The sequence below is a fragment of the Roseibium aggregatum IAM 12614 genome (assembly GCF_000168975.1).
GTDB classification, from domain to species: Bacteria; Pseudomonadota; Alphaproteobacteria; order Rhizobiales; family Stappiaceae; genus Roseibium; species Roseibium aggregatum.
Window position 1 is genome coordinate 55,718 of sequence record NZ_AAUW01000003.1, and the last position, 57,483, is coordinate 113,200.

The 57,483-nt window shown below is 60.4% G+C and carries 51 protein-coding genes and 1 riboswitch (1 of these 52 running past the window's edge); of the genes, 30 read left to right on the forward strand and 21 right to left on the reverse strand.

Features of this window, described 5'->3' with window-relative positions:
• Positions 1–179: 179 nt before the first annotated feature.
• Positions 180–1,976, forward strand: a complete 1,797-nt coding sequence (locus SIAM614_RS04775) for an EAL domain-containing protein (RefSeq protein ID WP_006932507.1) — start codon at positions 180–182, stop codon at positions 1,974–1,976.
• 128 nt (positions 1,977–2,104) lie between these two features.
• On the opposite strand, the gene murI is transcribed toward SIAM614_RS04775, so the two are convergent.
• Positions 2,105–2,899, reverse strand: a complete 795-nt coding sequence (murI, locus tag SIAM614_RS04780; protein WP_006932508.1) for a glutamate racemase — start codon at positions 2,897–2,899, stop codon at positions 2,105–2,107.
• Positions 2,900–2,908: 9 nt separating this feature from the next.
• On the reverse strand, positions 2,909–3,721 hold the full coding sequence (locus tag SIAM614_RS04785) for an RNA methyltransferase (protein ID WP_006932510.1): 813 nt from the start codon (positions 3,719–3,721) through the stop codon (positions 2,909–2,911).
• Positions 3,722–4,023: 302 nt separating this feature from the next.
• On the opposite strand from SIAM614_RS04785, the gene SIAM614_RS04790 reads away from it, so the two are divergent.
• Both SIAM614_RS04790 and SIAM614_RS04795 read left to right on the forward strand, forming a co-directional pair.
• On the forward strand, positions 4,024–6,240 hold the full coding sequence (locus tag SIAM614_RS04790; RefSeq protein ID WP_006932512.1) for an NADP-dependent isocitrate dehydrogenase: 2,217 nt from the start codon (positions 4,024–4,026) through the stop codon (positions 6,238–6,240).
• 75 nt (positions 6,241–6,315) lie between these two features.
• Entirely contained in the window at positions 6,316–7,002 is a 687-nt protein-coding gene (locus SIAM614_RS04795) for a hypothetical protein (RefSeq protein ID WP_006932513.1), read from the forward strand.
• A gap of 133 nt (positions 7,003–7,135) precedes the next feature.
• Here the strand turns inward: SIAM614_RS04795 and SIAM614_RS04800 are convergent, their stop codons facing one another.
• Entirely contained in the window at positions 7,136–7,957 is an 822-nt protein-coding gene (locus tag SIAM614_RS04800; RefSeq protein ID WP_006932515.1) for an alpha/beta fold hydrolase, read from the reverse strand.
• A gap of 290 nt (positions 7,958–8,247) precedes the next feature.
• On the opposite strand from SIAM614_RS04800, the gene SIAM614_RS04805 reads away from it, so the two are divergent.
• Both SIAM614_RS04805 and SIAM614_RS04810 read left to right on the forward strand, forming a co-directional pair.
• Complete coding sequence (locus SIAM614_RS04805) at positions 8,248–8,706, forward strand: MarR family winged helix-turn-helix transcriptional regulator (protein WP_040439298.1); 459 nt, start codon at positions 8,248–8,250, stop codon at positions 8,704–8,706.
• Complete coding sequence (locus SIAM614_RS04810; protein WP_006932517.1) at positions 8,703–9,419, forward strand: HAD family hydrolase; 717 nt, start codon at positions 8,703–8,705, stop codon at positions 9,417–9,419. The genes SIAM614_RS04805 and SIAM614_RS04810 overlap by 4 nt, the downstream gene beginning before the upstream one ends.
• Before the next feature lie 6 nt (positions 9,420–9,425).
• On the opposite strand, the gene SIAM614_RS04815 is transcribed toward SIAM614_RS04810, so the two are convergent.
• Entirely contained in the window at positions 9,426–10,373 is a 948-nt protein-coding gene (locus SIAM614_RS04815) for an AraC family transcriptional regulator (RefSeq protein WP_006932518.1), read from the reverse strand.
• A gap of 184 nt (positions 10,374–10,557) precedes the next feature.
• Here SIAM614_RS04815 and SIAM614_RS04820 point away from each other — a divergent pair, with 184 nt between their 5' ends.
• A complete protein-coding gene (locus SIAM614_RS04820; protein WP_006932519.1) occupies positions 10,558–10,929 on the forward strand; it encodes a hypothetical protein in 372 nt (123 codons plus the stop codon).
• A 192-nt stretch (positions 10,930–11,121) separates the two neighbouring features.
• On the forward strand, positions 11,122–11,607 hold the full coding sequence (locus tag SIAM614_RS04825) for a YHS domain-containing (seleno)protein (protein WP_006932520.1): 486 nt from the start codon (positions 11,122–11,124) through the stop codon (positions 11,605–11,607).
• 91 nt (positions 11,608–11,698) lie between these two features.
• On the opposite strand, the gene SIAM614_RS04830 is transcribed toward SIAM614_RS04825, so the two are convergent.
• Positions 11,699–12,379: an energy-coupling factor ABC transporter permease gene (locus SIAM614_RS04830; RefSeq protein WP_006932521.1), complete on the reverse strand. Its 681-nt coding sequence runs from the start codon at positions 12,377–12,379 to the stop codon at positions 11,699–11,701.
• Positions 12,380–12,431: 52 nt separating this feature from the next.
• Positions 12,432–12,641, reverse strand: a riboswitch (cobalamin riboswitch).
• Between the two features lie 325 nt (positions 12,642–12,966).
• On the opposite strand from SIAM614_RS04830, the gene SIAM614_RS04835 reads away from it, so the two are divergent.
• From SIAM614_RS04835 to SIAM614_RS04855, 5 genes are all read left to right on the forward strand, one after another.
• Positions 12,967–13,200: a hypothetical protein gene (locus SIAM614_RS04835; RefSeq protein ID WP_040439299.1), complete on the forward strand. Its 234-nt coding sequence runs from the start codon at positions 12,967–12,969 to the stop codon at positions 13,198–13,200.
• Positions 13,201–13,250: 50 nt separating this feature from the next.
• Positions 13,251–13,775 carry a gamma subclass chorismate mutase AroQ gene (aroQ, locus tag SIAM614_RS04840; protein WP_050789321.1) on the forward strand — a complete coding sequence of 175 codons (525 nt, stop codon included), beginning with the start codon at positions 13,251–13,253 and terminating at the stop codon, positions 13,773–13,775.
• Positions 13,776–14,411: 636 nt separating this feature from the next.
• The gene (locus SIAM614_RS04845) at positions 14,412–17,342 is read left to right on the forward strand and encodes an ATP-binding protein (protein WP_006932525.1); all 2,931 of its coding nucleotides are present in this window, start codon (positions 14,412–14,414) and stop codon (positions 17,340–17,342) included.
• A 106-nt stretch (positions 17,343–17,448) separates the two neighbouring features.
• A complete protein-coding gene (locus tag SIAM614_RS04850) occupies positions 17,449–18,684 on the forward strand; it encodes a hypothetical protein (RefSeq protein ID WP_006932526.1) in 1,236 nt (411 codons plus the stop codon).
• A gap of 173 nt (positions 18,685–18,857) precedes the next feature.
• Positions 18,858–19,658 carry a class I SAM-dependent methyltransferase gene (locus SIAM614_RS04855; protein WP_006932527.1) on the forward strand — a complete coding sequence of 267 codons (801 nt, stop codon included), beginning with the start codon at positions 18,858–18,860 and terminating at the stop codon, positions 19,656–19,658.
• A 9-nt stretch (positions 19,659–19,667) separates the two neighbouring features.
• Here the strand turns inward: SIAM614_RS04855 and SIAM614_RS04860 are convergent, their stop codons facing one another.
• Entirely contained in the window at positions 19,668–21,089 is a 1,422-nt protein-coding gene (locus tag SIAM614_RS04860; protein ID WP_006932530.1) for an MFS transporter, read from the reverse strand.
• A gap of 130 nt (positions 21,090–21,219) precedes the next feature.
• Between SIAM614_RS04860 and SIAM614_RS04865 the strand changes: the two genes are divergently transcribed.
• The 6 genes from SIAM614_RS04865 (at position 21,220) to SIAM614_RS04890 (ending at position 25,865) form a co-directional block, all read left to right on the forward strand.
• On the forward strand, positions 21,220–21,660 hold the full coding sequence (locus tag SIAM614_RS04865) for an Rrf2 family transcriptional regulator (RefSeq protein ID WP_050789322.1): 441 nt from the start codon (positions 21,220–21,222) through the stop codon (positions 21,658–21,660).
• 210 nt (positions 21,661–21,870) lie between these two features.
• A complete protein-coding gene (locus SIAM614_RS04870) occupies positions 21,871–23,088 on the forward strand; it encodes an NADP-dependent isocitrate dehydrogenase (RefSeq protein WP_006932532.1) in 1,218 nt (405 codons plus the stop codon).
• Positions 23,089–23,230: 142 nt separating this feature from the next.
• Complete coding sequence (locus tag SIAM614_RS04875; protein WP_006932534.1) at positions 23,231–23,851, forward strand: ABC transporter ATP-binding protein; 621 nt, start codon at positions 23,231–23,233, stop codon at positions 23,849–23,851.
• On the forward strand, positions 23,848–24,654 hold the full coding sequence (locus SIAM614_RS04880) for an ABC transporter permease (protein WP_006932535.1): 807 nt from the start codon (positions 23,848–23,850) through the stop codon (positions 24,652–24,654). Before SIAM614_RS04875 ends, SIAM614_RS04880 begins: the two co-directional genes overlap by 4 nt.
• Positions 24,651–25,286, forward strand: a complete 636-nt coding sequence (locus SIAM614_RS04885; RefSeq protein WP_006932536.1) for a glutathione S-transferase family protein — start codon at positions 24,651–24,653, stop codon at positions 25,284–25,286. Before SIAM614_RS04880 ends, SIAM614_RS04885 begins: the two co-directional genes overlap by 4 nt.
• 141 nt (positions 25,287–25,427) lie before the next feature.
• On the forward strand, positions 25,428–25,865 hold the full coding sequence (locus SIAM614_RS04890; RefSeq protein WP_006932538.1) for a hypothetical protein: 438 nt from the start codon (positions 25,428–25,430) through the stop codon (positions 25,863–25,865).
• Positions 25,866–26,018: 153 nt separating this feature from the next.
• On the opposite strand, the gene SIAM614_RS04895 is transcribed toward SIAM614_RS04890, so the two are convergent.
• On the reverse strand, positions 26,019–27,368 hold the full coding sequence (locus tag SIAM614_RS04895) for a cyclic nucleotide-gated ion channel (protein ID WP_208983898.1): 1,350 nt from the start codon (positions 27,366–27,368) through the stop codon (positions 26,019–26,021).
• 191 nt (positions 27,369–27,559) lie between these two features.
• On the opposite strand from SIAM614_RS04895, the gene SIAM614_RS33295 reads away from it, so the two are divergent.
• Positions 27,560–27,685 (forward strand): hypothetical protein, encoded by a 126-nt coding sequence (locus SIAM614_RS33295; protein WP_006932540.1) that lies wholly within the window; start codon positions 27,560–27,562, stop codon positions 27,683–27,685.
• 554 nt (positions 27,686–28,239) lie between these two features.
• Here SIAM614_RS33295 and alaS read toward each other — a convergent pair.
• Together alaS and recA are read right to left on the reverse strand one after the other, a co-directional pair.
• Positions 28,240–30,897: an alanine--tRNA ligase gene (alaS, locus tag SIAM614_RS04900; RefSeq protein WP_006932541.1), complete on the reverse strand. Its 2,658-nt coding sequence runs from the start codon at positions 30,895–30,897 to the stop codon at positions 28,240–28,242.
• A gap of 354 nt (positions 30,898–31,251) precedes the next feature.
• Positions 31,252–32,325: a recombinase RecA gene (recA, locus tag SIAM614_RS04905; protein ID WP_040439300.1), complete on the reverse strand. Its 1,074-nt coding sequence runs from the start codon at positions 32,323–32,325 to the stop codon at positions 31,252–31,254.
• A 442-nt stretch (positions 32,326–32,767) separates the two neighbouring features.
• On the opposite strand from recA, the gene SIAM614_RS04910 reads away from it, so the two are divergent.
• The 4 genes from SIAM614_RS04910 (at position 32,768) to SIAM614_RS04925 (ending at position 36,586) form a co-directional block, all read left to right on the forward strand.
• Complete coding sequence (locus SIAM614_RS04910; protein ID WP_006932544.1) at positions 32,768–33,262, forward strand: PEGA domain-containing protein; 495 nt, start codon at positions 32,768–32,770, stop codon at positions 33,260–33,262.
• Positions 33,263–33,626: 364 nt separating this feature from the next.
• Positions 33,627–34,430 carry a class I SAM-dependent methyltransferase gene (locus SIAM614_RS04915; RefSeq protein WP_081455187.1) on the forward strand — a complete coding sequence of 268 codons (804 nt, stop codon included), beginning with the start codon at positions 33,627–33,629 and terminating at the stop codon, positions 34,428–34,430.
• Between the two features lie 191 nt (positions 34,431–34,621).
• Complete coding sequence (locus SIAM614_RS04920) at positions 34,622–35,545, forward strand: PfkB family carbohydrate kinase (protein WP_208983899.1); 924 nt, start codon at positions 34,622–34,624, stop codon at positions 35,543–35,545.
• Between the two features lie 108 nt (positions 35,546–35,653).
• Positions 35,654–36,586, forward strand: coding sequence for a pseudouridine-5'-phosphate glycosidase (locus SIAM614_RS04925; RefSeq protein WP_006932548.1), 933 nt, complete (start codon positions 35,654–35,656; stop codon positions 36,584–36,586).
• A 64-nt stretch (positions 36,587–36,650) separates the two neighbouring features.
• Here the strand turns inward: SIAM614_RS04925 and SIAM614_RS04930 are convergent, their stop codons facing one another.
• Complete coding sequence (locus tag SIAM614_RS04930; protein ID WP_006932549.1) at positions 36,651–39,104, reverse strand: DUF3772 domain-containing protein; 2,454 nt, start codon at positions 39,102–39,104, stop codon at positions 36,651–36,653.
• A 307-nt stretch (positions 39,105–39,411) separates the two neighbouring features.
• Here SIAM614_RS04930 and SIAM614_RS04935 point away from each other — a divergent pair, with 307 nt between their 5' ends.
• From SIAM614_RS04935 to SIAM614_RS04950, 4 genes are all read left to right on the forward strand, one after another.
• The gene (locus SIAM614_RS04935) at positions 39,412–40,617 is read left to right on the forward strand and encodes a hypothetical protein (RefSeq protein ID WP_006932551.1); all 1,206 of its coding nucleotides are present in this window, start codon (positions 39,412–39,414) and stop codon (positions 40,615–40,617) included.
• A gap of 61 nt (positions 40,618–40,678) precedes the next feature.
• Positions 40,679–41,605 (forward strand): DUF6384 family protein, encoded by a 927-nt coding sequence (locus SIAM614_RS04940; protein WP_006932553.1) that lies wholly within the window; start codon positions 40,679–40,681, stop codon positions 41,603–41,605.
• Positions 41,606–41,642: 37 nt separating this feature from the next.
• Positions 41,643–43,109, forward strand: a complete 1,467-nt coding sequence (locus SIAM614_RS04945) for a coiled-coil domain-containing protein (RefSeq protein ID WP_006932554.1) — start codon at positions 41,643–41,645, stop codon at positions 43,107–43,109.
• Between the two features lie 169 nt (positions 43,110–43,278).
• Complete coding sequence (locus tag SIAM614_RS04950) at positions 43,279–43,773, forward strand: hypothetical protein (RefSeq protein ID WP_040439372.1); 495 nt, start codon at positions 43,279–43,281, stop codon at positions 43,771–43,773.
• Between the two features lie 148 nt (positions 43,774–43,921).
• Here SIAM614_RS04950 and SIAM614_RS04955 read toward each other — a convergent pair whose 3' ends face one another.
• Positions 43,922–44,350, reverse strand: a complete 429-nt coding sequence (locus SIAM614_RS04955; RefSeq protein WP_006932562.1) for a VOC family protein — start codon at positions 44,348–44,350, stop codon at positions 43,922–43,924.
• 140 nt (positions 44,351–44,490) lie between these two features.
• Here SIAM614_RS04955 and SIAM614_RS04960 point away from each other — a divergent pair, with 140 nt between their 5' ends.
• A complete protein-coding gene (locus SIAM614_RS04960) occupies positions 44,491–45,099 on the forward strand; it encodes a TetR/AcrR family transcriptional regulator (protein ID WP_006932563.1) in 609 nt (202 codons plus the stop codon).
• Between the two features lie 88 nt (positions 45,100–45,187).
• Positions 45,188–45,583 (forward strand): VOC family protein, encoded by a 396-nt coding sequence (locus tag SIAM614_RS04965; RefSeq protein ID WP_006932564.1) that lies wholly within the window; start codon positions 45,188–45,190, stop codon positions 45,581–45,583.
• On the opposite strand, the gene SIAM614_RS04970 is transcribed toward SIAM614_RS04965, so the two are convergent.
• The 8 genes from SIAM614_RS04970 to qhpG form a co-directional block, all read right to left on the reverse strand.
• Positions 45,535–46,197 carry a helix-turn-helix domain-containing protein gene (locus SIAM614_RS04970; protein ID WP_157139683.1) on the reverse strand — a complete coding sequence of 221 codons (663 nt, stop codon included), beginning with the start codon at positions 46,195–46,197 and terminating at the stop codon, positions 45,535–45,537. The two genes, SIAM614_RS04965 and SIAM614_RS04970, sit on opposite strands and share 49 nt — an antisense overlap.
• 125 nt (positions 46,198–46,322) lie before the next feature.
• Positions 46,323–46,961 (reverse strand): S8/S53 family peptidase, encoded by a 639-nt coding sequence (locus SIAM614_RS04975; RefSeq protein ID WP_006932567.1) that lies wholly within the window; start codon positions 46,959–46,961, stop codon positions 46,323–46,325.
• Positions 46,958–48,700 (reverse strand): ABC transporter ATP-binding protein, encoded by a 1,743-nt coding sequence (locus SIAM614_RS04980; protein WP_006932570.1) that lies wholly within the window; start codon positions 48,698–48,700, stop codon positions 46,958–46,960. The genes SIAM614_RS04975 and SIAM614_RS04980 overlap by 4 nt, the downstream gene beginning before the upstream one ends.
• A 177-nt stretch (positions 48,701–48,877) precedes the next feature.
• Positions 48,878–49,969, reverse strand: a complete 1,092-nt coding sequence (gene peaD / locus SIAM614_RS04985) for a quinohemoprotein amine dehydrogenase subunit beta (RefSeq protein ID WP_006932571.1) — start codon at positions 49,967–49,969, stop codon at positions 48,878–48,880.
• Positions 49,970–50,005: 36 nt separating this feature from the next.
• Positions 50,006–50,338, reverse strand: coding sequence for a quinohemoprotein amine dehydrogenase subunit gamma (qhpC, locus tag SIAM614_RS04990; protein WP_006932572.1), 333 nt, complete (start codon positions 50,336–50,338; stop codon positions 50,006–50,008).
• The gene (peaB, locus tag SIAM614_RS04995; protein ID WP_006932573.1) at positions 50,335–51,771 is read right to left on the reverse strand and encodes a quinohemoprotein amine dehydrogenase maturation protein; all 1,437 of its coding nucleotides are present in this window, start codon (positions 51,769–51,771) and stop codon (positions 50,335–50,337) included. The genes qhpC and peaB overlap by 4 nt, the downstream gene beginning before the upstream one ends.
• 17 nt (positions 51,772–51,788) lie before the next feature.
• Positions 51,789–53,354, reverse strand: a complete 1,566-nt coding sequence (gene peaA, locus SIAM614_RS05000) for a quinohemoprotein amine dehydrogenase subunit alpha (RefSeq protein ID WP_006932574.1) — start codon at positions 53,352–53,354, stop codon at positions 51,789–51,791.
• Positions 53,351–54,697 carry a flavin-dependent monooxygenase QhpG gene (gene qhpG / locus SIAM614_RS05005; RefSeq protein WP_198137261.1) on the reverse strand — a complete coding sequence of 449 codons (1,347 nt, stop codon included), beginning with the start codon at positions 54,695–54,697 and terminating at the stop codon, positions 53,351–53,353. Before qhpG ends, peaA begins: the two co-directional genes overlap by 4 nt.
• A 242-nt stretch (positions 54,698–54,939) precedes the next feature.
• Between qhpG and qhpR the strand changes: the two genes are divergently transcribed.
• Positions 54,940–55,965: an AraC-like transcriptional regulator QhpR gene (gene qhpR / locus SIAM614_RS05010; protein WP_006932579.1), complete on the forward strand. Its 1,026-nt coding sequence runs from the start codon at positions 54,940–54,942 to the stop codon at positions 55,963–55,965.
• A gap of 78 nt (positions 55,966–56,043) precedes the next feature.
• Here qhpR and SIAM614_RS05015 read toward each other — a convergent pair whose 3' ends face one another.
• Together SIAM614_RS05015 and SIAM614_RS05020 are read right to left on the reverse strand one after the other, a co-directional pair.
• Positions 56,044–57,084 (reverse strand): glutathione S-transferase C-terminal domain-containing protein, encoded by a 1,041-nt coding sequence (locus SIAM614_RS05015; protein ID WP_040439301.1) that lies wholly within the window; start codon positions 57,082–57,084, stop codon positions 56,044–56,046.
• A 99-nt stretch (positions 57,085–57,183) separates the two neighbouring features.
• On the reverse strand, positions 57,184–57,483 hold the 3' portion of the coding sequence (locus tag SIAM614_RS05020) for a hemerythrin domain-containing protein (RefSeq protein ID WP_040439373.1). Its footprint extends 267 nt past the window's final position; 300 of the gene's 567 nt are visible here — the last part of the coding sequence; the start codon falls outside the window, past its right edge — the gene reads right to left on this strand; the stop codon is at positions 57,184–57,186.

Consider the following 57,483-nt stretch of genomic DNA (forward strand, 5'->3'; position numbering starts at 1 on the left):
TATGACGCAGCGTCCACAAAATGGGGAAAACAATGCATACATTTAGAGATTTTTAATTGCAGCTTTTCACTATACAATCACCGTTGCAACCATAGCGAATAATATCAGTGCGACGGACTGCTCGAGACCCCATCAAATAATGAAAGCTTATCAGCCGGACCTTGGCAGTAGGATCAGTAATGTCAGCGAATCGTCAACCAGCTCTTCAGACCGTTCCGGAAGCGCCCGGTTTGCTCTGTCGTACGCCGAAGGACACACTGACGAAACTCGACTACGCCCTGCAGCCGGTCGTCGACATCGGCACCGGCGTTGTTTACGGCTACGAGGCCCAGATCCGGAACTGCGATCTTGTGGGAGCGCAGTCGGCTGACGAACTTATCGATTTTGCGCACTCCGAAGGATATTTGCCCCAGCTTGAAGCTCACCTTCTGGTCAAGGCGATGAAGCGCTTCGGCAATTTGAAGATCGCCCAGGGCACCAAACTCTATTTCAAGCTGGACGGCCGCGACCTCGGCCATGACAACGACCCGCGCATGCGGCTGGGTAAGCTGGTTGCCGAAGCCGGTTTGCAGGTCAACCAGATCTGTCTGGAGTTCTCCGAACGCCACCAGCAAACCTTTACCGATGTGACGCACCATGCCGTCAACGACCTGCGCCAGTTGGGCTTCCTGATTGCTCTCGACGATTTCGGACGGGGCTCGTCCGAACTGCGGCTCCTGCACGACATGTCGCCCGACTATGTCAAGATCGACCGGTTCTTCCTGAACGGGATCGACAGCGATGCAAGGCGCAAGCTGTTCGTCACCACCGTGGCCAACCTCGCGCACGTACTGGGCGCAAGGGTGATTGCTGAAGGGGTGGAAACGGAAAGCGAGTTCAAGGCCTGCCGCGAAGCCGGCTGCGACCTGATCCAGGGTTACTTCGTTGCCAAACCCTTCCAGGAAAGGTCTTCGGCGAAGCTCTTTTACGATCACGTGCGCGCGCCGGGTGTCGGCCGCAAGCGCCGCGAAGAACTCGACCGGATCCGCAACGAGCTGATCAAGCTTCCGACGATCCAGTCTGGCGCCTCCATGAACGATCTTCTCGACATGGTGGTTCACAACCAGCAAGCCAGTGTGGTTCCCGTTGTCGATACCAATAACGAACCGCGCGGCCTGATCCACGAACGCGACCTGAAAGCCTATCTCTATGCTGGCGCGCCCGGTGACGACGATGAAAAGGCAGCCCTCGATTTCCCGCTGCGTTCCTTTGTTCGCGCCTGCCCGATTGCCGACATCGATTCCAATGCGGACATGCTGCTGGTGACCTTTGCCTCCTCGATCAATTCGGATGGCATCATCATCACCGAGAATTTTCGCTACGCGGGTTTTCTCTCCGCCACCTCGCTTTTGAAGATCATCCACGAAAAGCGTCTTCAGGAAGCGCAGGACCAGAACCCCCTGACTCGTCTTCCGGGCAACGGTGCCGTGTCCCGGTTCATTGCCGAAAGCGGCCGCAAGGGCGCCCACGACCGGCACCTGTGTTATCTCGACTTCGACAACTTCAAGCCGTTCAACGACACATACGGCTATCGCCAGGGCGACAGGGCAATCATTCTGTTCAGCGAGTTGCTGCAGCGTCACGTGTCGGAGTCCGACACCTTTTACGGCCATATCGGCGGCGACGATTTCTTCGCCGGGTTCCAGAATGTCGACCAGACCGATGTCGCTGCCCGCATGCTGGCGCTCAAGCGCGCGTTCCGCCTGGACGTGGAAAGCTTCTATGACGCCGAACACCGGGAACAAGGCTTTATCGAAGCCCAGGACAGGTTTGGAACGACACGGCAGTTCCCGCTGCTGCAGTGTTCCATATCCATCCTCAGCCTGCCAAAGGGCGTGACGCTCAATCCCGACACGCTGAACCATGAGATCATGGACTTGAAACGCGCCGCCAAACGCTCCGACGACGGCCTGGCCGTCAAATGCCTTGCGGCTTGAGGCCGCGCGGAGCGCTGTCTTCAAGGACGGACGTCAAACGGCTGCTCGAAGGGTCTTTCGCTCGATAGCCGCAAAAGCCTGGATGGTTGGATGCTCGGGAAACCGCTCTACGGCAACCTTATCCCCGTTCAGTCCAGCACCAGGCCAAACCCGGCCAAAAGCCTTGCCAGCCCCGGATCCTTCGAGCCGGAGGTAAAGATCGCCCGGTCAGGCAGATTTCGAGCGGGGTGCCTGGCGGCCTCTTCCCCCAGTACCCGGACCAATTGGCGGGCGATTGCCTCGGCTGGGTCCAGCCAGTCGACCGGCCAGGGTGCGATCTTGCGGAAGCGGTTGGCAAGAAACGGATAGTGGGTGCAGGCAAGCACGACAATGTCAGTGCGTTTTCCATCCTGCTCCAGAAAACAGTCGGCAATTTCCGGAAGAAGCGCATCGTCGGAGACGGTTTCACCGCGCAGGTGCTTTTCCGCAAGTTCCGCCAGCATGTCCGAGCCGACCAGCCGGACATGACACTGGCTGGCAAAACTGTCGATCAGGCTTCTGGTGTAGGTTCTGCGCACAGTGCCGGGTGTCGCCAGCACCGAAATCAGCCCGGAGGACGTGCGCTCTGCCGCCGGTTTGATTGCCGGAACCGTGCCCACGAAAGGCACGTCCGGATGCGCCTCGCGCAAGGCGTCCCCGGCAAGCGTGAAGGCTGTGTTGCAGGCAATCACCACTGCTTTAGGGCCATGTTCGGCAATCAGATCGCCAAACAGGGACACGATCCGGGCCTTCAACTCTGCTTCTGGCCAGCGGCCGATGGGAAAAGCCGCGTCGTCGGCAACATAGAGCAGCGGCTCATAGGGTAGCAGATAGCGCGCCTCGCGCAGTACCGTGAGCCCGCCAAGACCTGAATCGAAAAAGAGTACCGGTCCCGAACCCTGCAAGATACGCCTCTATTCTTCGCTGCCCGAACCTGATCTGTCCTTGCGTGGCCGCGTCTCACGTTTTTCCAGCGAGGCTACGACACCACGCAGCGCACGCACTTCCTGGTCGGTCAGCTCCGCCTTCTGGAAGATGTTGCGCAGCGTGCGCACCATATGCGGCCGCCGCTCCGGAGGACGGAAGAAGGTCGCCTTGTCGAGCGCGCCTTCCAGGTGCTCGAAGAAGCGCAGCAGTTCGTCCTTTTTCGCAGGCGGATGCACGTCTTCCGACAGCAGGAAGGGCAGCGCTCCGGCTGTCGCGATCTTGCGCCACTCATAGGCGCACACCAGCACCGCCTGGGCAATATTCAGCGAGGCGAAATCCGGATCGACCGGCAGCGTGACGATCTCGTCGGACAGCGCCACTTCCTCGTTGTTGAGGCCCCAGCGTTCCCGGCCGAACAGATAACCGGTCGCGGCGCCCTGTTCTCCAAGTTCGACGGATTTCCTGGCAGCTTCGTCCGGCCCTCGCACGGGCTTGGGCACTTCGCGCGAGCGGGCGGTGGTGGCGAAGACAAATTGCAGGTCGGCAATGGCCGCCTCGACACTGTCGAACACCTGCACCTTGTCGATGACGTGATCGGCCCGGCTTGCCGACGCTCTTGCCTTTTCACTTGGCCAGCCGTCGCGCGGATTGACGATGCGCAGATCCACCAGACCGAAATTGGCCATGGCGCGGGCTGCCGTTCCGATGTTCTCGCCAAGCTGCGGCTCGCACAGGATCACCGCCGGCGGTTTGGCCGTCACCGCGCGCGCTTCGTCTCGGATGTGTGCATTCTTGCTCATGAGCCGGGGATTTAGCGTTTCTTCGGCGGATTGGGAAGCTGCTTTGCGAGCATTTCCATATCAATCAGCCCGTTTTTCGTTTCAGCCACAGGTCAGTCACGCCTGCTGTGACAGGGCCGGATTTCCCCTCCCCGATTGCCTTTTCCAACCGCTTTGCTAGAACACCAGCGGACTTCACGCCTTCGCCTTCCGGAGGGCTTTCAATTGATTGCGTACAATTGTATACGCATGTCGAAATTCATCGGGAGCGGTTCCGCGCCACTCCTTTGACCAAAGTTCGAACGCTAGGAAATGTGATTGTCATGGCCGACATTATCTACACCAAGGTCGACGAAGCACCGGAACTGGCCAGCGCCTCGTTCCTGCCGATCATCCGCTCCTTCACCAAGGCAGCCGGATTGACCGTGGGTACCAAGGATATCTCCCTCGCAGGCCGTATCCTGGCGAATTTCCCGGAATATCTGACGGACGCGCAAAAGCAGTCCGACGACCTTGCGGTCCTCGGCGAACTGGTCAAGCAGCCGGACGCCAATGTCATCAAGCTGCCGAACATCTCCGCATCCCAGCCGCAGCTCAACGCTGCCATCAAGGAACTACAGGCGCAGGGCTACAAGCTGCCGGACTATCCGGCCGATCCGAAGACGGACGAGGAAAAGACCGTCAAGGCCAAGTATGACGCCATCAAGGGCTCTGCCGTGAACCCGGTGCTGCGCGAAGGAAACTCCGACCGCCGCGCACCGAAAGCGGTCAAGGAATACGCCAAGAAGAACCCGCATCGCATGGGTGAATGGCTGCCCTCCTCCAAGACCCACGTCGCCACCATGGGTGAGAACGACTTCTTCTCCAACGAAAAGTCGGTGACCGTTTCTGCCGGCTCCGCAGGCAAGGCGAAGATCGAATTCGTTGGCAAGGACGGGGCTGCCACGGTTCTCAAGGGCGACTTTGCGCTGGATGAAGGCGACGTCATCGACGGTACCTACATGAGCGCCAAGGCGCTGTTCGCGTTCCTGGAAAAGGAAATTCAGGATGCCAAGGACATGGGCATCCTGTTCTCGCTGCACATGAAGGCGACCATGATGAAGGTCTCCGACCCGATCATCTTCGGTCTTTGTGTCCGCGCCTTCCTGAAGGACGTCTTCGAAAAGCACGCAGCAACCTTTGCCGAGCTTGGTGTCAACCCGGATCTCGGCATCGGCGATCTGGAAGCCAAGGTCGCAACGCTGCCGGCCGACAAGGCCGCCGAGATCAACTCCGACATCAAGGCCGCGCTCGACAACGGCCCGGCCATGTACATGGTGAACTCTGACAAGGGCATCACCAACCTGCATGTCTCTTCCGATGTCATCATCGACGCTTCCATGCCGGCGCTGATCCGCGCAGGCGGCAAGGGCTGGGGCCCGGACGGCAAGGAAGCCGACGCAAAATGCGTGATCCCGGACAGCTCCTATGCCGGTGTCTACTCCGCCGTGATCGACTTCTGCCGTGAAAACGGCGCGCTTGATCCGGCAAAGATGGGCACCGTGCCGAACGTCGGCCTGATGGCCCAGAAGGCCGAGGAATACGGCTCGCATCCGCAGACGTTCAAGGCTCCGGCCGACGGCAACATCCGCATTGTCGATGCTGCCGGCAACACCCTGATCGAACATGCCGTCGAAGAAGGTGACATCTGGCGCGCGTGCCGCACCAAGGACGCCCCGATCCGCGACTGGGTCAAGCTCGGCGTCACCCGTGCGCGCCTCTCCGGCATGCCGGGCATCTTCTGGCTGGACAAGGCCCGCGCCCATGACGCGGAACTGATCAAGAAGGTGGAAGCCTATCTGCCGGAACACGACACCTCCGGTCTCGATCTCAAGATCATGGCTCCGGCCGATGCGGCGAAACACACCACCGAGCGCCTTGCTCGCGGTGAAGACACGATCTCCATCACCGGCAACGTGCTGCGTGACTATCTGACCGATCTTTACCCGATCCTGGAAGTCGGCACATCGGCCAAGATGCTGTCCATCGTTCCGCTGATGAACGGCGGCGGTCTCTTCGAAACCGGTGCTGGCGGTTCGGCTCCCAAGCATGTCCAGCAGCTCATGGAAGAAAACTACCTGCGCTGGGACAGCCTCGGCGAGTTCTGTGCCCTCGGCGCATCGCTGGAGCATCTGGCCAACGTCAAGGACAATGCAAAGGCTCAGGTTCTGGCCGACGCGCTCGACAAGGCCGTCGAGAAGCTGCTCGACAACGACAAGTCCCCGTCCCGCAAGGTCGGTGGCCTCGACAACCGTGGCAGCCACTTCTACATCGCCCTCTACTGGGCCCAGGCTCTGGCCGAACAGGACAAGGACGCCGAGCTGAAGGCGCATTTTGCACCGATCGCCGAAGCGCTGTCTGCCAATGAGGACGCCATCGTTGCCGAACTCAACGGCGTTCAGGGCTCCCCCGCCAACACCGGCGGCTACTACCATGCTCCGCAGGAGAAGGTGAACGCCGTCATGCGTCCGAGCGCGACGCTCAACGGCATTATCGGTTGATTTGCCAATACACCCATGGGTAGAAGTAGGGCGGCTCCGGCCGCCCTATTTTTTGCGACAAGGAGCTCATTCTGAATGTTTTTTCGAAAAAAGAAGCAGCTTCCTGTCGTCCGCAACGGGGCCAAGGAAGAGTTCACGCTCTTTTCGGCCACAGACGACACCCACTCCCCGAAGTGGTGGCCGGACACGAGTTTTCTGGTGCATGCGCTCAGCGATGGCGATTTTTCAACCCTGCGCGGTGCCATACAACTCATGGACGATGAGCACGAACCAGTCTTCCTGACCGGACCCGGCAGCGTCACGAACGAACTATATGCCCGTCTGGAACACCTCGGCTACATGAGCGTCACGGAAAAGCCCCTGCCCGACGAGCTGCAAGGGCATTTGGTCGAGCGTGGCCTGACCGACTACGGCAGGGAACATATCGCCGACTTCGTGATTGCCCAGCGCATCCAGATGGAGGAGCTTGAGGGCAACAGGGAGCCGCTGGAAGACTTCTGCACCAAGTTCGACAATCTGCGGGAGCATCACACCGGCTTCCCGCTGGAAGCCCTGCACACGTTCCGGATGTTCTTCTCCGATCCCCGGTATGATTTCGATCTGGACCAGTCTTCAAACTATCTTTTCCGCCTCTACAAGATGTTCGGCATCGTCGAGATTTCCGATGAAGGTGTGGCGCGCGCAAGCCGCTTCGGCTCAATGAATGTGCCGTTTCTGTTCGATCTGCTTCTGAAAGAGCGTGGGGCAACCGTCAGACACTAGGTGTTGAAAGCCTTGTGCATCCCGCCCCTACCGACTGACCTTACATCGCTGGTCCCCAATCCGTCCGGGAAGACGAAATTGCGACTGGTGACAAAAAAGGGCGGCCTGAGCCGCCCTTTTTTAAGGAAGCCGCTTATCCGCGGATAAACGCCAGAACATCTTTGTTGAACGCCTCAGCCTGCAATTGAGCAAGGCCGTGGCCGCCGCCCGCGAAGATCTTCAAGGTGGCGCCCTCAATGATGTCCGCGGCCCGGTGCGCTGACGCCTTGATGGGCACGATCTGGTCGTCGTCGCCGTGAACGATCAGCGTCGGTACCTTGATAGCCTTCAGATCCGCCGTGTAGTCGACTTCCGAGAACTCGTGGATACAGTCGTACTGCCCCTTGATGCCACCGGCCATGCCCTGCAGCCAGAAGCTTTCCTGCAGGCCCTCGTTGGTTTCAACCCCGTCGCGGTTGAAGCCATAGAAAGGCACCGTCAGATCCCTGAAGAACTGCGACCGGTTGTAGGCGGTTCCCTGGCGGATACCGTCGAACACCTCCATCGGCGTTCCATCCGGATTGTCCGCAGTTTTCAGCATCAAGGGCGGAACCGCGCCGACGAGAACGACCTTGGCCACCCGGTCATTGCCATGTCGGCCGACATAGTGGGCAACTTCGCCGCCGCCCGTGGAATGACCGATCAGGATCACGTTCTTCAAATCCAGATGCTCGATCAGTTCGGCAAGATCGTCCGCGTAGCGGTCCATGTTGTTGCCGTCCCAGGGCTGGCTGGAGCGGCCGTGGCCGCGGCGGTCATGGGCAATCACCCGAAAACCATTCTGGCCGAAAAACAGCATTTGCGCGTCCCAGGCATCAGCCGACAGCGGCCAACCATGGGAGAAGACGATCGGCTGGCCCTGCCCCCAGTCCTTGTAGAAAAGCTCCGCGCCGTCGGATGTCGTGAAAGTCGTCATTTTCAAATTCTCCTGTTCAAGCAGTTGTTTTGCGGCACCGAACTTCGGCGCCATCACCAGACCGAGCCCGAGGACACCGCCGCCAATCAGCGTCTGGCGACGGTTGACCTTTGGCCCAACGATCTTGTTTCCCATCGGATGATCTCCATTTAACTCGTGCGCGATTTAATCGTGTACGATGTATATGTATCAGCAAGTTCGCTCTGTCAACGCTTGCCAAGAAAAAAAATGCTGCTTAGGAACGGTTCATGTCAGAACGCACTGAAAACAAAGACGCCTCCGGGACCTCGATGGAAACCGGCCCGCAAGGCCAAGGCGGAGATCTCGACGATTTTCTCTGTTTTGCCGTCTATGAGGCCAATTTGGCCTTCAATCACCTGTACCGGTCTCTGCTGGAAGAGCTTGGCCTGACCTATCCGCAGTATCTGGTGATGACCCTGCTGTGGCGCCGGAACGAGCGGACGGTCAAAGATATCGGCGACGCCCTCAGCCTGGAATACAACACACTGACGCCGATGATAAAACGCCTGGAAGCAATGGAGCTTGTCTCCCGCATCCGCGATACGCAAGACCAGCGCGTCGTCAATGTCTGCCTGACGGCCAGGGGCAGCGCACTCAGGGAAAAAGCCGCGGCTATACCGCAATGCGTGGCAGAGGCATCGGGCCTGACGGACAAGGCTTTCGAGGATCTGAAGTCGGCTCTCGACACCTTGCGTTCCAACCTGAAATCCACGGGAGACCGGAGTTGAAAAACGGAACAGGCAACATCACGGCCATCCTGTTCGACAAGGACGGTACGCTGCTCGATTTCGATGCGACGTGGGCGTCGGCCTATCGCGAGACCTCGCTCCATGCAGCCAGGGGCGACCGGGCTCTGGCCGACAGGCTGCTGGAACAGACCGGCATGGACCTGACGACCGGCAAGTCCGCGGCCGGTTCCCTGCTTGCTGCCGGCAACTCCGCCGAAATCGCTGCCGCGTGGATCGCCTGCGGCGCCGACTTTCAGGAAGGCGTGCTGACGGAAGACCTCGACCGGGTGTTCATTGGCTGCATGCATGATGCAGCAACGCTTCCAGGCGTTCCCGAAGCTGTCGAGACCCTGAGCGCAACCGGGTTCACCTTAGGCGTTGCCAGTAGCGACAGCGAAGCGGCCATCAGGGCCTTTCTCGCCGGCACCTGCCTTGCCCCCCGTTTCGCTTTCGTCACCGGTTATGACACCGGTTTCGGCCCCAAACCGGAACCCGGCATGGTGCATGGCTTTGCAGAGGCAACCGGTCTTGCGCCGGGCCGGATCGCCGTTGTCGGCGACAACACGCATGATCTGGAAATGGCCCGTTCGGCAGGCGCCGGGCTTTGCATCGGTGTCCTGACCGGCACAAGCGCACGTCATGACCTGGAATCCCTGGCCGATGCCGTTCTGGACAGCGTGGCCGACCTGCCTGCGTATCTCTCCTGTCGCTGACGCAGGTCAGGCAGATACTCCCGCCCCCTGCCGACGCACTTGTCCGGGTGTCTGGTTGAACTGGCGCTTGAAGGCCCGGTTGAAGGCAGCCTCCGAGCTGTAGCCGATGTTCTCGGCGATATCGATCAGGGGCAGATCCGTCTCGCGAATGTCACGCCGCGCCCGCTCCATGCGCCAGTGGGTGACATAGGCCAGCGGCGTCATGCCGACGAGGTTTGTAAACCTGTCGGCGAAAACCGTTCGGGACATGCCGGCCTCCCGGGCAAGGCTTTCCACCGTCCAGGGCTTTTCCGGCGCCAGATGGATCTTGGACATGCTGCGGCCGAGTTTCGGGTTGAGCACTGCCGCCAGGCATCCGGCCCTGTCGCCCTCCCTGTCGACAAATGTGCGCACCACCTGGATGAAGATGATCTCCGTCAGCCGGTGGATGATCGCCTCGGACCCTGGCTGCCCCGCACGCACCTCGCTGGCAACAAAACGCATCACCGCCTCCAGCCAGAAGGCATTCATCGTCTGGGTGTTGGGCAGATGGATGACGGCCGGCAAGGCATCCAGAAGTGGATGAACCGAACCTTCCTCGAACTCGAAATGACCGCAGAAAAGCTTGCAGGCCATATCCTCGTCAGGCCCGCCATAATAGAGCGCTCCTTCCCCCGCATAACCGGATTGCCGCACGACCTCGTCCACATCGGCGGCGGGACGGTCCGGTTCATCGCTCAGGATATGCGCGGCCCCGTGCGGAATGACGGCCAGATCGCCGGTCGCCAGGCGGATCGGCTTATCAAGGCCGTCCACTGCCAGCCAGCAGCCGCCGCGCATTGCCATGTGGAACCGCGCCACATTGCCGAAGGCAGGCACCCGCACGGCCCAGGGAGGTGAGAAACAGGTATGGAAATAGACGGATCCCCGAAGTTTCAAGGCATCCAGGATCTGGGTCAGGGCATCGTGTTTCATGCAAGGCAGGCTCCGGCTTGAGGCGCTCCTTCTGCATTTTTGCACCAACAGCTCAAAGCGCAAGGCTCCCGGACGATCAGTCAATTTTCAGGGACTTCCGTGCATGGATAGAACTGAAAGCTCGCAACATCTTTGGGCTCGTGGGCAATCCGCCCTCGGATAACCAACCTGGAGCACCTGAAAGATGTCTGTCCGCTTCGTTACGAAAACCATGCATGCCTACCTCGACTATCCCGTCGCCATCGGCCTGATTTCCCTGCCGGTCTTGCTGAACCTCGGCCAATCGAACCCGTTTGCCTTCTGGCTGTCCTTCCTGACCGGCTTCGCAGCCCTGGTGCTGACGATCCTGACGGATCATCAGACCGGCATCATCCGCGTCCTGCCCTATTCGGTGCATCTGGCCGTGGATTTCGCCGTCGGCGTCGTGTTCCTGGCAGCACCGTTTGCCCTTGGCTTCACCGGCCTTGACTTCGCCTACTACGTGGTCAACGCCCTTGCCGTTCTGACCGTGGTCAGTCTTGCCAAACCGCAGGAAGCCGTTCCGCAGACCGCCTGAAGGGCCTGCGGCGACCGAACCTTCGGACCAAAAGACACCGGCCACCGCGCCGGTGTTTTTTTGTGCCGCAATCCGGACGATCTGCAAATCCTCAGGAACTTGCGAACATGGAGAGGCCGGCATTTCGGACGCAAGGTAGAGGCACCGGAGCACATCCGGCCTTCAACCTTCACATCCTTTCAGGAGTAGAACATGTCCTTGATGAAATCCGCCCTCGCCGCAACTGTGCTGAGCCTTGCTGTCCTGTCCGTCCCGGCGATGGCCGCTGACGAATACAACACCTCCAGCGGCCTGACTGCGGCCGGCAGCCCGCTCGGTCTCCATGGCGTCGATCCCGTGGCCTTTGTCAGCCTGGGCAACCGCATTGACGGTACGGCACAATACACGGCCGTGCACGATGGTGTTGCCTATTACTTCGCATCCCAGGAAGCCATGGATGCGTTTACCGCGCATCCGGACCAGTATCTGCCGCAGAACGGCGGCTTCTGCACCTTTGGTGTTTCTGTTGGCAAGAAGTTCGACGGTGACCCGCAGTTCGCCGCCGTTGTCGACGGCAAGCTTTACCTGTTCCTGAACGAGGCCATCTTCCGCGAGTTCCAGAAGGACCAGTCCGGCACCATTTCCAAGGCGGAAGCCAACTGGAAGAAGATCCGCACGACCGCCGCGACGGAACTCTGACAGGCTCTCCGGCCAGACAGCCAGAAACAAACAAAAAGGGCGGCCCAGGGCCGCCCTTCATGGTTTCAATTCAGCCAAAAGCCTTGAAGGCTCAGGCAGCCGCGTCGTGCAGGCGGCTTTCGAAAGCAAGGTTCCGGGTCAGCGGTGCCAGGGTCTTGGCAGCGGCCAGAACAGCCAGGTCGGCCAGCGGCTCACCCAGGATCACCAGCATGTAGGCAACGCCGAAGGAGCCGACGGACGCCATGTTCTCGGCACCGAAGCCCTGACCGTAGAAGGCCCAGAAAGCAACCCAGCCAACGATACCGGCCTGGAACGTGGTGGAAAGCGCCAGCGCCTGAACGTAGGAAACGTCAACATAGGCGGTCTTTTCCGGGATGATCCGGTTGGCCAGCAGGCTGACGGCCCACAGCGGTACAAGCAGCGTGGTCACATTGATGCCGTACTGCGGCAGATCGAAAGGTGCAAACAGGGCGCCCTGAAGCAGAAGACCCGCGGCCAGGCCAATGGCAGCCGGACCGGCGCCGAACATCAGGAACAGGGTTGAGCCCAGAATGAAGTGAACTTCGGAAACCCCGACCGGATAATGCGGCAGAACTTCAAAGAAGCAGAAAACGGCAACCGTCGTGATGACAGACCGCACGGCCAGGCTGAGAACGCCGCTCTTGCGGATCGTGTCGAGCGCCATTTTGCCGAGAAGGCCGAAGGAAGCAGCTGCTGTACCGTAGCTGAGCACGATTTTGGCACCGTCGACGATGCCCGGTTCGATATGCATGTGTTTCTCCTTTGCGCACCCTCCGTGCGCGAGCAGATGTTGTAGACCGGCCCAATGGGACCGCTGGATGGCAGGTTTCCTGGCTCGCGAGTCTCCGCGCAGCCCGCCTTCCCGGATCGCTCCAGTGGCTCAAGGGCTTTGCTCTTCGCTTACAGTTGCGGGGGCAGCCACGGTCTTGGTCCCTGTTGGGTACGCCTCACCGTGTTCCCATTTCATCCGCCGTTACGCTTGTTCGGGCGAAACCATCACACGATCTAGGTTTGCAAGGATTGGCAATGCACTGCAAGCGAATTTTCGCCATATTCGCTCTGAATGCGACATTGCATCGAAATTTTGCCGCCTGAGGATCGCGGAATAAATCTGCCGGATAACCGGAGAAATGGACACAGGGACATCAAACACATCTTTTGAAAATGAGCTTCTGCCTGCTGTTCTTTCCGGCCTCCCACGACCGCAAACCAAAGAACAAAAATAAATCCGTTCTTTATTAAACTTTTCTGTATTTAGGGTAATGGCGATTTTTACTTGCAGAAACCCTAACGAAAGATAACCTCGCTCGTATACAAAGCACATCGTGAGAGTTTGCAATGCCCTTTACCAAATTGGGAACGCTGATCGCTGGTGTCGTCTTTTTTCTTGGTTGCATTCAGCTGGCACTTTTGGCCGGCGTTACCCTGGGTGCCATCACCGAACCGCGTCCGGGTTTTTTCCTTGGCAATCTGACACGCGAACAGGCCCTCGACAGCGGACTTCTGAAGATCATGGCCGCCGTCGCCTTCGGCGTGATCACCGAAATCAGCCGGTCGGTTGAACGGAAGTAGATCACAACCTCAGGCTTGCCGCAGGTGAATACCTGTGAAAGTCTGCGGACATGTTGAGATCGATTCCCTTGGCCGCCCTGGCGGTATCCCTCCTCGCTGCCACAGCCACTCCCGGCTGGGCTGCGCCTGTCAAGCTGTTCAGCGCCATTAACGAGCGCCTGTCCTACATGCAGTCGGTTGCGGCCTGGAAAGCGGATAACGACAAGCCGGTCGAGGATCTGCCGAGAGAAAGGGTGGTTCTGGAAGCCGCCCGCGCGAAGGCTGTCGAGAACGGCCTGTCCGCCGACAATGTCACCCTGTTTTTCCAGGCGCAGATCGATGCCGCCAAGGACATTCAAACCTGCTGGATCGACCGGTGGAACGGTGGTGAAGCCCGTCCGCTGAACGTGCCCGACCTGATCAAGGACGTCCGCCCGGAACTGCTGCGCCTCGGCAACGACATTCTGACCTTGCTTGCCGAAACCCCGGTCGAAGCCTCCGACAAGGAGGCTTTCACAGAGGCAGTGACCGTGGAATGCCTGTCTGACGATGCAAGGAATGCTCTCTTCGAAGGCCTTGTGGACGTTCACGAGTAGGCCTTTGCGTCAGAATATACGTGCTGGCGGTGACATCGTTAGCCGCCAGCCGCCCTCGATACGACACGGCTCACAAATGCCGCTCGCCTCGCTCGGCAATTTCCGAGATCTTGCGGCCAACACGCGCGACCTCGCAGCAGCTTGCGGTCAGGTCTCTCCTTCTGTTCGGGCTGAACGTTCGGCCGAACAATGCAACCTGCAAGGATTTCGCAATCGTCTCCCACGAACGAAAATCCTGTTTTCCATTGGAAATGTCAGGCGAGAGACCAGAGTCTCGCCGACACGGTGCCTGAGCGCACGACAGCAGGGGCACGGCGGCTGCTTTACGAGCCCACTTTTTACGAGCACACAGCCTCACCACGCATCAAATCCGCTTTGACGCCCGGTATTTTTGACATTGTTGGTTTGTTGGTAACTTTTGTGGTTTGTTGTTAAGGGGGAGCAACTATAAATTGTTTAGGCTCTACCTGTACCGGATTCTGCTTTCGGATATTGCCTGGATTTTTCGGGGTAGCAATGAAAGTCTCTTCTACCGGAAAGACTGAGACAGCATCGGACTGTAAAACTGAAAAATCTTCAGGCAACGAAGGTTTACGAGCAGATCTTGATATTTCACATGGCTCATTCCGCGCCTCATTGAGCCTTGCCGTTTTCGGGTTCGACGATCCGGCAGCCATGCACAACCAGATGAGCGAAGAACATCTGGCGGTGCTCGATCGCCGCTTCTCAACGGTGTGCGCCGTGGCGGCCTCCGAATTCGGCGGCAAGCTGGTCAATTTGCCGAACGGGCGGAAAGTCCTCACCTTCGGTGTTCCCCACCCGCATGAACTTGACGCGGAGCGGGCGGTGCTCGCAGCCCAGAAGGTTCTGCGCAGTTTCGAATGGAGCAGCTTCAAGTGCCCGGCGCGCTTGAGATGCGGCATTGCCAGTGGCGAGGGCTTCATAGTCCTCGATGATGGCCCCAACATGTCTCCTCTGGCTGTTTCCGGCCCCGTTTACGACAAGGCCTTGCACCTGGAGCAGCATGCTCCTGGCAATGTCCTGCTGGTCGCGGCGGACGCGAGAGCGCTCTTTCGCAGCAACTTCATGGCGCGAAAGGTCCAGCTCGGCAGTGAAGATGAAACCGCCTGGGAGGTCTCGCCAGCAATCGTCCCCTCCACGCGGTTCGACCCGGGAGACCAGGATCCGAGACTTCGATACTTCATGGGCCGCATGAAGGAGCTGCGCCTTCTGGGAAAAAGCTGGGCGACGTCGAAGAAAGGCCCGGCGCAATCGGTCCTCATCGAAGGCGAGCCGGGCATCGGCAAGTCGAGCCTGATGAACGCCTTCCTGAAAAAAGTACAGGCGGACCAGCCGCTGGTTCTCAATTTTCTCGGCTCCGCCCATCACAGACGCACACCGTATTTTCCGATTGCCCAGGGTCTGTTTTCGTTTCTGGGGCTGAAAGGCATGCAAAGCCCCTCGTTGCTCAGCACCGTCATTCATAATTTTCTGAGTGACCTTGGCCTCGATACCATGCGCGACAATGCCAACCTGCGCGCCATTCTCAAAAGCGGCGGCATCGAAAGCCACGTGCCTCAGGCGGAGGCCGCGGCGGAAAACCCGGTGGAAACGCTCATCGCCTGTTTCAGGCAACTTTCGGACGTCAATCCGGTCATTCTCGTTTTCGAAGATGCGCACTGGATGGACCCAAGCACGCTGAAGCTGATGACCGCGCTTCCCGGTGCACTTGGCAATAGCCGCGTCCTCTCCCTGATCAGCACGCGCCCCGGTCCCGGACCGGAAAACCTGGAAAGCTCTGTCGACGCCATCTGCCGGCTGGATAATCTGCCAGAACCTGAAGCCCGGGCGCTGGCCGACTTGCTTCGGCCGCCCGACATGACGGATGCCCAGTTCGAGACCATTGTCCAACGGTGCGACGGCATTCCGCTCTTTCTGGAAGAGCTGATGAATATTGCGGCCGAACGTGGCAGCCGTTTTTTCGAAGACGGACCGGAAAATCTGATCCCGGCGTCCTTGAGGGAAACGCTGGCAGCCCGGCTGTCGCATCTGGGTGGCAACAGGGACATACTGCTTGTGGCCGCAGTCATCGGACGGGAATTCAATATCCCACTGCTTTCGGTCGTTACCGGAGTGCCCGAAGACGCGTTGGCCACCCAGTTGGAGACCTTTCAACGCTCCAACCTGATTTACCGGATCGGTTCGCCGCAGGACGGGGTGTTCGAGTTCAAGCACAGCCTGGTTCAGGATCTGGCCTATCAATCCATAGAGCCCGGTGCGCGCGGCCGCTATCACGCGCGCATCGCCGAAGCGCTGACCGAAACCCCGGAGCGCTATCCGCCCGTCGCAGCCGAAGTCATCGCCCGCCATTTTCAATACGCCGGCAACATCCCGGCCGCGCTCGACTATCTGGAAGTTGCCGGTGTCGAAGCCGTGCGCGTTGCCGCCCACCGCGAGGCGGGACGCTATTTCCAGAAGGCTCTGGAACTGGCACAGAACATCGGCAACGCCGCAGAAAGGGACGTCGCCGTCAGCCGCTTCCTGTTGCTGCTCGGGCCGCAGTTGATCACCAACCACGGCTTTGCCTCCAACGAAGTGCAGGAGGTCTACACCCGTGCGCGCCACCTGACCTCAAGCGACACCGGTTCGCCGGAAATGCTGCAAATGCTCTGGGGACTGTGGGGCGCACATATCGTCAGGGCCGACATTGCCTTCGCCAAAACACTCAGCGACGATTTCCTGCGGATGGCCCAGGCAAGGCAGAACGGGCTGGAGGTCTCCGCCGGTCTCTATATGGCCGGTGTCGGCGCCTTCTATGTCGGCGATCTGGCCAGGGCCGAGCAACTGCTGCTGCGCTCGGTCGAAGCCGCTCTGGCGGCTGATTTCGACGAGATGATCACCAAGTACAGTCTGGATCTCGGCATATTGGCCCGCTCCTATCTGAGCTGGTGTTATGCCCTGATGGACCGTCCGGACGACCTTCGCGACAATGCGCTGTCGCTGGAAACGGCCGCTCTTCTGTCGGATCACGCCTTCTGCCAGGCTTTCAGCAGTTGTTTTCTGTCGACCACCCACAATTTCCTCGGCAATTCCGCTGAAGCCGAGCACCATGCCCTGGCGGCGGCCTCTCTCAGCCGCGAGCAAGGGTTTGCCCAGCAACTGGCGCAAGCCGACATCAACCTCGGCCGCGCCCAGGTCACTTCGGGCGACCCTTCCGGCCTGGACAGGATGCTGGACGGCTTGAAAGCCTACCTCGGTACGGGCGCGGTGCTTGCCCGCCCCTATGCGGAAGCCTGGATTGCCGAAGCGCAGCTTCACCGGGGCGATCCCGGCACTGCCTTCAGTCGGCTGATAGAGGTGCGCAGATTCACCCGCCGCTCCGGCGAACGCTATTATGACGCCGAACTGCTGCGCCTGTCCGCGCTTGCGGCAAAAGCGACACGCCCGGATGCCAGGCATCTGGTCAGGACGCTTCTCGGCAAATCCGCCAACCACGCCCGCCGGTCGGGAACCGACCTCCATCTGCTAAACCTGAAGCCCCACCTGAGCGCTTTCCCTGCGGTTTAGGCGACAAGCAAGATCATCTGCCTCCGGGCCAAACACCAAATTTAAATCAATAGCTGTATATTTTGACAAGGCACCAAAAAGGTGCATGGCTATTGATGGGGCAGACATGACGATACAGACACTTGTGAAACATGGTCTTCTGATTGAAGGCCGGTTGATACGCGACACCGCGCAGTTGAAGCTTGACCTGCTGGACCTTGCCGGAGACGAGCATAAGGAAACCATCCAGGGTCGATTGGCGGACGAGATCATCGTCACCTCCGCAGCACAAACCCAGCCACTGGAATTTCCCTCGCTGAAGCATTTCTGGGAAAACCTGCTGTTTCGCATCGGTGCTGTCGCCTCGATGACAGCTCTCACCTCCGGCGTCTACGACTGCGATTATTACGACCCGGCGACCGGGCCGGAAGCACGTTTGGGCTCAACGGACAGTGCCCGCGTTTCCAGATACTGGGCATTCGAGACGCCGGGTGGCACCGACGCAGACTGGCAGCAGGTTGTCACTGAGGAGGCCCTGGCCGCCATCCTGCCGCAGAACGGGCACGCGTTGCCGTTCCGCGGCGAATGCGCGGGAGCCTTCCAACTGACCGTCTTCTGGGGTCTTCTGAACGGGCTCGGCTCCGAGCGGTTCTGCGAAATCGCAAGCCAGTTCGGCACGATGCTGGTCGGCCCCTGGACGGACAATCCGGCAACCGAATTCATGGCCGAAAAGGCGTCGCTTCAGGACCCGCCGATCCCGGGTGACTACATGTATTTCAAGAACAAGGACGACTACCTGGAGTGGGCGCCCGACGGGTTCTGGCAGGGCCTCAACGCCATGTATATGGGCCAGGACATGCTCGGCACCCGGCATTACTCCGGCATGGGGGCAAGCTGGCTGAGCGAGCAGAACCTGCGCGCTTCTCTGGTCAATGCCTATTATCACGACTGCTATCCGCATATCGTGGCCTGTCCGCAATCCGAAGTCCGCTTCACGATCCGCCGCCTGCTGCAAATCCCGTCGACAATCACCAAACAGGCCTTGCCCTTGCAATCTGCTCATCCTTCCAGGGGCACGGTCCCGACAATCACCGCACTCAAGGCAGGCGGCTACCAAGCCATCGCCCGGGACACCTACGAGAACCAGCGCACGACGGTGAACGAATGCACGACCCTCTTCGGCATTACCGCGCTCGACCTGCACCAGCAGCAAAGTTCAGGCCTGGAAAACCCGGCCTCGCGCTTTGACGCTCCCGGGGCAACAATCGTGCTCACCTATCATGACCCGGAAGCCGGCCGACGCGATCCGGACGCCGTCGTCAGGGTCATCGTGAAGCTGAAACCCGGCCTGACAGCAGGCTGACATATAGCACCCCGCCCTTTCCCGACGCACTGTTGCGGGAAAGGGCGGGCGCCACACCAAAGACGGCAGACAGGCCCATTCAGGGGGTAAGCTCGATTGCCGTTGTCCAAATCCGCATTCACAGGCACTATTTTCGCATCAGGAAAATCAATCCTGGGCGGGAGGCCGAGGACATGTCCGGTAATGCGCAACACGATTCCTGGAGTGCAGGTCGCAGCTACGATCATTACATGGGCAGATGGAGCCGATTGATCGCAAGGGAGTTCGTCTCCTGGCTCAACGCACCTGCTGATGCCGACTGGGCAGACATAGGGTGCGGCACCGGAGCCTTGACCGAAACCATACTTGATATGGCAGCCCCGAAAACGGTCGTCGGTCTCGATCTGTCAGAAGGCTTCGTGATGCATGCTCGGGAAGCGATCACCGACGCAAGAGCGCGCTTTGAGATTGGATCTGCACAGGACCTGCCGCTTCCCGACAACTCCGTAGACGTTTCAACGTCCGCTCTCGCCCTCAACTTTGTTCCGGACAAACTTAAGGCACTTGCCGAGTTCCGCCGCATTACCCGCCCAGACGGGATAATATCCTTCTACGTCTGGGACTATCCGGGCGGTGGCATGGGCTTCATCGACGCCTTCTGGAAAACTGCCGCTTCAATTGATCCAGCTGCCGAAGATCTTGACGAGGCGCTCCGGTTTCCCTTTTGCACCCTGGAAGGGCTCCAGAAACTCTGCACTGAAGCCCAGTTACCGGGTGCAAGTGTTCACGCCCTTGAAGTGGACACCGTGTTTCCGGGGTTTGAAGAATTCTGGCATCCCTTCACGCTCGGGGCCGGGCCGGCGCCCGGGTATTGCATGAACCTGACCGAGGAAAAACGGGATGAGCTGAAAGCAAAGCTCCGGGACCAACTCGACACCGGTGGAGAAATCCGCCTGCCGGCGCGAGCCTTTGCTGTCCGCTACCCGCACCTTTGAAAAATCAGCTCACCTGCTGCGGAACTTGTACGCAAGACCAGCAGCAAGCACAGTGAGCGCAAAACACGCACCAGCCGGATAGAGCAGCGTTGCAGCCGCGGCCTCCCGGTAGAAGGCCTCACTGCTTCCAGCCACCAGACCATGAAAGAAGATCTGGCCTTGCACAGCGATGCCAAGCGCCATGCCGATCTGCTGGAAGGCCTGGAGCACGCCGGACCCCGCACCAGCATCCGGCCCGGAGACCCGAGACAGCACGAGCTGGAACAAGGCCGGGATCGCCGTTCCTGTTCCAAGTCCGACAATCAGGAACGGCAGCGCCAGCAGGCTTGCGCTCATTCGATCGGCAACCAGCAGCCGAGCTGCAAGCAATGCGCAGAAAACCGCCAGCATGGCAAGGCAGACCCGCGCCGCCTGAAAGCGGGTTCCAAAACGGCCTGTCAGCGTGGAAGTAAGCATCACACCGACCGGGTGCGGCGCCAGGATGAGCCCGGCAATCATCGGCGACAACCCAAGGCCAGCCTGCAGGAAGAGCGCCATCATGAAGAACAGTCCGGCAAGGCCGGAAAAGAACAGCGCGACAAATGCGACCCCGGCAACAAACACACAGTCCCGCGTCAACAGCACCGGCAGAAGCTGCGCCTTGCCGAGAAGCGCCCTGCGCTGCTGCAGCCGGTAGAACAACACACCCAGAACGACGCTCAGTCCCATCAGCACAAAGCACCAGGCAGGCCAGCCGAACTGCCTGCCTTCAACGAGAGGAAACACCAGCGCCAGCACTGCGAGGGTGAAAAGAAACGTTCCGGACCAGTCCGGCATCACCCGGCTCTCGTTTTCGATATGCGGCAGAAAGCGAAGAGCACCCGCCAGGGAGATCAGCCCCACGGGCAGATTGATCAGGAAGATCGGCCGCCAGCCCAGCCCGAAGACATCAGCTGCCACGATCACCCCGCCCACCAGCGGCCCCGCGACGGCCCCAAGCGCACTGACGGAGCCGAACAGGCCAATGGCCTTGCCCTTTTCCTCTACAGGAAAGATCACATGAACGATGGCAAGCACCTGTGGCACCATCATCGCCGCGCAGAGCCCCTGCAGCGCCCGGCTGGCAATCAGGAAGGTGATGTCGGGCGCCAGTCCGCACGCCAGCGAACTGGCAGTAAATCCGGCCACACCCCAGCGGAACATCCTCCCCCTGCCCGCAACATCTCCAAATCGGCCGAAAGGCAGCAATCCGGCGGCAAAGGCCAGCACATACACCACCAGCACCCATTCGAGCTGGGTATCCGAGGCACCGAGCCCCTGACGGATGGAGGGCAGCGCCAGATTGACCACCGAGACATCGAGAACATTCATGAACATGGCAAGATAGAGCGCGGCGAGTGCCGCCCAGCGATTGCGCCTTTCCCCGACTGCGCCGACAAACAAAAGGGACATTCAGAACTCCTGGAAACGCGTAAACTGATTTTGTTACTTATAAAGTTACATATTCAGATTCGTCAATCTCATGTACCTTGAATTGTCACGTAACCGAATCCGGCATAAGGTTTTCGAAACGGAGACTTCAATGCGAACCGACAGCCGATTGCCACGTGTGCTTCACGTGCTCCTGCATCTGGACCAGACACAAGACCCGGTGACGTCCGACCAGATCGGGAAGATGCTCAACACCAACCCATCCCTCGTCCGGCGCACCATGGCAGGGTTGCGGGAAGCCGGTTTTGTCGGGGCCACCAAGGGGCATGGCGGCGGCTGGGTGCTGGCCAAGAACCTGGACAGCATCTCGCTGGCCGAGGTCTATGCCGCGCTCGGCTCACCACAGCTCTTTGCCGTCGGCAAGTCCGCCGATGCTCCCACCTGCCTCCTGGAACAGGCAGCCAACCGGGCAACCTCGGCAGCCCTTGAGGCAGCACGGGAGACGTTTCAGGAAAAGCTCGGACAAGTGACGGTGGCCGATCTTGTCCGCCCGCATGCACAGGAAATCCGGCAGCATCAGGAAAAGCTGTAAACCTGAAATTTGGGCGCAACCCTTGGGCAAGCTGCAAGTTATTCCTTGGAGGCGAACTTCAGGGCATTGTCTGGAGCAAACCGAAGAGCCCCCTTGCCTCGCAGCGCAGCATTGTATACAAGCGCACACAATAGAAATCCGATACAACTCAAATCGGTTAGATTTCCGTTTCGCCCTCCCTTCTTCTAGACCCGCGAGGCAATGCGCATCATGGCAAAGATCAAAGTCGACAATCCGGTCGTCGAGCTCGACGGCGATGAGATGACCCGGATCATCTGGGCCTTTATCAAGGACAAGCTGATCCACCCCTATCTCGACATCGACCTGCTCTACTTCGATCTGTCGATCCAGAAACGCGACGAGACCGACGACCAGATCACGGTCGATGCAGCCAACGCCATCAAGGAACACGGCGTCGGCGTCAAATGCGCCACCATCACGCCGGATGAAGCCCGGGTTGAGGAATTCGGCCTGAAGCGCATGTACCGCTCGCCCAACGGCACGATCCGCAACATCCTCGGCGGCGTGATCTTCCGCGAACCGATCATCATGCAGAACGTGCCGCGCCTGGTGCCGGGCTGGACCCAGCCGATCATCGTCGGCCGCCATGCCTTTGGCGACCAGTACCGCGCCACCGACTTCCGTTTCCCCGGCAAGGGCAAGCTGACCATCACCTTCACCGGTGAAGATGGCCAGGTGATCGAGCACGAGGTCTATGACGCGCCGTCCGCAGGCGTTGCCATGGCGATGTATAACCTCGACGACTCGATCCGCGATTTTGCCCGGGCATCGCTGAACTACGCGCTCAACAGAAAAGTGCCCTGTTACCTCTCCACCAAGAACACGATCCTGAAAGCCTATGACGGCCGCTTCAAGGACCTGTTCCAGGAGATCTACGAAGCCGAATTCAAGGACCAGTATGCGGAAGCCGGCATCTGGTACGAACACCGGCTGATCGACGACATGGTCGCCTCCGCTCTGAAATGGTCGGGCGGTTACGTCTGGGCCTGCAAGAACTACGACGGCGATGTCCAGTCCGACACCGTCGCCCAGGGCTTCGGCTCGCTCGGCCTGATGACCTCCGTGCTGATGACCCCGGACGGCAAGACGGTGGAAGCGGAAGCCGCCCACGGCACGGTCACGCGCCACTATCGCCAGCTCCAGAAGGGCGAGAGCACCTCGACCAACTCCATTGCTTCGATCTTCGCCTGGACCCGCGGTCTCGCACACAGGGCCAAGCTTGACGACAACCAGGAGCTTGCCCGTTTTGCCCAAACGCTGGAAAAGGTCTGCATCGACACGGTGGAATCCGGCCACATGACGAAAGACCTCGCCCTGCTCGTCGGTCCGGATCAGGCCTGGCTCACCACCACCGGCTTCCTGGACAAGATCGACGAGAACCTTGCCAAAGCCATGGCTGCGAGCTGAAGATCTGCCTTCAAAGGCTGAAGCACCAACACCGCGGCTGTGTCCGCGGTGTTTTGCTTTAAGGGCCAAAGGCAAGCTGGCGATTGTCCCTCTCCCCTGCCCGCGCTAGGCTTGCCTGGTTGGCCGCCAGAGGAGAGGACGGGTGCTGACGATCCGCGAATTGAAGACACCTCTGATCGGCCCCATAGACCTTGCCTTGCATGCGGGTGAAGCCGTTGCGGTTTCAGGCCCCTCCGGCGCTGGCAAATCCCTGTTTCTCAGAGCAATTGCCGATCTCGATGAAAGCACCGGCCATGTTGCGCTGGATGGTACCGAGCGGGAAGCCATGCCAGCTCCCGAGTGGCGCCGCAAGGTGGCTTACGTGCCTGCCGAAAGCGGCTGGTGGGCTGACCGCGTCCTGGATCATTTTACCGAAACCGCAGACCTTTCCAGTCTGCTGCAACAGGTTGGCCTTGCCGATGCGCGCTCGTGGGAAGTTGCCCGGCTTTCCACCGGCGAGCGCCAACGCCTTGCCCTCGTGCGCGCGCTCCAGGCTGAACCGCAGGTTCTGCTTCTGGATGAACCCACTTCCGCACTGGATCCGCCTTCCGTGACGCTGGTCGAGGCGCTGGTCGAGGCGCTGCTGAAACAGCAGCTTGCGGCCAAGCGCGCCCTTCTGATCGTCAGTCACGACCCGGATCAGCCGGGCCGCCTCGGTGCACGGCGCTTCGTCATGGACAAAGGCTGCTTGACAGCGACCTCTTGTCAGGAGCCTGCCGCGTGACCGGCTATCTCGCCCTCACCTACTGGGACCTTGTCGCCGCCTCGGTATTCCTGCTTCTGAATGCCGTGTTTTCCATCGTGCTGGATCTCGGCCTCACCCGTACGCTCATCGTCTCGGCCGTGCGCATGAGCGTGCAGTTGATCCTGGTGGGGCTTGTTCTGAAGGCGATTTTCCTTGCCGGGTCCCTGCTCTGGACGCTGCTGGCCGCGGCCGTGATGCTGGCCTTTGCCGGGCGTGAAATCTGGGCCCGTCAGGACCGGCGGCTGTCGGGCCTCTGGGGTCCTGGCCTTGGCGCCGCTGCCATGCTGGTCGCCGGCACACTGGTCACGGTCTATGCCCTTGCAGGCCTCATCAGGCCCGATCCGGTCTGGATGCCGCAATATGCGCTGCCGCTTTTCGGCATGGTGCTCGGCAACACGATGACCGGGGTCAGCCTTGGCCTCGACACGCTCCACACCGCACTTGCCCGTGGCCGCCGCGAAGTGGAAGCCCAGCTGCTGCTGGGGCGCACCCGCTGGGAAGCAACCCGCCCTTTCACCCGGCAGGCGCTGCGGGCCGGGTTCACACCCATCATCAACGCCATGGCCGCCACGGGTGTCGTGTCTCTGCCCGGCATGATGACTGGCCAGATCCTGTCCGGTGTCGATCCGCGCGAAGCGGTTAAATACCAGCTCATGATCATGTTTCTTCTGGGGGGCGCAACAGGGCTCGGTGTCCTTGGCGCAACCTTCGGCAGCCTCTGGCGTGTGTCCGACACCCGCCACAGACTGCGTCTTGACCGTTTGAACGGAGGTTCACGATGATCGAACTCTATGGCGCCGATTATTCGGTTTATGTGCGCTCCGCCCGGCTGGCGCTCCTCGAAAAGGGCGTTGCCCATGAGCTTCGCCCGATCGACGCATTTGCCTCCGGCGGGCCGCCGGCAAGCTATCTCGAGCTGCAGCCTTTCGGCAAGATCCCGGCGCTGACGCATGACGACTTCACCCTTTACGAGACAGCGGCCATCCTGCGCTATGTCGATGAAGCCTTCGACGGACCACCACTCCAGCCCTCCGCGCCTCGAGCACGGGCGCGGATGACCCAGTTTCTCTCCATTCTCGACAATTATGCCTACAAGACCCTGGTCTGGGACATCTACGTGGAACGGGTGTCAAAGACACGCGAAGGGGCGCCGGCCGATGAAGTCAAGATTGCCTCGGCACTCGGCCCGGCCCGAACGATCATTGGCGCACTGGAGGCGATCGCCGCCGATGGCCCTTTTCTGTTGGGAGACCAGCTCACACTGACCGACTGCCATGCCGCCCCGATGCTGGCCCTGTTCGAAAAGGCCGATGAAGGCGCGCTCCTGCTGCGCTCGGCACCGAGGCTATCCGCCTGGCTGCAGACGTTCAGGGACCGCAACAGCTTCAAGCAAAGCGCCCCGGCAGGCCACTAGCTTCCGCGCACCAGGTGCTGCGCCAGAGCGCAGGGCAAGACCAGGACATCCGTGATAATCTCGACACTTGCCGCCTTGCCCACAGCCCCCACTCCCATGGCGAGGCACATTGAATCATTTTCTGAAGAAGGGGATTTTTTGATGAAGTTTCAGAAGCTTGTAATTGTTTTCTTGAGCACCCTCCTGCTGCTGTGGGCCGGTCTGGCGGCATCGGCACAAACCGTCCATGAGCCCGCGCGCGGCACCGGAGAACGCAAGGAGATCCTCGACGCGGTGCGTCCGATGATAGAAGCAAGGGTCGGTCCGCCGGTCGAATTCGTGGTTAACTGGATGCGCTCGGGCCACGGATGGGCCTTCGTGCAGGTTTCGCCGCAACGTCCGGGAGGCGGCGTCATTGACCTTTCCCGCACGACCTTCGCCTCGCAGGCGGAATATATGGACGGTCTCGTCACCTTTGCGCTGCTGCGCTACCAGTTCAACCGGTGGAACCTGGTGGACTTCGTCGTCGGCCCGACGGATGTCTTCTGGCAGGGCGATCCGCTCTATGCGCAGGTGCCCCGCGGCCTGACACCCTACTGACCGGCCTGGGGCGTGGCCCAATGAAGGAAGACGCAATGGCGTTAGAAATGGCGAAACCGCGTTGGGAAGTGTGCGCGGAGCGGGCGTTCTGCCCGGTCAAGCAAGCTGACGACACGAGTTGAACCCATTTCATCTTCATTTATGGGGCAGCACCTAGCGGGCCGGTTCCTTCGGTGAAGGAGTGGCGTCTTCCGGGCGGTCCTCTTCGCTGCCGGTTTCTTCCGCGCCGTCGTCTTCCGGAGAGCAGCTCTCCTCTTCAAAGAGTTCCGGCTCCTGGTCGCTTTGCTCCGACGAGGCAAAGACGCCCGCCTGCTGCAATTCCTCTTCCGCCAGCTCACCCAGCACACGCTTGCCGGCGGCCACACGGTCGCGCGCTTCGTCCATGATCTTCTTGGCCAGCCCCTCGTCCCTGTCCATCAGGTGTTTCAGGGCTTCGGCTTCCAGAACCAGGAGCTGACAGTCCTTGTAGGCAACCACCTTCGCGGTTCTCGGCGTCTGGTTGATCAAGGCCAGTTCGCCGAAGAAGCTGCCCTCACCCAGATAAACCGTGTCGTGCTGCAGGCGAATTTCCACCTCACCATCGGCGATGAAATACATCTTGTCGGCAACGTCGCCCTTGTCGGCTATCGTGCCGCCCTTGCGCACCCGGAGCGACTGCAGCAGCTTCGATACTTCGGCAATCTCAGTTGCCTTCAGGTCTTCAAACAGCGGCACCCGGGCCACCATGGACCAGGTAACGACAAAATCCCGGCTATGGATCTCGCGGGCGAAGGCTGAGGCAATGATGCCGACCGGCAAGGCAATGAGCCCATAGCCCATCAGCATGACGATGCCCCCAACCATCTTGCCAAGATTGGTGACCGGAACGACATCGCCATAGCCGACGGTCGTCACCGTGGTAATCGCCCAATAGATTCCGTGCAGAATGCTTCGGAACTTTTCCGGCTGGTCGTCATGCTCGATCAGATACATCAAGGTGGCAGCCATAAGGATGACCCCGGAGATGATCATGCTCGACCCGAGCAGCGCCCTGCGCTCGTTGCCGACAGCGGAAATCAACGAACGCAACGCCGGTGAATAACGGGCGAGCTTCAGGAAGCGCAGCAGCCTCAGGATGACGACCATCGTGACCGCCTGATTGGGCAGGAACACCACGAACAACAGCGGCAAGGCGCCGATCAGATCGATGATCGCGTCCGGCTGGATCGCATAGCGCAGCCTGGAAAACACCGGCCCGTAACGGCGCAGCGGCGGGTGAAGATCGGCCACGTAAAGACGCAGAATATATTCTGCCAGAAAGACAAAGCCGCTCACGAACTGAATGAGGCGCAGATGCGTGCTCAGGATGTCGCGGATTTCCGGCACGGTTTCCAGCACTGCAAGCGCGATGTTGATCAGGATGAGGACGATCAGGAAGTTCCGCAGCACGCGCGCGCCGATGCGCCGTTTGCCTGTGTCCTCAAGCAGCTCATAGAGCGCTCGTTTGAATTCGTGGCCGGACACCAAGCCCCCCGTTTCTGTCTTTGCTCGCATTTTCATGAATAGCGGAAAGACAGGCTACGACAAACCTTTCCGCACCGACAGCCCCTCTCCTGTCGCACGAAGCTGTGCATAGGGGTGAGAGCATCGTGATTGGGTTAATTTGCCGCAGGCCCCATCTTCAAGGATAGCCAACCGCACCAAAGGAGGATGCCATGACCATAGACACCGACAAGGCACGCGCCGCAGTAACCACACCGCACCACATCGTCCTGAAAATGTTGCTGGTCTCAACATTCTTCGCAGCCGTCGCACTGGCGATTACCGCTGTGGTGAACTGACCCGACTGGCTAACGCTTAAGGTTGGCGTTGATGAACCCGCTCGGCTAAGCCGCTCCAACCCAACCTCTCCATCGTCACCCGGCCAAGCGAAAGCGCGAGCCGGGACCGGGGAGCCACAGGTCTTTCGGTTATCATGTAATAACAGCCAAAGCTCGCGGGCTCCCCGATCCCGGATCTCCGCGTCGATGCGTCCGGGATGACCAACGGGGGTCCTGCGTCAATTTGGTTGGCCAGGAAATCGCGAGACCAAGTAACGAGCCACAGTGCCCTCTGTTGAACCACTCTGCGCAGCAGCCCACTCCACCCTATCCGTCGTCTTCCCGGCCAAGCGCAGCGCGAGCCGGGACCGGGGAGCCACAGGTTTTTCGGTTGTCACGTAATAACAGCCAAAGCTCGCGGGCTCCCCGATCCCGGATCTCCGCTTCGCTGCGTCCGGGATGACAAGTGAGGGCTAGGCTTGCGATCAGTCGTCAAAGAAGATTAGCGAAGGCTGGGAAAAAAGGCGGCCCCAATGGAGCCGCCCTTTTTCAATCTTCATCGCCGGAAGGACCAATCAGAGCCCTGCCAGGTGCGCCTCGATCACGGCAACGGCTTGCGCGGCCTTGGCACCGTCCGGTCCACCGGCCTGCGCCATGTCGGGCCGTCCGCCGCCACCGCGACCACCCAGAGCTTCCGAGCCGATCCGCACCAGATCCACGGCGCTGACCTTGTCGGTCAGATCCTGCGTAACGGCCGTCACGATGGCGGCCTTGTCGTCTTCGGCAACGCTGATCAGAACAACCACGCCGGACCCGAGCTGGGTTTTGGCCTCGTCAGCCATGCCCTTCAGGTCTTTCGGGTTGATGCCCTCAACGACGCGGGCCATCAGCTTGAACGACCCGGCTTCCTTCACCGGCGTACCGCCGTCCGCTCCGCCGCCCATGGCGAGCTTTTTCTTGGCGTCCGCCAGTTCGCGCTCCAGCTTCTTGCGGTCTTCAACCAGTTGCGCCACGCGGGCCGGAACATCGTCGGCGCTGATCTTCAGCAGGCTGGCCAGCTCACGCATGCGCTTGTCCTGCGCATCCAGGTATTCGCGGGCTTCTGAACCGGTCAGCGCCTCGATCCGGCGGACACCCGCCGCAACCGCGCCTTCCGAAACCAGTGTCACCAGGCCGATGTCGCCGGTCCGCTTTACATGGGTACCGCCGCACAGTTCCAGCGAATAGGGCTTGCCCTGCTTCGGACCATGGAGAGCCGTTCCCATGGAAACCACGCGGACTTCCTCGCCATATTTCTCGCCGAAGAGAGCCATGGCACCGGCTTCGATGGCATCGTCCACGGCCATCAGGCGCGTGTCGACCGGAGCGTTCTGCAACACGATCTCATTGGCGAAGCTTTCTACGGTCGCCAGTTCCTCATCGCTCACAGGCTTGGGATGCGAGAAGTCGAAACGCAGGCGCTCCGGCGTCACCAGAGAGCCCTTCTGCGCGACGTGATTGCCGAGCACTTCGCGCAATGCCTCATGCACCAGGTGGGTGGCCGAATGGTTGGAGCGGATCGCCTTGCGGCGGGAATGGTCGACCTTCAGCTCCAGCGCGAGGCCCGGAACCAGCTCGCCTTCCTCCACGGTGACGGAATGCACGAAGAGGCCATCGGCCTTCTTCTGAGTGTTGGTCACGGCCGCCTTGACGCCGCTCGCCAGCATCCAGCCGGTATCGCCGACCTGACCGCCGCTTTCGCCGTAAAACGGCGTCTGGTTCAGAACCACGAACCCGCTTTCACCGGCGGACAGCTTGTCGACTTCCTTGTCGTCGGCAGCAAGACCGGCAACAACCCCTTCAGCCGTCTCGGTTTCATAGCCGAGGAAGTCCGTCGCACCGTGTTTTTCCTTCAGCGCGAACCAGACAGCTTCCGTCGCAGCGCTGCCCGATCCGGACCACGCCGCCCGGGCTTCGGCTTTCTGGCGCTCCATCGCCGCATTGAACCCATCCGTATCAACGGAGATGTCGCGAGTTCTGAGCGCATCCTGGGTCAGGTCCAGCGGGAAGCCGTAGGTGTCGTAAAGCTTGAACGCGGTTTCCCCGTCAAGACGGCCGCCGGCCTCAAGGCCTTCGGTTGCCGTGTCGAGCAAGCCGAGCCCGCGCTCCAGGGTCTTGCGGAAGCGTGTTTCTTCCAGCTTCAGCGTTTCGGTGATCAGGTCTTCGGCGCGGCTCAGTTCCGGATAGGCACGGCCCATCTCGCGCACCAGCGCCGGAACCAGCTTGTGCATCAGCGGTTCGCTCGCGCCCAGAAGGTGGGCGTGACGCATGCCGCGGCGCATGATCCGGCGCAACACATAACCACGGCCCTCGTTCGACGGCAGCACCCCGTCGGCGATCAGGAAGCTCGTCGACCGCAAGTGGTCGGCAATCACGCGGTGGCTGCCGGTGGCGTCGCCCTCCGCTTCAACACCCGTGGCGTTGACCGACGCCGCGATCAGCGCCTTGAAGAGGTCGATGTCGTAGTTGTTGTGAACGCCCTGCATGACAGCGGCGATACGCTCGATCCCCATGCCGGTGTCGATGGACGGACGCGGCAGGTCGAGACGCTTTTCCGGCGTCTGTTCGTACTGCATGAAGACGAGGTTCCAGATCTCGATGAACCGGTCGCCGTCTTCTTCCGGGGAGCCCGGAGGGCCGCCCCAGATATGATCGCCATGGTCGTAGAAGATTTCAGAACAGGGGCCGCACGGGCCGGTATCGCCCATGGACCAGAAATTGTCCGACGTCGGAATACGGATGATCCGGTCTTCGCTGAGACCGGCGATCTTCTTCCACAGATCAAAAGCCTGATCGTCTTCAGCAAAGACCGTCACCAGGAGCTTCTCCTTCGGCAGGCCGAATTCCTTGGTGACGAGGTTCCAGGCCAGCTCGATCGCCCGATCCTTGAAATAGTCCCCGAACGAAAAATTGCCGAGCATTTCGAAGAAGGTGTGATGGCGTGCGGTGTAACCGACGTTGTCCAGGTCGTTGTGCTTGCCACCGGCGCGCACACACTTCTGTGCCGTGACCGCACGGGAATAGTCGCGCTTTTCCAGGCCGGTAAACACGTTCTTGAACTGGTTCATGCCTGCGTTCGCGAACATCAGGGTCGGATCGTTGCGCGGCACCAGCGGTCCGGACTCGACCACTTCGTGGCCGTTTGTCTTGAAATAGTCCAGAAAGGCAGAGCGGATTTCATTTACGCCGGTCATTCGGATCTCGCATCGGTCACAGCCCCGCAAATGAGGGCCTGTTGAAAATCTTGGGTGCGCGGGATCTGGCTCACCGATCCGCGCCGGAACAGCCTTTTAACTTTGACCTCCAACCCTGTCCAGCGGTTGCAAGGGCCCGCCCCAACGGAAACCGGCCCCGATAAAGGCGAATTCCGCATAGCACGCTGCAGCGACGCCCACGGCCACCTGTCAGTGCGCCGCCCAGCATTTTCGAATTTCGCTCCGGTCATGGCTCCGAACAGCAAAAGGCCCCCTTCCGATATACGGAAGGAGGCCCTTGGAAGACCGGACAAACGTCCGGAGCTCATGCGAACGGCGAGCGGAAGCTGAGGATCAATCCTCTGCTTCTTCTTCCACTCCCGCGTCCGGATCGATGATCGCCTCGGCGATCAGACCGGCGTTCTGGCGGATTGCCAGTTCGATTTCATCGGCAATTTCCGGATTGTCCTTCAGAAACTGCTTGGCGTTTTCCCGGCCCTGGCCAAGACGCTGGCTGTTGTAGGAGAACCAGGCGCCCGACTTTTCAACGATGTTGCCTTTGACACCAAGGTCGATCAGCTCGCCGGTCTTGGACACGCCCTCACCATAGACAATGTCGAATTCTACCTGACGGAAGGGAGGCGCCAGCTTGTTCTTGACGACTTTCACACGGGTCTGGTTGCCGACGACTTCGTCCCGGTCCTTGATCGCGCCGATGCGGCGGATATCCAGACGGACGGACGCATAGAATTTCAGCGCGTTGCCGCCTGTCGTGGTTTCCGGAGAGCCGAACATCACGCCGATCTTCATGCGGATCTGGTTGATGAAGATCACCATGCACTTCGACTTGGAGATCGAAGCGGTCAGTTTGCGAAGGGCCTGGCTCATCAGGCGGGCCTGCATGCCCGGCAGGCTGTCGCCCATCTCGCCTTCAAGTTCGGCCTTCGGCGTCAGCGCGGCGACCGAGTCGATGACCAGAACATCAATGGCACCGGATCGCACCAGCGTGTCGGCGATTTCCAGCGCCTGCTCACCGGCGTCCGGCTGGGAAATCAGAAGATTGTCGATATCAACGCCAAGCTTGCGCGCATAGATCGGATCCAGGGCATGCTCCGCATCGATAAAGGCGCAGATCCCACCGGTCTTCTGGGCTTCGGAAACCGCATGCAGGGCAAGCGTCGTCTTACCCGAAGATTCCGGACCGTAGATCTCGACGATACGCCCGCGCGGCAGACCGCCGATCCCGAGCGCGATATCAAGTCCGAGAGACCCGGTCGAGACGGCTTGCACCTCAACCACCTGGCCCTGGCCCATCTTCATGATGGAACCTTTGCCGAAGGCGCGTTCGATTTGGCTGAGCGCTGCGTCCAGCGCTTTTGTCTTATCCATCTGGCTGCTTTCTACGAGACGAAGTGTACTTTGCGACATGGCTTACGCTCCTTATTCCACGATGGACGCGTCGTTTCAATGAGAGCCTTTGTACATATTTTGTTCTCATTTGGCAAGTCGACAAAACCGATTGGTATTTAAATGAAAATGACCGTTTGTTTCCAATATGTTCTCCACCAGAACAATTATATATTACCCTACGTAAACAAGGCGTCGGGTTATTCCACGTTTCCACATTGAGATAGAATCAGTGATCTCCCGCATCCCTGGTGTAGGAATCGGCTATTGCCGCCAGCCGGGCGAGCCCCTTGGTCCGGTCCTTTCGGACGCCAACCAGCTTGGCCTTGCCGGAATCCAAATGTGAATATTGGGTAGCAATGAGCACATCTTTCAACCGGACATCGAAAAACAGTTTTGCAAGAAATTCCGGTTCGGCTAGGTCTACGCCTCATTCGATCCAATAGGCTGGGAAGCTATTTACATGAAAACAAACAAACTGTTGTGCCTTGCGCTTGCGCTTGGCTTGTCGGCTTGCGCCACCGCGACACGCGGCACCAATGAGACCGTGAAGGTCTATGCCTCCCCGGAAGGTGCGCAGATCGCCACGTCCATCGGCTTGACCTGCAACACGTCCCCCTGCTCGCTCCAGGTGTCCCGCAAACAGGAATTCACCGTTACGGTTTCCAAGGAAGGCTACAAGACGCAGACCGTCCAGGTGAACACCAAGGTTGCGCCCGGTGGCGTCGCCGGCATGGCAGGCAACGTACTGATCGGCGGCGTTATCGGTGTTGGCGTCGACAGCGTTTCGGGAGCCACGCTCGACCATTCGCCCAATCCGGTCCTCGTTGAGTTGGTGCCGAACAATCCCAGGAACCCGAAAACCCCCAAGGGTGATCTCTCCGAGATCAAGGAAAAGATCGCCGCCAAACAGCGTGCCCAGGAAGAGGCAGTGATGCGGAAGTCGGGTGGGGTCTAAATAGCCGAGACAACCTGGAGGCCTGGGATCTCCAGATCGCGAGATCTTGGGCCTCTAAAAAATGCGACCCGATGAGGGACATAAGCCGAGTACCCCAAAACAAAAATCTTGTGAAAGGCATCGACCTTATCTTCCAATCTAGCCGCTGCAGTCGGTTAGGCTCTGGCGACGCGCCTTGCCTGGAACTGCAGAACCTGTCCGGGGCAGGATGGCATTGCAGATGAGCGCCAACTTTGTTGCCGCAGTCGCGATGCGACCAATGGTTCGGTTCGAGAACAACCGTCCCCCCCGAAACAATTGCAGTTCAAGTTCCTGCGCAGAGCTCTTTATGGATTAAGACCCATAATTGGCGTAGCTTCTTCTTATGAAAGACACGTCTCGAAAAGAAGAAGTGCAAAGCCACTACGCGACGCCCCGCCATCTAGCGGCACGTGGCTCTTTTCAGGCAAAATATGCAAATGTCAGTTGGTTTGGCTGGCTGATTGAGCATTTGAATTTACAGACAGCAATGGAAGTTTTGGACGTCGGGTGTGGTCCTGGCTGGATTTGGCGTTTTCAGGCAGACCGTCTGCCGAACGAACTTCGTCTTTCTCTCATAGACTCCTCTCCCGGCATGATCGAGGAGGTCTTGGCGAACCTGGCAACGGTGGAAAAGATTGAGGTCGTCAACGCAAAGGTGGCAGACGCAATCGACCTGCCGCACCCAGATGAGACCTTTGACGCGGTGCTTCTTTTGCACGTCCTGTATCACGTGGAAGATCCTCGAACCGCGTTGCGTGAAGCGAAACGTGTCTTGCGCCCGGGCGGGCAGGTGTTCGTAAGCACAAATGCTCTGGAGAACATGTGCGAACTGCATTCAATCGGCGTCAAGGCATTTGGAGGCAGGCCCGTTGATCCAGGAGCCGCAATGTTCTCGCTTGATGATGCCGAGCAAGTTGTGGGGGAACTCTTCGACGATGTACGGCGATTTGATCTTACCGACACTATGACGTGCACCGATCCAGACGATGCGGTGATGTTCCTGTTATCCTGTCCACCAGGCATTACCGCGCCCGAGGCTCAACAGAGGCATCTTGCAAAGCTGATCCGCGAGGAAAGCGACAGCTCGCAAGGCAGGTTCATAACGACGCGCCGAAATGGCCTTGTCGTCGGCACAAAAGCACGATGACTGTGAAAAGCGTTCCTCTTGGCTGCTGATCCGTCGTTTCATGTTATCAACGGATGCTTCTTAGCGATGCCTGCGCGCTTCCCGTTGCCGCCCCCCGCTTAATCTGCTAGCCCGCGCTTTCAACGGTTGCCTGCGACCGGCGGACCGAGCCTTGGGTTCTGATGCCGGCCCTTTATGAGACAGTCCTGAACGTGACTTCACCCCATTCTTCTTCCGTCATCGCAATCGGTGCGATCCATTACGACACGATCGCTCATGCCAGCGAGCCGATCCGCCCGGAAACATCGACGCCGTCGAGACTGAGTGCAAAGCCGGGCGGCGTTGCCACGAATATTGCCCGCGCGCTTGTGCGCCTTGATGTGAGAACGCATCTGGTGGGGACGGTCGGGGACGATGGTCCCGCCGACATGCTCTCTCGCCAGCTTCACCAGGAAGGTCTTGTTCTCCATGTCCTGGCCCGGCCAGGTTTCGCGACGGGCCAATACCTTGCGCTGCATAATCCGGCGGGCGATCTTGCCGCCGCCTGCGTCGATGATAGTGTGCTGTCCGAAGCCCCGGAAGACCTGTTTGATGCCATCGTTGAGCAGCTTGCGGCAGGTGCGTCGGAGGAGACGATCTGGTTTCTGGATGCCAACCTCCCTGCTGCCATGCTGGCCCGGCTGGCAGGCCTTGCCCGGCCCGGCCGTCTCATTGCCAATGCCGTTTCGGATGCCAAGGCCATTCGGCTGCGTGGTGTCCTTGACGAACTGGACTGCCTGATGCTGAACCGCGGCGAAGCGGCGACGCTCACCGGTCTTTCCCGCGAGGCATCTTCCGAAGACCTTGCCGCAGCCCTGATGCAGACCGGCCTCAAGAGTTTTGTCCTGACCAGCGCCGCCGCGGACGTGCTTGTGCTGGAAGGGGGAAAGCTCCACCGCTTTGCTCCGCTTAAGACACAAATTGTCGACGTCACCGGCGCGGGCGACGCCTTGACAGCGGGCACGGTCGCAGCGCTTTCAAAAGGGTATGGGCTGACAGAAGCCCTCCCCTTTGGCCTTTCGGCAGCCGCCCTGACCTTGCGCTGCACGGGCGCGCTCGCCGATGAGCTTACGTGGGATGCCCTCGCCGACTTTTGACCATATGGACAAATTCCAATCTTGGCGCAGTCTCGCCTTGCGCCTATAAGACCTGCAGAATTGACCCGGCCGATAGCTGCCGGACGAAGAAACAGAAAGGCACACGCCGTGACCACCCCGACACCGCCCTCCGCCATCAAGGATCTGATCGTTTACAGCGATGAAGTGCGCGAGGCTCTTGCGAACGGCAAGCCGGTCGTTGCGCTGGAATCAACCATCATCACCCATGGCATGCCGTTCCCGAAGAACGTCGAGACGGCCCGTGACGTGGAGGCCGATATCCGTGCGGAAGGCGCTGTTCCGGCCACGATCGCTCTGATGGACGGCAAGATCATGGTCGGCCTTTCCGACGCGGATCTCGACCGTCTGGCGCAGGCCAGAGACGTTATGAAGTGTTCGCGTGCCGACCTGACATTCGCCCTTGCCACCGGGCGCTACGGTGCAACCACCGTTGCCGCCACCATGATGGCGGCCCATGCAGCCGGCCTGAAGGTGTTCGCCACCGGCGGCATCGGCGGCGTTCACAAGGGCGCTGAAGAAAGCTTCGACATTTCTGCTGACCTCGACGAGCTTGGTCGCACGCCGGTCTGCGTGGTGTCCGCTGGCGCCAAGGCGCTGCTCGACATTCCCAAAACGCTGGAAGTTCTGGAGACCAAGGGTGTGCCGGTCATTGCTTTCGGCACGGAAGAACTGCCGGCGTTCTGGTCACGGGCCAGCGGCCTCAAGGCCCCCTACTCGCTGAATTCGGCTGCCGAAATCGGCACGCTTTTGAAAATGCGGTCCCGCTTCCCGGACCACGGCGGTGTTCTGATCGCCAATCCGGTGCCGGAAGCCGCCCAGATCCCGCGGGATGAAATGACCGGCTACATCGATGCCGCCATTGCGGATGCCGCAGCCAAGGGCATTCGCGGCAAGGAGGTGACCCCGTTCGTGCTTGGCGCGATCCTGGAGCTGACCGGCGGCCGCAGCCTCGACACCAACATTGCCCTGGTGCGCAACAACGCCCGCCTGGCAGCCCGCATTGCCGCGGAACTCGTCTAGGACGGATTGAGCAAAAAGACCTCCGGGCTTTCGGTTACGACCAACCAGGAGCCCGGACCACGCGTCAGGACGGCTTGTCCACTGCCGGTTGAGAGGCCGGAACCGCCTGCCGGCGCTCCAGCGCCTCGGCCAACTGGTCGAAATCCTTGATATGCAGGTCGCGCTGCGGGAACGGAATCTCGACACCCGCTTTGCCAAGTTCGTTATAGACCGTGAAATAGAGGTCCGACTTGGTCGTCATCACGTTGCCGATGTCTTTCAGGAAGCACCGCAGTTCGAAGTTCAGCGAGCTGTCACCCAGCCCCATGAACAGAACCTGCGGTGTCGGATAGCGTGCGATCGTGTTGTGTGCCCGCGCCGCATCGAACAGGATCAACTTCACCTTCTCCAGATCGCTTCCATAGGCAACGCCCACCGGCAGGATGAGACGTCCTGACTTGTTCGTCAGAGTCATGTTCTTGACCGTTCCGGCGATCAGATCCGAATTCGGCACGATCACGTCATGACGGTCGAAGGTTTCGATGCGTGTCGAGCGGACGGAGATCTTGCGCACATAGCCGGATTGTCCGGACACTTCGATCCAGTCCCCTTCCTTGATCGGCCGCTCGATCAGGAGAATGATCCCGGAGACGAAGTTGGAGACGATGGTCTGCAGACCAAAACCGATACCGACCGACAACGCACCGGCGACAACCGCAAGGCTGGAGAGGTTCAGCCCGGCCGTCGACACCGCGATCAGCACCGCCAGCGTAAGCCCGACATAACCAGTCCCCGTAACCAGGGCATTCTGCGCGCCGCTATCCATGCGCGTCTGTGGCAGAACGGTGCCTTTGAGAAGGTTCTGCAGCCAGCGCGTCACCACAACGCCAATGCCGAAAATGGTGACGAGCACAATCAGGGAATCGAGCGACAGGTGAATGTCGCCCAGTTGCACGCCGTTTGTCAGCAAGATCCAGGCTTCGATGATATCCGTGGCACGCGCTCCCCATGTCATCGCAATCAATGGGGTGAAGATCATCGTCAGCACACAGATCAGGCTGAAGGCAACCAGGATGGGGACATGCTCGTCATCCCGCTTGCCGAGCGCCGCTTTCACGATGACCAGCACAAGATGGTAGAGCATGAACCCGAAGCCGAGCTGGGCAACGGTCATGATCACCGGCAGGATGGCCACCCGGGCAAGCTGCACGTACCCGAGCAGGGTCACGCAGACGGCCAGAACGGCAGAAGCCTTCATCAGCAGAGACAAAAACAGCAGAAAGCCCGACTCTTGCGGCTTTACCGAGCCTTCCTCGGGTTGTTCCGCCGTTTGTTCGCTTTCCGGCACCTCCCTTTCGGCAGCATCGCTGTAGCGGATGATACCGGCCAGAGCCCACAGCATGACCGCGGCAACGGCGATGGGCGACGCCGACAGGATCGAAATGGCGGACAGGCCAAAGGCATTGTCCAGCTCAAAGGCCTCGACAGCCACTTCCAGCGCCACGAAGACGCCGAGCCCCTGACAGAGGCGCAATCCGATCTTTGCTTCCCTGTCACCCAGGTCGAGCAGGCGCCAGCGGCTCTGTCCCGGCGCAAACAGCGTGTGCCCCAGCCAGTTGGCGATGATAACCACCAGCGCCATGACGGGTATCGCGATCACCGCCGTGCGAACCGAATTCGGATAGATGTCCAGAACCGGGAACACCGAAATCAGCGACGCGGCCCCAATTGTCGGCAGCACGATGAAACTGGCGTTGTAGAGCAACGCCAGCAGCAAGGCCTTGACGCCGGTTGCCGGCTTTTCGCAATAGCGTTTCAGAGCGCGGGAAATGGGCTGTTGCAGGACGGTCAGAAACAGGATGCCGAACAGCGTCAAGGCAAGCGCGAGCGGCAGCGTTTCGTCAAGTTTCTTCGACACGCTGGGGCGCGCCAGCTCGTTTTGCACGTCCCGTTCGAACCGCCTGAAGAACTGACCGATTTCCTGAAACCCGGTCGACCAGGTCGAAGGCGCCAGCGGCGATGGATACCTGTCGAACAGCTTGTCCAACTGCCGTGACCGCAGTTGCTTGTCCACCTCCCGAATGAAGAACACCGCCTCATCGTGGATTTCCGACGCCCGGCGGACAGGCGCATTCGCGATAGCTAGCTCATTGGTGAGCTCCTTGCGTCGCGCAGCGACGACGTCGGCTTCCTCCTGCCCCTCGGCCGGCGGCGGGCCGAGACTGTTGAGCTGCGCTGCAAGCGCGCTGGCGCGAATGCTGCCGCGCGAAATGATCTCCGAATTCGCATCCCGCACGGTAACCAGTTGAGAGCGGAGCTGATCAAGCGTTCTTGGCGAAACACTCCCACCCTCGAGCGCGGTGGCTGCGCGCCTGAAAAGATCATCGACATCAGACCGCCGCGTGGTTTCTGCGTTGCCGGCATCGCTCTGCGCCACCACCGTATCCGCTGTCTGGGCTCTTGGGGTATCCGGAGACAGGCCACCTGCAACGACAGCGGCAAAAACGGCGATCAGAAGAATGCTCTTGAGAAATTTCATAAAGGCGCCAACGAACTTGCTACGGACGGGACTGCAGGACGGCGACAGACACTTGCCTGTCGACTCACTGCCATAAGCTTATGCGCGAATTTCGGCAGATCTTGCACCATGGAAACACATTTGTCGCATAACCGGCCTAAGCAAAGGGTATGGCGGCTTTTTGCAGGCTGCCCGGCTTTGGCCTGAAATGCATGGCAAGCCGTTGACAGAGCGGCGTAAGCCTGCCCTAACATGCAAAATTATGACGATAACAGGACGTTGCGGCAACAGACCATAAACCGGGCCGCGTCCTTGAAGGAGGTCAGACATGACAGACGCGGCAGCCCCTGGAACCCCGCAGACTGAAACGGCTCCGGCGGGAAGTTTTACCCCGCTTCAGTATCTCGATCGTGCGCTGTCGACACTCCGCGACATCGGCATCACGCCGGAAAGCGAGCAGGACGCCCCGATCAACGCCCTGCTGGAGCAGATCACGGACCTTTCCCCCGACAAGGTGCTGATCATCACCCGCACGCTGGCGCAGGCCTCCAACTTCAACGAGGTTGTCCGTTCGCAGGTTCAGCAGATGGATATCGGTGAACGCTACGAGCAGATCACCGACGCCTTCAATTCCATCCGGGACGACGCCAAGGCCCTGGTCGACCAGTTGGCCGATGGCAAGATCTCCTTCACCGAGAACCTGTCCAACAAGTGGCGCGATTTCCGCCGCGGGACGATATCCGACCGTTTCGACGATATCCGCGGCACCTACAAGGATGTCGCCAAGGCAACGAAAGACCAGATCGAGCGGGAACAGACCATCCTGGAAGCCTATCGGGACTTCCGGGGCGCCCTGAAGCAGGCGGAAGTGACCGCGCTTGAACTCCTGAACATTGCGACCGGAAAACTGGACGCCGCAAAATCCGCACTTGAGAGTGCATCTGGCGACGTCGAAGCCTACACCGGCGACGATCCGGCGCAAAAGGCGCGCCTGGAACTGGCGCGTGACGAAAAACTGCGTGAGATGCAGGACGAGGAAAAGCGCTACCAGATCGCCAAGGACCTCTCCGACAACCTGACCATCGGCTACAACACCTCCGAAGTGATCATGGCGCGTCTGGTGCAGACCACCAATGCCAAGGAACGTGTCTACGCCCAGTCGGTCAGCTTCTTCTCCACCAATGAATCCGTTCTGACAGCGCTCAACGCCTCCTTCACCGGCCTGCAGGGCCTGCATGAAAGCACGGAAACGCTGAATGCCATGAAGGAGGGCATCAACAAGAGCCTGGAAACGCTTGCGGACATCGGCGACGAAGTTCAGAAGAAGGCGCTCGAGGCGGGATACGGCCCAACCGTCGCCGCAGCTTCGGTGAAGAAACTGGTCGACTCCGTTGTCAACTTCCAGGTCCAGTCGCGCGAGATCATCGACGAAATGCGCGAGATGTCGACGAAGAACTCCGAGGAAATCCGCACAGCCGTGGAAGACGGCAAGCGGCGGCTTGCCAAGCTGACCGCCCAGGGCAAGACCCTTTGATCTGACGATAATCCGGCAGGCCGGCCCCTCCGGCCCGCCCCTTTCAAGAAGACATGCATTCATGGCAAGCAATTCCGACGCCCCTCTCGACGATCTGATGATGGCGATGGACGTGGTCGACACGCTGCGTCATGAAGAGGGACAGGTGGCCCGCGAGCTGAAAAGCGATGAACGCGATGCGGCCATGGTGGAGCGGCTGCGGCAGGTCTATGCCTCGCAGGGCATCGATGTTCCGGACCATATCCTGAAAGCCGGCGTAGAGGATCTGAAGCGCGATCGCTTTGTCTATTCGCCGCCCGCCGCCGGTTTCCAGCGAACCCTGGCGATGATCTATATTTCGCGCGGCACCTGGTCGAAATGGCTGGCGGCTGCGTTTGCCGTCGTCATCGTCTGCATCGCTGCGTGGTACTTCATCGTCAAATTGCCCGCGCAGCGCGCGGAAGCCGATTTGCTGGCAAGGCTCCAGGCACTTCCGGCAACCTATTCCGAATTGGTCGGGCGTATCGACACCCTGACAGAAAACACCGACATCGAAGCCACCGCCGAGCGTCTGGCCACTGATGGCAACCTTGCCCTGTCGGACGGCAACAACGAGGCAGCCTTCAAGGCAGAAGCCGACCTGCGCGATCTGGTAGGGCGTTTGCAGGAAGTGTTCGAAGTTCGGATCATCTCCCGCGAGGGCGTGCCGACAGGCGTTTCCCGCATTCCAGAATCCAATCCGGACACCGAAAACTACTACATCGTGGTGGAGGCCGTGGACCCGGACGGCAAGATCCTGGACCGCAAGATCGTGTCGGAGGAAAGCAGCGAGGCCGAACTGGTCGACAAATGGGGCCAGCGCGTATCGGAAACCATCTATAACGCCGTTCGCCGGGACAAGATGGAAGACGGCATCGTGCAGAAAGGTGTGCTGGGCCAAAAGCGGCGCGGAGAGCTGGATATCAAATGGCGCAGCGGCGTTCAGGACGGAGCAATTACAAAATGGTAGCTGTTAGGATTGCACCGCCTCACCGGGAGGTACCGGCATGCTGACGGGACGCCAGACCCTTGGTACGATCGAGCAGTCGCTCGCCGACTTGCGCCGGGAAGAAGCCGAACTGAGCAAGCGGATCGAGCGGTCGACAAGAGCTCTGACGGACCTGCAGGAACGCCAGAGCGAAGCCTACCGCGACCTTGCCCGCTTCCGACTTGATACCGACAGTGCCGGCGCATTGAACACGCGCCTCGACAGCGCGGCGCGGGAAGCCCGCAAACTCCTGGACAAGCGAACCGCCGATTACAAGGTTCTGACCGAACAGCTTCGCCAGTGTGAAAGCGACCGCAGCCAGTTGCAGAAGAAACGGGTTGAGCTGGACACTGCACGCGATGCGGCCGAAAACCAGATGGACGAGTTGATGGAGGCCGTCGACGGCCGCCTGGAAGGCGACACCGCTTACCAGGCGCAGCGCGACAGGACGGAAGCGGCCATTGCCACGGCCGAGGCTGCTGCCACCAAGGCGGCAACATCCGAAAAGGACCGTCAGGAAAAGGGCAAGGCCTATAAGGCCGATCCCTTGTTCATGTATCTGTGGCAGCGCGGTTTCGGAACACCCGCCTATGCGCACCGTGGCCTCGTACGCTCGCTTGACCGATGGGTCGCCGGCCTCGTCGGCTTCAACGACGCGCGTGCCAACTTTGCCATGCTGACCAGCATCCCGGAACGGATGGCCCGCCATGCGGAGCGCTGTGCGGAAATTGCGCTGGAAGAACAGGACAAGCTCGCCGAATTCAGCCGCAACGCCATGACGGATGCGGCCGGAACGGACCTCGTCGGCACCATCGAAACGCTCAGCGCGGACATCGATCGTATCGACAACGAACTCGACAATCTGGACCGGCGCATCGAAACGCTTTCCTCCGCTCTTGCAGAATTCTCGAGCGGCGAAGACGCCGACTTTCAGAAGGCAGAGGAGCATCTTTCCGTCTCCCTGCAGGCGGACGATCTCAACGACCTTTGGCGCTCCGCGCTCGACACCCCCTCGCCCGAAGACGAAAAAATCGTCCAGCGGATCGAGGATTTGAGGGAGCGCGTAGAGCAGGTCACCCGTGAGATCCGACAGGATCGGGAACTGCAGCGCGATATTGGTAGGCGCAGGGGGGAACTAGCTGACGTCATCAAGCGTTTCCGATCCAGTGGCTATGGCAGCTGGGAGTCGACGTTCTCTGATGAGAAGCTGACCACCGTCCTTCTGGGCGAACTGGTCAAGGGTGCGATCACAGGTGCCGAATACTGGGCGCGCGCGGAACGTGCGCACAAACGCCGCAAACCGAAGGGACGTCAGGTTGCGTTCCCGAACGGTTCAGGCCTTCCCAAGTCCATGGGAGGTTTTGGGGGTGGGTTCGGCGGCAGTTCGGGCAAAGGCTCCGGCAACAGGGGTAGCTTTGGCGGCGGCGGGTTTAAAAGCGGTGGTAGTTTTGGTGGCGGCGGATTCAAGACAGGCGATACATTCTGACCTCAAACGAGGAAAACCTCCGCCGCCATGCGGCCACAAGGCTTCGTTAGGAGTGTTATGTCAGTTTACTGCCAGAACAGGGCGGCGGTCACATGCAGTTTTCTTGTACTTTATGAAGACGTGTTCTAGACCGGCACCAATTATGACCATTTTAACCTTGGGACTGCCCATGCGACGTATCGTTTTATCCGCTTTTTGCGCCCTTGCTGTTGCCGCCTGCCAGTCTGGCTCCTCTCAACGCCCATCTCAGCCCGATCAGCCGAGGCTGGAGGTGCCGGCCGGCGCGCAATCGGTGAAGATCGCAGCCGATCCTGCAAGCGTGCGATCGGCCCTGGTCTCCAGCGCCCAGGAACGCGGCACCGTCGTGCTGCAGGACCAGCCCAACATGGTGGTTCTGGAACGGCCGATGACCGGCCCGAACCCGGCGCTCGATTCTGAATTCGGACCGTCCGACAACGGCCAGCGCGTGATCCGCATCCGCGTCCGCTTCACCGGCACACCCTGCCAGACGCTGGCTGTCCAGGATCTGGCCGTGATCAACAACGTCCGCACGGCACTTGAGCAAAGCTTCGTCCTGCCGGGCAATCCGAACACGATGCAGAGCCTTCAAGGCCTGAAATCGCGCGCGGAACAGGGCAGTTCCTGTCCGCCTCTGTCGTCCTGACGGACAGGCCGTCAGTCTTGAAAATGAATGAGGCGTGGCCGGATCTCCTGCCACGCCTCTTTCGTGCCGGCTTGTACCGCAGCGGATCACAGCAGCGGGAGACTTCCCCCACTCCGGAGGCATTTCGCCGGCATGACTGCTGAACCTGTCACACAGGCACAGCTTCAGCGGCGAACTGCTTCAGAAACTCTTCGCTGGGCGGGATCGGCTTGATCACGTCGATCAACACTCCGTTCGGATCGCAGGTGATGAAATGGCGCTGGCCGAAAGCTTCGTCCCGTAAAGCCTGCAAGACAGGCAGCCCGTTTTCCTGCGCTGCCTCATAAACCGCATCCACATCCTCGACCTCGAAATTGAGCAGAAGTCCGCCCACTCCACGGCCGCGGCCGGCTTCCGGTATGGTCTCGTGGGTTTGGTCCAGGATCGCAAGGTTGACGCTTTCGTCTTCCTCCGACTGCAGATGCACATACCAGTCGGCTTCAAACATCGCCTTGAACCGAAAATTGTCACGATAGAACCGGACCGTCTCGGCGACCTTGTCGGTCATGAGGACGGGATAATACTGGGTGCATTTCATCGTTTCTCTCCTGTTCGTCGCCAACGCCGGGTGAAAAATGCCGGCTCTCTCCGGCCTCCGGCGGTTCCCGAGGCTTTTCATCTGCAGCAAAAAGACATACAGTCTGTATGTAATTTTCAATTAACATACAGGCTGCATGTATGCAAGATAAAAGCCGGGAGAAGACAGGGGAGCGGCGCACCCAGGCGGAACGGCGTGCGGAAACGCGAAAGGCCCTGCTGGATGCGGCTCGGGCGCTGATCGTTGAAAAAGGCTACGCGGAAACCGGAACGCCGGAGATCGTCAAGGCCGCCGACGTCACCCGCGGCGCCCTTTACCATCACTTCGCTGACAAGGCAGACCTGATGCGGGCGCTGGTTCACCAGGAATCTGAAGCAATCGCGGCAGAGATCAACAGCCGGACGAACACCGCCCAGACACCGCTCGATGCCTTCATGTCAGGGGCCAGCGCCTATTTCTCGGCCATGTCCGTTGCCGGCCGGGCAAGGATCATGTTGCTGGAAGGGCCAACCGTGCTTGGCCTTGCGGAAATGGCGGAGATCGACCGGCAAACCGGTGGCGCGACACTTCTGGATGGCCTGCGTCACGCGGCACATCACGGTGCGCTGAAAAACGTTCCTCTGGAGCCGTTGGCCGATTTGCTTTCCTCTGCGTTCGACCGCGCTGCACTGGCCATTGCAAACGGGGGCGACAGGAAAGCCTATGAGACCGCGACCCGCAAACTGCTGGCCGGGATCCTTGCTGACTGACGCTCGGCTTTGATGTCGCGATCCTTCAAGACGGCCTGACGACAATCATCTAAGGCTGGCGACAAACCAACCCAAGCGGGAGACCCAAGTGATCCTCAGATACACCATTCTCTATGTCGACAATGTCGCCGCCGCGCTAGACTTCTATGAAAAGGCCTTCGGATTGCAAAGGCTGTTCCTGCATGAGTCCGGCGACTATGGCGAACTGGCAACCGGAGAGACAAAACTCGCCTTTTCCTCCAAGTCGCTGATGAAGCAACTCGGCAAGACACCAGGCACCTCCGATCCGAAGTCACCCGTTTTCGAACTGGCCTTTGAAACGGATGACGTTGCAGGCTCCCTCGACCGCGCTGTCACCGCCGGTGCAACCAGGTTGCAGGATGCGCGCGAGGAACCATGGGGGCAGATCACGTCCTACGTGAGCGATCCCTTCGGCTACCTGGTCGAGATCTGCTCACCGGTCCAGTTGCCAAGTGCCGGTTGAGTCAATAGCGACAAGCAATAAGGGTCCCGGCGTATTTGCGCCGGTGACCCGCCGAACCAGCGCCTCAGGTCACGCGTCATATGGGCCTGGTCGCTGAAGCCGCAGGCGGATGCGATCTCCACAAGAGGCCGCTCGGAGGCCAGTAATCCTGCCGCCCTGCGGGCTCGCGCGAGCAGGCGCCAATACTCCGGCGACGGCAGCCCATACTCCCGGAAGCGCCTCTGCAGTGTGCGCAGCGAAACGCCCGCCTGCTTCGACACCTGCTCGACGGTTGCCATCGGCAGCGTCAGGGCAACGATCACGTCGTCCAGATCGTTGACCTCATCAAGTGCGTTGCCCAGGAGTTCTTCCACCTGTGCGCAATCGCGGGCGACGGCCAGAAGAACCTCGTCGGTCACCACGGCCCCCGGGCGCAACCGGAAGCCCGTGATCTCCGTGCCCTCCGCGAGTTCGGATACGCGCGGCTGAAAATCCAGATCCGTCAGCAGAACCTTTTCCCGTTTGCCCGGCTCGTGCACCACCAGCACGTCGCGGCAGCCATCCGGAAAGATCAGGGCATTTTCCGCCCTGTCGTTCCGGTGATGCCATTTTTCAAATCTGTCCGTGCCGCTCATGACGAGATCTTTATCAGCTGGCCGGTGCATACGCGAGGGGGCTCAACCCGCTTACCCTCCCCTTCAGAAAGGTTGAAACGCCGTATCGGAGGATCACCACATACTCTGATTTTAGTCCAATTAGTCTACAACGCGGCCTCGCGCCGCTCCCGCCCCCGATAGCGCGTAAAAATCTCAAGTCCGTCCACGGCTGACGTTTCTGCCATCTGAACCGATGTCGCCAACAGCCCGGCGAGATGCGCCGCCGCCGCGCTGGCGCCGCGGATATCGTCTCGCCCAAAGGCAGTCGGGCAAGCCCCGAAGGTGGCATGCGGCAGGTCCAGCCGCGAAAGCTCTTCCGGCGCGCAGCGTGCGTCGCCCTGGACGGACAGGACACCTTCAAATGCCGCCGGATAGGCGTTGCCACCGCGCGCCGGTGCGGAACCTACAATCCAGCTGCCTACCTGTTGCAGCCGGGAGACTGCCACGGAAAGCTCAACGGTAGAGCGCGCCATACCGAAGGCGCATAAGACGATGTCGGGCGGATTTTCGGCAAGCCAGGTCAAGGCGGCACACACAGCACCAAGCGAGGTCGAAAGCTGCCCTGGAAACACAACGGCGTTGAACACCTGAACATCTTCCGCATGGGCGCATATAGTCTCTGCCATGGCCTCGGCATGGCCCGTCGCCAGGTCCGCGCCATCTGGGCTGCAAAACCATTCCTGCGCCTCCAAGCCTGGCCAATCCCGTGGCAAGGCGCCATCTATCAGCCCGACCCGGATCATGAACCGGCCCCTCTTGCCTTCAACACAAGCTCCCCGTCAAAAGCGCCATAGCGTTCCGCATCCCCATGCGTGACGACAAGACGGGTGCGGTCGCCAAACCGGCTGTCTATGCGAGCCATGATCCGCGACACCCTCTCCGCATCAACCTCTGACAGGCTCTCGTCCAGGATCAACACCTGGAAGGGCTGCAGCAGGGCCCGGGCGAGACACAGCCGCTGGCGCTCGCCGCCGGACAGATCCAGCCCGCCCTCACCCAGTATTGTTTCAAGTCCCGCACCGGCAAACCGGTCTTCCAGTTCCACAAACTGCAGAACGGCCCGCATGTCTTCCTCATCCGCATCGGCAGCTCCAAGACGAAGGTTGTCTGCCACGGTTCCGGAAAAGACATGCCCTTTTTGCGGCACCAGCGCGATGACCGTACGCAGATCGCGGAGCGACAGATGGCGCAGGTCCGTGCCATCCAGCAGGATCGTTCCGGCCTTCGGGTCATCATGGCGCTGAAGCAGCGACAGCAGGGACGTCTTGCCGATGCCGGACGGCCCACTCAGCCGGACTTTCTGCCCTTTGGGCACGATCAGGGAAACATTCTCAAACAGCGGCGTACCGCCATCCGGTGCATAGGCAGCACCTGCCAGCACCAATTCACCGCCATCGGCTGGCAGCGGCACAGGCCATGCCGGTTCCTGGACATCCGGTACGGCGCTCATGATCTGGTCCAGCCGGTCAAGTGCCGCCTTCATGCGTGCCTGTCCGTGCCAGAGGGAAATCAGCGACTGCATCGGGCCAATCAGGAAGGCCAGATAGGCAGTGAAGGCAATCAGAGACCCCAGCGGCATCGTACCGTCGATTACCGCGAGCCCGCCGACCAGAAAAACAGCACTCCGCAGGATCGCCGTCAGCACCATCGGTACTGCACGCGTCACCTCGTTCCACATCTGCGCAGAGAGCAACGCTGCGACAAGGCCCTGCTGCCGTGTTTCAATTCGCTTAGCCGCCGCCCCGGTTGCATTCAGCGCCCGCAGCGCAGACAGCCCGGTTATCGTCTCCGCCAGGCCTGACGCCAGCACCCCGCGCGCCTGACGTACGTCTCTTGCCTTCGCCTGGGTCACGGGCCGGGCACGGGCAAAAAACAACAGCTCCACCGGAGCCAACGCAAGGGCCAGAAGAGCCAGTTTGGGCGCCAGCACAAACAGCATGACCAGGCCGCCCACCAGCCTCAGAAGGCTGCCGCCGCCATTCACCAGCACCGCAAACGTGAATTGCTGAACTTCACCGGCATCGCCGTCCAGACGGCTCATGAGTTCGCCGATGGATTGTCTTGCCTGCCAGCGGGGCGACTGGGCAAGGATCTGATCAACGGCGGACCGGCGCAGATCCTTCAGCAATCTTGCCGAAAACCGCAGGTGCAAGAGAGAATTGAGCGCGCCCAGCGCCAGTGCAGCCAGTCCGACGCAGAAGAGCACGGCCACAAACAGGACAAGCGCCTGCTTGTCCCCGGCCATCAGGCCCCGGTCAATGACAAGCTTGGTGAGGTAAGGCGGCACAAGCGCCGCCCCTGCCGCCACAAGGGACAACAGAAACAGCATCGCCAGCGGCCAGCGGTAGGGCGCAACCAGCGGCACCAGCCACGCCGCCTCGCGGCTGCCGAAGACCCGGTTGAACAGGCCAAGCAGCAGTGAAGGCCGGGACGGCACTGCCCCGGCCTGATCTGTTCCTTGCAAGGAAACTGCCTGCTTCATCCGTGTTCCTTGTCTGCAACCTTCCCATTGTCATCCCCGCGAAAGCGGGGACCCAGTAATCACTGGCAATGAGACAGGAGTGCTTCAGTTGCCACTGGGGATACTGGGTCCCGGTCTTGCCGCTGATGCAGCACACCGGGAGGACAACCGGGGACCTCGCAGGTTCGGTTCTCTCCCCTAGCTGCCGGTGCTGATCACCTGCATGGTGCCGGCAGCCATGTCGCCGCCCGAAGGCAGGAGAATTTCGCCGATACGTTCCAGGGTCTCTGCATCATAGACGCCAATGTCGTCATTGGTCCCGCCGACATAGATTTCCTTGCCGTCGGACGAGATGTTCACACAGTAGTAGGTGTGTGGCAGGTCGACCCGCTTGATCAGCTCTTTCTTCTCGACATCATGCTTGGAGAGCTGGGTGTAGACACCGTAAAGCTTGCTCTTGTCGTTGGGGTCGCGCACAGCAGAGAACATGATCACTTCCAGGCTGGCGAAATCCGCGATCTCGCTTTCCCCTGTCGTCAGATCGACCGACTGGTACCCCCAGACGAAATCGGCAATCTCGCTCATCGACTCGTCGGTGAACTTGGCAGCCGAATAGAGCAGCATGAACTCGTCTGCCTGCGTGCCGATGGGCCAGAACGCAAGGACGTCCGGCGGCGAATAGGTTGGCCGGTCCCAGGTGGCATTCTTGATCTTGATCGAGATCTCACCCGTCTTCGGGTCAATGGCATAGATCTCGTGTCCGGCGGCATAGAGCATGCCGTCCCGGCCGGTCGCCATCACCGTCATGCGACGCGGGCTTGGAAAGGTACGGGCCGGTTTGGCGCCAAGCCCAGCCGAAGTCTCATAGACCGCGATTTCAGGTTCCAGAACCTCGTAGCGGTCGGCAAGCAACCGCACAGGGTTGCGCACCGTGTAGACCTCCTTGCCATCCTTGGAAACGGCCAGGGAGGCAATGGTCTTGCGCCGAATGTCGCCTTCGGACTGATGTGCCGAAAACACCATCTCGCAGGTGGACAGGTCGATACCGAAAACATCCTCCCAGCGATTGCCGAGGATATAGGCGATCTTGTTGTCCGGCGACACGACGATGACACCGGGGATCAGGTTGAAGTCGAGCTTGCAGTCAGTCTCTATCGTTCTCGCCTTGGCGTCGATCACGTAAAGCCGGTCTGGTTTTGCGGCCGTGACGATCAGATCCTTGGCGACGGCCGGCAGAGCGGTAAGGCTCAGGGCCAGGGCTGCGCTTGCCGCAGCAATCAGATTTCGCATCGGGTTTCTCCGAATATCTTGTAGGGCGTCAGCCGGTCAGGTTTCGCTGTCGGACGGGAAAACCGTGCCGAGCGAACGCCAGTCCTTGCCGGCGTTGTCGGCATCGGCGTTCCAGTCCCGATAGGAATTGATCGTGTCCGGCACCTGGGCCGGCCACCAGCACGGGTCCGAGCAGCCATAGAGATCAGCCTCCATCGGCTGGCATAGGGCCGCGACACCGCCAAACGGATCGACCTCCCAGCCGGGATCGAGGGTCGATGTGCAGCCGACCACAACAGTCTGCATGGCGCGCACTTCGTCCATCTTGTCGGTTTCGACCGCAGTGACGACGCGGTCGGCTTTCTGGTTCAGGGGTTTCAAGTGTCTCATTTGCCGAATGCCCTCCGAGGCATGATGTGATCCGAAAAGAAAGCCGGAGCGCCAGCGATCAACTCGCCATAGACGCCGATGCCGAAATCCACCCAGTCGCGCATGAGGTCGCAATAGTGGTAGGTCGGCTTCATCGGATCGGAGAAATGGGCGTAACTCTCGTGATAACAGCCGCCCGCGCAGATGTTGCGGATGCGGCAAGTGGAGCAGCCCTTGTCGGTGCGGTCGGCCCGGTCCTCGATGAAACGGGCCAGCTTCTGCTTTTCAATGCCGCCATCGACCGTGCCATAGGTCTCCATGTCGGACCCGGTGAACCGGTGGCAGAGATTGAGCCCGCCCTCGTGGTCGACCGCCAGCATGCCGAGCCCTGCCCCGCAAGGCAGGGCCTTGGACCGGCCTTCGTAAAGGTCGTTCATGAGCTGGTGCATGTTGGAAAAGCCGATGTTGCGGCCCAGAAGCGCTTCATCCCGGTAATGCCGTCCGAGACGTTTCATCTCTTCGAACACCGTTTGAAGCTCGTCACCGGTCAGGTTGAACGGCGCGATGGGACCAGAGGTCACCGGCGAGAAACCGACTTCATGAAAGCCGATCTCGTTTTTCAGGTGATCCCAGATCTCGTAGACCGCCGTGACGCCATGGGTCAGCGTCACCCGCCCGCCGACCGGGCGGGAGGTGTAGCGTTCCAGCAGCATCCTGGTCTTGGAGGCAACGACGTTGTAGGTGCCCTTGCCCCCCACGGTCTTGCGATTCTTGTCGTGAAGCGCCTTCGGCCCGTCCATCGAAACGGTCAGGCCAAACCGGTGGGCATTGAGCCAGTCGACGATGTCCTCGGTCAGAAGCGTCGCGTTGGTCGTCAGGGTGAAGTCGACACGCTTGCCGAGAGTGCCGAAGCGGTCTTCCGCGTAGGCAACCACTTCCTTGATCAAGGCCAGGTTGCTGAGCGGTTCGCCGCCGAAGAAGACAACATTGTAGCTGTCCCGGTCCGGGCTTTCCGCCAGCAGCAATTCGATCGAGCGTTTCGCCGTCTCGAAGGCCATGCGCCGGCCCTTGGACGGCGTATCCAGATCTTCCTTGTAACAATAGGTGCAGGAAAGATTGCAGCCCGTGTTGACGTTGAGAACAATCGTCGTCAGCGGAAAGTTCTGGATATGGATCGGCGGCCGCTCCGCCCTTGGCGGGCGGCCGTCGGTGATGATGTCGAGATCGAGAAACGAACGGATCCGCTCTGTTACCTCGCCCGGATCGACCCGGCCGCTGAACCGCTCCCGGACATCGGCTTCTGAAACCTTCGTCCGGTTGCTGAAGAGGTCGATCACGTCATTGTCGAGCCGGTCGATCTCGAACAGAGATGTCGTCGGCACGTGGAAAAGCAGGTGACGCCCGTCCACTTCGACCCGATGCGCGTTCTGCGGCTGAAAAAAGAGATATCCCATGGTTTCAAACTCCTGTTTCAGCGGATCGGGGGATCGTTCCAGCGCTGCACCGTGACGATGAGCTGACCTTCACCGGTCGCCTCGCCGCTGGTTGCCAGCACCTTCAGATTGCCCGCATTGTTGGTGGAGAACGGACGCTCGGGATTGGGGCCCGCAACGGCAGGCATGAAGATGCCAAGCGTTTCGTCCATCGACCCTGCGTATTCGGTGTCTTTCAGGTGCTCTGCCTCTTCGTTAAAGGGCGCGAGCGACCAGGTGGCCGGCACGGAGCCGATGCGGATATCGTCCTCCGTCCCTGGCTGGCCGTCCGGACCGTTCCAGTAGCCGACAGCGTCGAAGCGCGCCGGAACCTTCCCGGCAGAGCCGCCACCGCCACCGACACGGGCAACGGCAAAGGCCGGTTCCACTTTCAGGCTGTCGATGTGGCTGTAGACAGCAAGCGTGTCTTCAGTGGCCGCATCCCCTGCCGCAATCGTGACCAGGCCGTCGGTATCTGCCGCAGGCGCCACGTCGATAACAGCGCCATAGGCGTTGGCTTCACCGCCGGTGACTTCCAGCGCACCACTGAGGGCGACTTCGCCAAGCCCGGTGCCGACGATCTGGACCTTTGCGCTGCTGCCGGCGGGAACAATGGAAGGCACCACGCCGACAATGGCAGGGTCACCACCTGCCCTGGCCGCCTTGAAGGAGCCTCCGAGGCTATCTTCGGCATGCACGAACTGACGCCCGCTCAGGCTGCTGCCGTCTTCCGAAATTGCCAGGATCTGCCGGTATTTCTCGCCGCCAATGTCGAGATTGGCGCGCCATTCGTAGCCCGTATAGACGTTCAGCTTGCCCTCAAGGGTCAGCTCCTCCCCGTCGACGGTCATCAAGGTGCCGGACACCGAATAGGGCTGGCTGTCGCCGGTTACCTCAAGCGCACCATAGGCGTCGCCCTTTTCCGGCAGACTGGTTGCGAACACCCATCTGCCGGTGGCCTGCGGCTTTTGTGCCTCCAGCCATTTGTTCCAGGCTTCCGTTTCCATCGGATAGCGCTCGGCCAATAGCGGCACCACTTCCTCGCGGGCCAGTTTCAGCCATTCCCGGTCGCGGCCAAGGGCCTGATATTCCAGGGTTGGCCATTGGCCGACATGGAAGTCGATATGCAGGGCCCATTCTTCCGGTGTCCGCCGCTGAAGTTTGAACCGGGCCGCCGAATGGCAACGGGCGCACATTTCGCCAAGTGGGGCCTCCACCTCTTCCATATGTGCCGGTTCGCGTTCCAGAACATACCGCAGTCCTTCGGTCTCGCTTGGGGCAAGGCCTTGCGTATCGGCAAGATAGTGCACCAGCTCGCTCTGAACGGCAGGATCGATTTCCATGCCGTGGAAGAGCCGCATGCGCACGATGGTCATCAGCCAGCCTTCGGGCGTCTTGCGCTGGCCGCTGATACGGCTGAGAGCGCCGCTGTCATCTGCCATGTGACAGCCGCTGCAATTTTCCTCCAGAAGCGTGGCCCCATCCTGCGCCCCCGCCGGCACAGGCAGCAGAAGCATGAGCCCGGCAATGCCGGCCAGATGCCCCTTTCGCATTCGTTTGATCATGCTGTTTCCCTCGTTTTGGTCTGGTGTTTTTGTGTGCGGCTCAGCGAGCCATGCAGAAGGCCGCGGCTCTCAAGCCAGCCGAAGGCGGCCTTGAGCGCGGGGGACGGCGCACACGGCGGCGGCTGCGCCATGGCGGAAGACGGAAAGAACGGCTTGAGATCGCCAACCGGGATGCCCGCGATATAGGCAACGCCGCTGGGATCCTGCGGCGTCAGCAGAACTTCCCGTTCGACCAGCCGGTTGTTGTCCACGACAACGCGCTGCTGCAGGAAGGTTTCGGAAACACTCGGGTGGGATGGCGCGTCGTCCGGCCAACAGACCCGCTCCGCCCAGAATGGATTGGAAGAAAGGCCCGTTTCCAGCCGGTAGAAGTCACGCCCGGTCCGCGCCTGACGCCAGAAGGTTTCCACCACGCGGTCGCGGTAAAAGCGGGCCGCGAGCCGCTGCCCCTCTTCCGGGGTTTCGAGGATGGTCAACACGCTCGGCACGGCCGAAAGTGCGGAGGAAAGCGCCCAGAACAGCCCGTGCCCGGACAAGGGGTCGATCGCAACCGCGGCATCGCCAACCGGAATGACCGGAAGCTGCAATTGGGGAGCTGACAGAACCAGACCGGCTGCGCGGGCGATCAATGGCTCCTGAAATGTTTGGTCTGAGAACCGTCCGGCAAGCTGTTCCTGCGCAAGAAACCGGCCCATCCGGTCCTGCAAGGCCGCTTGACCGGAGCCAACAAGATCGTCCGCTCCTATGGAAATCTGTAGCCAACGGCCAAAATCCGGATCTTCCGCAACCCAGAGCCAGCCCTGCGGTGTCGCTTCCACGTGGGTGCCGGCAACACCTGCTGTTCCCTGGGTCAGCCCTGCAATTGCAAGGGTTTGGGGACCTTTGAGGCGCTGGGCGGATGTGGCTTGCCGCCCGCGTGCGTCGATCAGCAGCCGTGCGCTGACCTCCTCCCCGGTGGAAAGCTTCAAAAGGACGCCCTGCTGTGCGTCGGTTTTCAGGATCCGGCCGAGACGCGCCTGCCGGGTTTGTGCTCCAGCTTCAAAGGCCGCACGTCTCAAGGCGTCATCGAATATATGACGGCGGACCAGCCGCTCGCCGTTGGCCGTGCCTGCGAGGCCAGCCCATGTCACATGCCGGGGCAAGGGTTGGCTGGCAGCCGCCAGTGCTTCATCAAGGCCCTTGGCGACGAGAAGCTGCGCCACCCGTTCGCCAAGACCTTCCAGCCTGGGACGGCAGGTTGCCAGGTCGATCAGGAGCACGCTGAGCCCGGCACGAGCCAACTCACGCGCTGTGAAGGCACCAGCGGGTCCACCGCCGGCCACTGCCACATCGATGCAGGTCACCAAATCTGTTCCCTCGTCCGGACGCCCAAGTTTTCAAGGTGCTGAACCGGATCTCTCTGTGCCTGCCATTAGAGAGAGGGCTTTTGCGTACTTCTCGACAATTTCGGCCAATCTTTGCGACGACCTTGAAATCCCGAGAGGCTCAATTGCAACAGCTCCGGAACTCTGCTGTACTTGACCCTTCCACTTGGCGTCACCTGCGTCAGGTGGGCCAAGCGGGGCTTTCGGGAGAGGCGGGGGTCATGCCAAGAGGTGCAACGATCATCTCAGGTGCCTTGAGCGGTCTGCAGGCAATGCTGATCGACAAGGGCCTTGAACCTGCGGCTCTGGGACGCCAGAGCGGCGTGCCAGTTGACGCCTGGCAGGACACCCAAGTTGAAATTCCACTGTATTCCTTTGTCGAGATCTACGAGCACGGGGCGGCGATGCTCGGTCAACCGGGCATCGGCTGGCAATCCGGCCCCAGGCTCAACCTGCAAGACCTCGGCGAACTGGGCGATGCGCTTCTGACTGCTTCCACTGTCGGCTCGGCATTGCGGACCTTCGAACGCTTCATAAAATTCATCCAGAGCGAGACGGATCTGCAGCTAACCGTTGAAGAGGGTGTCGCCACCCTCACCTACCGCATCCTCAATCCGGATATCTGGCCGCGCAGACAGGATGCCGAATTCACGCTGTCCGTGCTGACGGAACTCATCCGTCGAGGGGCCGGCGCGAACTGGCAGCCCGACCTGATCTGCTTCGAACACACCGCCGCGCGCCCGCTTTCGATCTGGGCGGAAACCGCAGGCAGTTTCTGCCTCTTTGACTGTGAAACAAATGCGCTCAGTTTTCCTGAAAAGGTCCTGAGCGCACCAATGCCGCGCGACACCTGCGGCGGGCATCGCAACGCCCTTGCCAGTCTGAGCGAGGCTCTTGCCAGCAAGGCCCGCACCAAGTCTTTGACCGCACGCACCCGCACCGCCATCTACGAAGGGCTTGGCACCGGGTCTTCCGACCAGGAAGCCGTTGCCCGCAGGCTTGGCCTCTCCCGACGCAGCCTGCACCGGCACCTCGGCGAGGAAGGCCTGCGCTTTTCCACCCTTCTGGACGACTGCCGCTACCGCATCGCCCGTCATGCCCTTGTCGACACCAGTCACTCACTGGCGCAGATCGCCTTCGAGCTGGACTATTCCGACCAGACCGCCTTCGAGCGGGCGTTCAAGCGCAAGACCGGCATGACGCCGAAACAGTACCGGCAAAGTTACGGCCGAGCGCCAAAGCGCTAGCAAGCGTTCTGCGAGCCAAAGGGCTAGCAAGCGTTCTGCGAGATTGACCCAAAGCGCCCTCCCCAGTCTCAGCCAGGTCTACTGCCGCTCTGCAAGTTCGGGATGCGCATAGGCCTGCGGATAGGGCATCGGCCGGAAGGGCCCCAGCGGTACGACATTGTTCCAGGACCGGCCGAAATACCCCTGCCTGCAATGGATCAGCGACGAACTGCCTGCGACACCCGGCAAGGCATGCACCCGGCACAGCCAGCGCCACAGATTTGGATAGTCCAGAATGCGGGCACCGTTCAGCTTCATGCGCACGAAATAGACCGGATCATGCCGGTAAAGCGTCGGGAACAGCCTCAGGTCGGCTTCAGTGAAGCTGTCGCCGGTCAGAAACGGCCTGCCATCGGCACCCAGCCGATCCTCCAGCTCTGCCAGCAAGGCGAAATAGCCTTCGTAAGCCGCCGCATAGACATTCTGGTCGGATGAAAATCCGGCCTTGTAGGCCCCATTGTTGATCCGCGTATAGATCGTTTCGTTCAGGACATCGATCTGTGCCTGCAGATCCGCATCGTCCGGATAAAGATCAGGCCGCGTTTCCTGTGCAATCGTGCTGCCCAGTGCCGCGGCATGGGCATTCAGCATGCGGATGATCTCGGCGCTTTCGTTGTTGACGATCCGCTTCTGTTTCTTGTCGTAGAGAACCGGGACGGATCGTTCATCTGATCCTTCCGCCGCATAGATTTGCTTCACCAGACGCAGCCCCTCACCTGTCGCCGTTTCATCCGTGCATTCCGGCAAGGGTCCACCCGTCAGGCTGGCCACTCTTTCAGGATTGAATTCCCAGAGGTTCTCACCTGCCGGATCGTCTTTTTCGGTCCGGCCCGGAAAGGCCACATCCATGGAAACGCCGGACTGAAGCCCGAGAACGTTTCGGGTAAGCGTCACACGGTGGCACCATGGGCAGTTGAGCGCGACGAACAGATGATATCGCCCGGGCTCTGCCGGAAAATCCGCATCGCCGATGGCAGAGCGAAACCCGCTGACACCGCGAACGAACTCCCCTTGTTTACGACGGTCGGCAGCATCGGCCTGGTTTTCTTCCGTTGACAAATCGGCAGTCGGCTCGGGCATCGTCTTCCTCCGGGTCAGTCCGTCATCATTCATGGGGCTCCCCCCCCTGAAACCAGCACACGGCCGGGAGCAATAACCGCACCCGGCCATGTGTTGCTGTTATCCGCGCAGGCGATGGTGAAGAATGATGGGCACTGCCAATTCCTCTTCATCGCTTAGGTGACGTCCCAGCAGCTTTTCGATCGTCTCCGTTACCGGCTGCAACTGGCCAGCCTCCTCGCGTGCCTGCGCTTCGTCAAGCTGGACCAGCTTGATTGCGCGATTGGCGGTTCGTGAGAAGCCGAACAACATCGCGTCCAGCGCTTCGTGGTCCTTTTCCAGGATCTCCAATCCCTTCTCGAAACGCGGGTCGGCCTCACACAGTTCCGGAAAGTAGCTCTTGTCTTCCCAGGTGTGGTG

Coding starts and splice junctions, on each gene's coding strand:
- SIAM614_RS04775 (WP_006932507.1), top strand. CDS start 180: ATGTCAGCGAATCGTCAACCAGCTCTTCAGACCGTTCCGGAAGCGCCC.
- SIAM614_RS04785 (WP_006932510.1), bottom strand. CDS start 3,721: ATGAGCAAGAATGCACACATCCGAGACGAAGCGCGCGCGGTGACGGCC.
- SIAM614_RS04790 (WP_006932512.1), top strand. CDS start 4,024: ATGGCCGACATTATCTACACCAAGGTCGACGAAGCACCGGAACTGGCC.
- SIAM614_RS04795 (WP_006932513.1), top strand. CDS start 6,316: ATGTTTTTTCGAAAAAAGAAGCAGCTTCCTGTCGTCCGCAACGGGGCC.
- SIAM614_RS04800 (WP_006932515.1), bottom strand. CDS start 7,957: ATGACGACTTTCACGACATCCGACGGCGCGGAGCTTTTCTACAAGGAC.
- SIAM614_RS04805 (WP_040439298.1), top strand. CDS start 8,248: ATGGAAACCGGCCCGCAAGGCCAAGGCGGAGATCTCGACGATTTTCTC.
- SIAM614_RS04815 (WP_006932518.1), bottom strand. CDS start 10,373: ATGAAACACGATGCCCTGACCCAGATCCTGGATGCCTTGAAACTTCGG.
- SIAM614_RS04820 (WP_006932519.1), top strand. CDS start 10,558: ATGTCTGTCCGCTTCGTTACGAAAACCATGCATGCCTACCTCGACTAT.
- SIAM614_RS04825 (WP_006932520.1), top strand. CDS start 11,122: ATGTCCTTGATGAAATCCGCCCTCGCCGCAACTGTGCTGAGCCTTGCT.
- SIAM614_RS04830 (WP_006932521.1), bottom strand. CDS start 12,379: ATGCATATCGAACCGGGCATCGTCGACGGTGCCAAAATCGTGCTCAGC.
- SIAM614_RS04835 (WP_040439299.1), top strand. CDS start 12,967: ATGCCCTTTACCAAATTGGGAACGCTGATCGCTGGTGTCGTCTTTTTT.
- aroQ (WP_050789321.1), top strand. CDS start 13,251: ATGTTGAGATCGATTCCCTTGGCCGCCCTGGCGGTATCCCTCCTCGCT.
- SIAM614_RS04850 (WP_006932526.1), top strand. CDS start 17,449: ATGACGATACAGACACTTGTGAAACATGGTCTTCTGATTGAAGGCCGG.
- SIAM614_RS04855 (WP_006932527.1), top strand. CDS start 18,858: ATGTCCGGTAATGCGCAACACGATTCCTGGAGTGCAGGTCGCAGCTAC.
- SIAM614_RS04860 (WP_006932530.1), bottom strand. CDS start 21,089: ATGTCCCTTTTGTTTGTCGGCGCAGTCGGGGAAAGGCGCAATCGCTGG.
- SIAM614_RS04865 (WP_050789322.1), top strand. CDS start 21,220: ATGCGAACCGACAGCCGATTGCCACGTGTGCTTCACGTGCTCCTGCAT.
- SIAM614_RS04870 (WP_006932532.1), top strand. CDS start 21,871: ATGGCAAAGATCAAAGTCGACAATCCGGTCGTCGAGCTCGACGGCGAT.
- SIAM614_RS04885 (WP_006932536.1), top strand. CDS start 24,651: ATGATCGAACTCTATGGCGCCGATTATTCGGTTTATGTGCGCTCCGCC.
- SIAM614_RS04890 (WP_006932538.1), top strand. CDS start 25,428: ATGAAGTTTCAGAAGCTTGTAATTGTTTTCTTGAGCACCCTCCTGCTG.
- SIAM614_RS33295 (WP_006932540.1), top strand. CDS start 27,560: ATGACCATAGACACCGACAAGGCACGCGCCGCAGTAACCACACCGCAC.
- alaS (WP_006932541.1), bottom strand. CDS start 30,897: ATGACCGGCGTAAATGAAATCCGCTCTGCCTTTCTGGACTATTTCAAG.
- recA (WP_040439300.1), bottom strand. CDS start 32,325: ATGTCGCAAAGTACACTTCGTCTCGTAGAAAGCAGCCAGATGGATAAG.
- SIAM614_RS04910 (WP_006932544.1), top strand. CDS start 32,768: ATGAAAACAAACAAACTGTTGTGCCTTGCGCTTGCGCTTGGCTTGTCG.
- SIAM614_RS04915 (WP_081455187.1), top strand. CDS start 33,627: ATGAAAGACACGTCTCGAAAAGAAGAAGTGCAAAGCCACTACGCGACG.
- SIAM614_RS04930 (WP_006932549.1), bottom strand. CDS start 39,104: ATGAAATTTCTCAAGAGCATTCTTCTGATCGCCGTTTTTGCCGCTGTC.
- SIAM614_RS04935 (WP_006932551.1), top strand. CDS start 39,412: ATGACAGACGCGGCAGCCCCTGGAACCCCGCAGACTGAAACGGCTCCG.
- SIAM614_RS04940 (WP_006932553.1), top strand. CDS start 40,679: ATGGCAAGCAATTCCGACGCCCCTCTCGACGATCTGATGATGGCGATG.
- SIAM614_RS04945 (WP_006932554.1), top strand. CDS start 41,643: ATGCTGACGGGACGCCAGACCCTTGGTACGATCGAGCAGTCGCTCGCC.
- SIAM614_RS04950 (WP_040439372.1), top strand. CDS start 43,279: ATGCGACGTATCGTTTTATCCGCTTTTTGCGCCCTTGCTGTTGCCGCC.
- SIAM614_RS04955 (WP_006932562.1), bottom strand. CDS start 44,350: ATGAAATGCACCCAGTATTATCCCGTCCTCATGACCGACAAGGTCGCC.
- SIAM614_RS04960 (WP_006932563.1), top strand. CDS start 44,491: ATGCAAGATAAAAGCCGGGAGAAGACAGGGGAGCGGCGCACCCAGGCG.
- SIAM614_RS04970 (WP_157139683.1), bottom strand. CDS start 46,197: ATGAGCGGCACGGACAGATTTGAAAAATGGCATCACCGGAACGACAGG.
- SIAM614_RS04975 (WP_006932567.1), bottom strand. CDS start 46,961: ATGATCCGGGTCGGGCTGATAGATGGCGCCTTGCCACGGGATTGGCCA.
- SIAM614_RS04980 (WP_006932570.1), bottom strand. CDS start 48,700: ATGAAGCAGGCAGTTTCCTTGCAAGGAACAGATCAGGCCGGGGCAGTG.
- peaD (WP_006932571.1), bottom strand. CDS start 49,969: ATGCGAAATCTGATTGCTGCGGCAAGCGCAGCCCTGGCCCTGAGCCTT.
- qhpC (WP_006932572.1), bottom strand. CDS start 50,338: ATGAGACACTTGAAACCCCTGAACCAGAAAGCCGACCGCGTCGTCACT.
- peaB (WP_006932573.1), bottom strand. CDS start 51,771: ATGGGATATCTCTTTTTTCAGCCGCAGAACGCGCATCGGGTCGAAGTG.
- peaA (WP_006932574.1), bottom strand. CDS start 53,354: ATGATCAAACGAATGCGAAAGGGGCATCTGGCCGGCATTGCCGGGCTC.
- qhpR (WP_006932579.1), top strand. CDS start 54,940: ATGCCAAGAGGTGCAACGATCATCTCAGGTGCCTTGAGCGGTCTGCAG.
- SIAM614_RS05015 (WP_040439301.1), bottom strand. CDS start 57,084: ATGCCCGAGCCGACTGCCGATTTGTCAACGGAAGAAAACCAGGCCGAT.